The following is a 44,817-nucleotide window of genomic DNA, read 5'->3' as shown; positions in this document are numbered from 1 at the left end:
TCCCCGTCATGCACGGACCGCACACCGTTGGGCGAGGCCGCCATGTCCACGTTCAGGTTCGCCGCGGTCTGGCCGACCTCGGCCTGGCTGAGCTCGTCGACGTAGTGCTGGGACCCGTACAGCCCGTCCTCCTCCCCGCCCCAGAACGCGAACCGGACCCTGTTGGCCGGCTTGATCCCGGCCTCCTTCATCCACCGCGCGGTTTCCAGGACCGCCGCTACCCCGCTGGCGTTGTCGTTGATGCCCGGGCCCTGGCGCACGGAGTCCAGGTGCGCGCCCACCACCACGGTGTGTCCGGCATCGCCGCCGGTGTCGGCGAGGATATTGAAGGATTCCACCCGCGGCTTGCCCCGGCCATCGCCCCGAAAGGAGAAGGTCTGCCGCACCGGTTCATACCCGGCCGCGCGCAGCTGCTCCTCCACATAGCGGCCCGATTCCTCATATCCGGACGTGCCCGAAGCTCGGTTGCCGCCATTGGCATCGGCAATGCGCTGCAGCGCCTGCATGTGCCCCGCCATGTCCCGGGACTTGAAATCCTCCAGCACGGTGCGCGCGTCCACGGTGCTCACAGGATCCAACCGCGACGCAGTACATCCCGAAAGCAGGACACTGATCGCCACCACGACGGCCGCGGCCGCCGCTCTTCCCCGTCTGATCCCTCGTGTACCCGTCACGGTACGAACATACTTCGTCAGTAGTCGAGGAGGAAGGGTCCGGCTAGTGCGAGCCGGCCGGGAGGCGTGGGACGACGGCGGCGGGGTCGGAGAAGGCCAGGCGGGGTACCAGCACCAGGGCGGCGGCCGCGGCCAGCCCGGTAACCCCGCAAATGGTCCATACCGTGAGGTAGCCAGCGAGCGGCGCAGCGCTCTGCCCGGCGTCTCCCGCGCCGGCCCCGGCGTCGGCCAGGACGTGGCTCAGCAGGGCGATGCCGAACACGGCGGACGCGAAGGCCCCGCCGATGGTCTTGGTGGTGTTGGTCAAGCCCGTGGCCATCGCGGTGCGATTGAGGGGCGCCGCCGCAGCGGCCGCCGAGGGCAGCGCCGCGACGAGGGCCCCGGAGCCGACGCCGGCGATCGCCATGTTGGCCAGCGCCTCGGCGAGGCTGTCATGGAAGGGCAGGAACAGCAGGTAGCCCAGGCCCACGAGCGCGGCGGCGCCCACGAGCGTCCAGCGCGGGGTGAGGCGGCGGGTCACCACCGGGTACAGCAGGGCGCCGACGAGCAGCGCCAGCACGTAGACGCCGATGATGATGGATACCTGCCCGGCGCGCAGGCCCAGACCGTAGCCGTGCAGCGCAGGGTCCGTCCGGGCAAACGTGGACAGCGGAGCCTGGGCGCCCAGGACCGAGACGCCGAAGAGCCCGGCGGTCAGCTGGACCGGCCGCATGGATTTGCTGCGCAGCATCCTGATGTCCACGAGCGGATCTGCCTGGCGCAGCTCGAACCGCGCGAACGGGATGAACACCAGAATCCCGGCTCCCACCAGCGCCCACGGCCACCAGGCACCGGCTCCGTTGAGGCGCATGAAGGTCAGCCCCGAAATGATGAGCAGCAGTCCGACGGCCAGCAGCGTGAAGCCGCGGGTGTCCACGCGTCCGCCGCTGCGCTCAAGGGACTCCGGCACGCCGAACCGGATGGCGAACCAGCACGCGGACACGGCCACCGCCGGAACCAGGAGCACCAGCTGCAGCTGCCCGGCGAACACTTCCACGAGCGCGCCGGCCGCGAGCGCCCCGGCGATGACACCGGCCTCCAGCGCTCCGACCAGTACACCGGCCGCCCGCCGGGTGCGGGCGGCGCCGTCGGGCAACTGGTGGACGCGGCTGAAGATCAGCGCGATTTCCAGCGGCAGCCAGACCACGTAGAAGCCCTGGAACGACCACGCGGCCAAGAACGTCCAGAAGTCCGGGGCGAGCGCGACGCCCCAGGAGGCGGCGGCGGTGACCAGCGTGGAAGCCAGCAGGATTTTCCGGTGCCCGTACATGTCTCCGAGCTTGGCCAGCACCGGCACCGCGAGGGCACTGACCATGAGCTGCGCGGCCTCGAACCAGTTGACGTCGGCGTCGTGGATCCCCAGGTGCCGGGCGATATCGGTGAGGATGGGCGTGTAATAGCCCTGCAGGATTCCGCTGGTGAGCTCTACCAGACACAGAAAAGCTACGACACGTCGCAAGGGGGGCCTTCCGGGCGGGCAGGCACCTCATGGCCAGCCGATTGATTGCATCCTAGGCCCGCGCTCCCCCGCACGCGGGAAACCCGGCCGGAACGGTGCGGGAATATTCGTCCGCACCGGGCGTTATACCCGTCGATAGATGCAAATGCATGTAAATCAGTTATAGTAGAAGCAGCTCCCGGATCACCCCGGCCACGGAAAGGCACATCATGCAGATCGGCGTATTCAGCGTCAGCGACATCACCACCGACCCCACCACGGGCCGCACCCCGACGGAGCACGAGCGCATCAAGGCGTCCGTGGCGATCGCGAAGAAGGTCGAAGAGATCGGCATGGATGTCTACGCCTTGGGCGAGCACCATAACCGGCCGTTCTTCTCCTCCTCCCCCACCACCACGCTCGCCTACATCGCGGCCCAGACCGAGCGCATCATCCTTTCCACTGCCACCACGCTGATCACCACCAACGACCCGGTGAAGATCGCCGAGGACTTCGCGATGCTCCAGCACCTCGCAGACGGACGCGTGGACCTGGTCCTGGGCCGGGGCAACACTGCCCCCGTCTACCCCTGGTTCGGCAAGAACATCCAGGACGGGATCGAACTCGCGATTGAGAACTACTCCCTGCTGCGCCGCCTCTGGGACGAGGACACCGTCAACTGGTCCGGCAAGCACCGCACCCCGCTACAGAACTTCACCTCCACGCCCCGCCCGCTCGACGGCGTCGCCCCCTTCGTGTGGCACGGCTCGATCCGCACGCCGCAGATCGCCGAAGTGGCCGCATACTACGGTGACGGTTTCTTCGCCAACAACATCTTCTGGCCCAAGGAGCACTACCAGCAGCTGATCAGCCTCTACCGCGAACGCTACGAGCACTACGGCCACGGCAAGGCGGACCAGGCCATTGTGGGCCTCGGCGGCCAGTTCTTCATGCGGAAGAATTCCCAGGATGCCGTCAAGGAATTCCGCCCCTACTTCGACAACGCCCCGGTGTACGGCCACGGCCCCTCGCTGGAGGACTTCACCTCCCAGACCCCGCTGACGGTCGGGAGCCCGCAGGAAGTGATCGAAAAGACCCTGACGTTCCGGGAGTACTTCGGCGACTACCAGCGCCAGCTTTTCCTGATCGACCACGCCGGCCTGCCGCTGAAGACCGTCCTGGAACAGCTGGATCTCTTCGGCGAAGAGGTGCTGCCGGTGCTGCGCAAGGAATATGCCGCACTCAAGCCCGCACATGTCCCCGAACCGCCGACGCACGCCGGCCGGGTGGCTGCCGCACTGGCAGCGGACACCGTCGACGCCGCCGAGGCGGAGCCCACCACCAAGGGTTCATGATGCCGGCCAAGACCACAGAATCGCCGGTACGCCTGGCCGCGGAAACCTGGGAATCCCTGTTCCGGGCCCAGGTGGCGGTGATGCGCAAGCTGCAGGCGGCGCCGGCGTTCAAAGCCCTGGCGCTCAACGAGTACGACGTCCTGTTCACGCTCTCGCGCTGCCCCTCCGGGTGGCTGCGCCTGAACGAGCTCAACGACAACGTCCTGCTGAGCCAGTCCAGCCTCAGCCGGCTGGTGGAGCGGCTCGAGAAGCGCGGGCTCGTCGAACGGACGCCGGCCCCCGATGACGGCCGCGGGATCCTCATCCGGCTCACCGACGACGGAAGGGACCTGCAGAAGCAGATCGGCCGGGAACACGTGCGCGACATCGCCGCCCTCGTGGGCCCGGCCCTCTCCGCCGCCGAACAGCAGGAGCTGCTGCGGCTGACCGAGAAGCTCCGCGCCTCGGTTGCCGTGCGCTAGGCCTGTCTACTGGATGGCGACGAGCTTCGCCGGGTCTTCCAGCGGCAGCTCATCGACGACGGCGGTGACGCTGAGTTCCTTCAGGGACAGGCTGCCGCCCACGGTGGACAGGAAGGCGGTGTCCGAGGAATCCCGCCCGGCCGTGATCCGCAGCATGCTCTCCCGCGGTGCCAGCCCTGTCGGATCTATGACGTGCCAGGCACCGTTGATGTGCGCTTCGGCGACGGCGTGGAAGTCCATCGGGGTCAGGCCAGGGGCATAGACGGCGGCCAGCCGGGCCGGGACGTTCTTGGAACGCAGCAGGGCAATGGCGAGGTGGGCAAAGTCCCGGCAGACGCCGCGGCGGTGCAGCAGGGTTTCGACGGCGCCGTCGGTCCCCCGGGAGGATCCGCTGACGTAGCGCAGTTCGCTGAAGACCCAGTTGCGGATGGCGTGCAGCAGCTCTTCGCCCTGAAGCCCGCCGAATTCGGCATAGGCAGTCGGCAGCAGCCGGTCCGATTCCGCGTAGCGGCTGGGCCGGACATACCGGATCAGTTCCATCAGCCCGGGTTCCTCGGGACGGGCAAAGCCGGTGACGGTAGCCGAATACTCAACCAGCACGTCCGTGGGTTCGGCAAATTCCATGTAGTGGAAGCGCCCGCCGTGATGGTCCGAGAGTTCGGTCAGCGGCACGTCCTCGCCTCCAGCGGTCACCGTGAGCGATTCCTGGACCGAGCCGTACCCGGCGTTCCGGGCCACGGCCACGGCCAGAGCCACCTTGGTTTCGGCTGCGGTCTTGAAGGCCAGGCGGGCGGCTACAGCGCGTTCCATGAATCTCCATGTCTCCGGGATGTGGGATGTGAGGCGGGTGCGGGGAAGTCGCCGTCAACGGCCCGGGATGTGCGGGCGGGCGGGACTAGTTCTTGATCTTCAGAGACATTAGCATCCGCTGGACGTCGGCGAATTCGGACCCCTCGTTGACGTACTTGGCAGCCTGGTCGAGAGTGTCGAATGCCTTTGCGGGGGCGACCTTCCGGTCCGGCGCCAGCGTCTTCAGCACCGTCAGATCCCCAAACGAGTAATCCCCCTTGCCGGCCGGGCCACGGACCACATTCTGCAACGCGCAGCTCTTGCCGCCGGCGCCGCCCACCACGTTGGTGATGCCGTAGGAGCCGAAGTACTTGTAGCCCTGGATAACCCGGAACACCACGTGCGGGTCAAGGGTTCCCTCGCCGCCGGCGTGCGGCAGGTCAACAGGCACGCTGCTGACCACGACGTAGTCCCGTGCGGCGCCACCCGGGCAGGACGGCGGCGGCTGCGGAGGCAGGCCGGTCTGCAGGGTGGCCAGATAAGCGCCTTTGGCGTCTTTGACGATGATCTTCAGCGCCCCCGGCAACGTACCCGCGTCGGGAGCAACGGACTGGACTATCCAGTCCTGCGGCACTTCAAAGCTGACCGTCTTTGCCGGATCGGTAAAGACTTTCCAGGCCGCCGCACTCGAGCCCGGGGCGGCGGAAGCGCTGGCCGACGACGCCGCCGCGGGGCTGGCCGTCGACGTCGTACTCTCCGTCGCGCCGCTCCCTGCTGTCCACGCCGGACTCCCCTTGCCGTCGCTGCTGCAGCCCGTCAGGGCTGCCGCCGCGACCACGAACGCCGCGCCGGTGCGCAGCACAGCGCTCCGGATTCCGCCGGTGCCTGGTCCTCGGGGTGGCGCGGTCCCAGTCATGATGCCAGCGTAGCCGGGGCGCCGCATGGCTCAGAGTTTCCGCATCAGTGTTTCGTAGAAGCGGACCCCCTGGTCCAGCGTCTCGAGGGAAATTTTCTCGTCCACGGCGTGGATGGAGCCGCGGGCCCGGACGTCCATGAAGAACGGCGCGAACCGGTACACGGCACCGCAGATCCCGGTGAAGCGGCGGGAGTCCGTGCCGCCCATCATGATGTACGGCGTGATGATGGCTTGGGGGAAGACCTGCCCGATGCAATCCGCCAGCAGTTCCCACTGGGCCCCGGAGGACGGGGAGACCGGTGACGGGTCGTTGCCCTCCACGATGCGCAGTTCGACTTTCGGGTCACGGATGATTTTCCGCAGTCGTGCCACGGCGCCTTCGACGCTCTCCCCCACCGCCACCCTGATGTTGGCGTTCGCCTTGGCGGTGGCGGCAAGGACGTTCGCCCCGGAGCTGCCTTCGAGGGTGGTGATGGCCACGGTGGTTCGGGTCATCGCGTTGGTCTCGTTGCCGAGCCGGCCAAAGAGCCAGGTGATCGGTGCCCGGAGCAGTGCCACGTTGGCGAACACGGCCCGCAGCGGCGGGGGCGTATGCGGGCCGAAGCGGCGCAGCATCTCCGCGGTCACCTCCGGCAGCGACTGCGGGAACGGGCTGCGTTCGATCCGGGTGATGGCGCGGGCCAGCCGCGCCGTCGCCCCCATCCGCGGCGGCGTGGACGCGTGTCCCCCCGGGTCCCGGGTCAGCAGCTCCACGTCCAGGATTCCCTTTTCTGCCACGCCGACGACGGCGGCCGGGCGGCTCACGCCCGGAAAGGCACCGCCCGCCACGGCACCGCCCTCGTCCAGCACGAGCCAGGGCTTCACGCCGCGGCCGGCCAGCAGCTCCGCGGCAGCCGCCGCGCTGTTGCCGGCCGTCTCCTCATTGTTGCCGAACGAGAAGTACAGGTCATGCGCCGGCCTATACCCGGCCCGGAGCAGGCTCTCGGCGGCCTCCAGGATGGCCACGAGCTGGCCCTTGTCATCGAGGGTCCCGCGGCCCCACAGGAAGGTGCCGTCGTTGTGGCCGGCGAACGGCGGCCGCGTCCACTGCCCCGGGTCGGCCGCCGGGACGACGTCGTAGTGCGCCATCAGCACCGACGCGCGCTGCGCGGCCGCCGGGTCCTCCGCCAAGGCGCTGCCGGGCCAGCGGTACAGGAGGGCGTGGCCGTTGACGCGCTCCAGTTCCAGGGCGGCATGGACCGCCGGATACAGCCGGGGCAGGGCGGCGATGAAGGCCTCGAACTGGTCTGGCTCCACGCCGGCCTCCGCCGGGGAGGACCCCTTGGCCCGGATGGAACCCTCGGCTCGGACAGAGACAGTCCGGTACGTCACCAGCTCCGCCAGCGACGCCGCCGCGCGCCCGGCACTGCCCGGTGTGTCCCCGGAGCTGCCCGGTTCCTCCCCGGCGCTCCTGGGGGTAGTGCCGGCGGCCTCGTTCTGCAGGGGGTTGCGCATGGGCGAAAGTCTAAGGGTGGACGGCTCACCGAAACGTCCATTCCGCGCGCGGGTCCTGCCGGAACCTTGGGCACAAATTTCGGCGCACAAATTTCGGTCCCGGGAAAGCAGATACTGTGGGGGCATGGCCGAACATGACTTTGACGGAACGCACTTTGGGGACCAGGGCGACGTGGCAGGCATGTCGGCGCTCGATATCGCTGACTGGCGGCTGCGGACCTTTGCCCTTTATGCCACTACGCGGAAAATTGCCGCGGACAGCCCGGCAGAGGCACATTCCTACTGGCGCCAGGAGCGGGACCGCATGTTCGGCACGCACCCTGCCTCGGCGCTGACGGCGGAGGCAAAGGCCAGCTTCGGCGGCCTGAAGACGGCGGACTACGATCCGATCTACCGTTTCCACGTCCCCCTGACTCTCGAGGGCGCCGGCCGGGAGATGAATGTGGAGACCGGGACTGACGGACTGGTCCGGTTTGTGCGGCTGGGCACCTTCGACCTTCCCGAGATGGGGCAGCTCGCAGTCTGGAAACTCAGGGGCTACGGCGGCGGCATCTTTGTGCCGTTCCGCGACGCCACCGCCGGCCAGCCCGGCGGCAGCTACGGCGCCGGTCGCTACCTCCTGGACACCATCAAGGGGGCTTTCCACGGCGTACGGGGTTCCGGGCCCCAGGCCGAATTCATCCTGGACTTCAATTTCGCCTACAACCCCTCCTGCGCCTACAACGAAGCCTGGGCATGTCCGCTTGCCGGCCCGGCGAACCGGCTGGCTGTGGAAATTCCCGTGGGCGAGCTGTACTGAGCGGATGGCGTCCCAGCTCGAACAGCAGGCTCCTGCCGCCGCCGTCGTCCGCGGGCAGAGCTCCCGCCGCCACCGCGGAGTCCTCCGCTACCCCGTGGTCCGCCAGCTCATCCGGTTCACCGGCGTCGGGATTGTCTGCACCCTGACTTCCCTTGCCCTGTACGCCCTTTCCCGTCCTTGGCTCGGGGCCCAGCCGGCCAACGCCGCGGCCCTGATCCTGACATCGTTCATGAATACCGCTCTCAACCGGCGCCTGACGTTCAAGATCACCGAAACCCGCCGGATGAAGCGGGACCACCTCAACGGCCTGATCGTTATCCTCGTCGCGCTGCTGATCACCGGCGGCAGCCTGGCCGTATTGCACTGGGTCAACCCCGATGCCACCGTGGCCGAGGAGCTGTGGACCACCACCCTCTCCGGCTTCGCCGCCACTGCCGTGCGGTTCACCATGCTGCGGCACTGGATCTTCCGCCGCGCCCGCCACCGCTAGCTTCGCCTGCCCAGCTGGCCGCCCCGCCTTCCCGCCCCGCCTGCCCAACTGACTAGCAGCAGGGGCCGTTCTGGGCGCTCAGAACGGCCCCTGCTGCGAGCTGGTTGTGCCGAGGGAGCGGACGCTGCCGACGGCGGTGCGGACTGCGGCCGCCGCCTCCTGCAGCTGCGCTGCCGTGACGGTCGAGTCGAAGCTGAACCGCACCGCCGTCTGGGCGACCTCGGGCTCGATGCCCATGGCCAGCAGCACGGGCGAGGGTGCGTCCGAGCCCGCGGCACACGCGGAACCGCTGGAGCAGACGATGCCCTGGCGTTCGAGTTCCAGCAGCACGGACTCGCCGCTGGTGCCCGGGAAGCAGAAGGAGGCCACCGAGGGCAGCCGCTCGGTGGGATGGCCGGTGAGCAGCGCGCCGGGAACACCGGCCAGCACAACGTCAATGAACCCGTCGCGGAGGGCAGCGAGGCGCCCTGCCGGTTCCCGGGGCAGCGTCAGGGCCGTTGCCAGCGCCACGGCCCCGGCGACGTTTTCCGTTCCCGAGCGGCGGCCGCGCTCCTGCCCGCCGCCGTGAACCAGCGGTTCAACCCGGAGCCGTCCGCGCACAAACAGCGCGCCGCTGCCCTTGGGGGCGCCAAGTTTGTGGCCGGAAATGCTCAGCGCGTCCACGCCCAGTGCTCCGGTGTCCAGCGGCAGCCAGCCGGCGGCCTGGACGGCGTCGGTGTGGAACGGGACGGCGTGGGCGCGGGCCAGCGCCGCGAGCCGGGCGATGGGCTGGACCGTGCCGACCTCGTTATTGGCGTACATGATGCTGACCAGGGCCGTCCCAGGCTGCAGCACCGCCGCAAGTGCCCCTTCCGTCACTTGCCCGAAGCGGTCCACGGGAATCACGTCGACCACGAAGCCGTGCACCCGTTCGAGGTACCTGGCGGATTCTTCCACGGCGGGATGTTCGACGGCGCTGATCGCCACCCGGTTCAGGTTCGGGTCGGCGGCGCGCCGGGCCAGGGCGATGCCCTTGACGGCAAGGTTGTCCGCTTCCGTGCCGCCGGAGGTGAAGACGACTTCGCCGGGGCGGCACCCCAGGGCCTTGGCGGTGGCGACGCGGGCCCCGGCGAGCGCCGTGGCGGCCGCCTCCCCCAGGGAGTGATGGCTTGACGGGTTGCCGAACTCGCCCGTGAGGTAGGGCCACATGGCCTCCAGCACCTCGCGGCGGACCGGGGTGGTGGCCGCGGCGTCGAGGAAGATCACGGTGCGCCTCAGCCGGCCGTCTGTTCCGGGGCAGGAACGGGCCCGGCGCCGGGGTCGACATCAAGCTCAATGTCCAGGCCGAGGTCCAGGGCCGTGACGCTGTGCGTCAGGGCCCCGATCGAGATGACGTCCACCCCCGTGGCCGCAATGTCCGCCACGGTGGCGAGACTGACGTTCCCGCTGGCTTCGACCCGTGCACGGCCGCCCACCAGCTCGACGCCGGCCGCCAGCTGGGCCAACGAGAAGTTGTCCAGCATGATGGTGTCCACCCCGGCGGCAAGTACCGGCTCGATCTGCTCCATGGTGTCCACTTCCACCTCGAAGTGTGTTGTGTGGCCAAGCTGGGCCTTGGCGCCGCGCAGCACCTCGGTCAGCTTCGCCGGATCACCGCCGGTGAGGACGGCCAGGTGGTTGTCCTTCGCCAGGACGGCGTCGGACAGGCTGAAACGGTGGTTGGCGCCGCCGCCGCAGCGCACGGCATAGCGTTCCAGCACCCGCAGTCCCGGCGTCGTCTTCCGCGTATCGGTGATCCGCGCCCCGGTGCCGTCCACCAGCGCCACGAACTCGGCGGTCCTGGTAGCAATGGCGCTCATCCGCTGGACCAGGTTCAGCCCGACGCGTTCGGCCAGCAGCACGGCGCGGGCGTTACCGGTCACGCGGGCCAGGGCGGTTCCGGCAGCGAAGGCCTCGCCGTCGTTGACCAGCAGTTCGACGACGGCGCCGGGGTCGGTCAGCTTCATCGCCGCGGCGAAGACCTCCCCGCCGCTCAGCACGCCGGGAACGCGCGCATTGAGCACCGCCGTCGCCCGCGCCTGAGCTGGGATGAGCACCTGCGAGGTGATGTCCCCGTACGGGGCGTCCTCCTGCAGCGCCGTGCGGAGGACGGCCAGGACGGCGGCCTCGGGCAGGCTCCCGGCGAGCGCCGGCTGTGCGGTGGACCGGGTTTCCGGGACAACGGTTGCTGTCATGACGAGATCCTTTGCTTGTGTCGGGATGCGGAGGCATGCCGGGGGCCGGACTTACCGGCCGTCGAGGTGGAGCGAGCGGGGGCAACAAGGACCGCGGAGTGCGCGGCGCCGGCCGTGCTGTCTGCCCGATAGTGGGCGCCGACCGAGTGGGTGCGCTTCCTTGCCGCGGCCACGAGGAGTTCCGCAGCCAGCAGCAGGTTCCGGTCCTCGTGGGCACTCTGGCTGCGCCAGACACTGTGCCAGACACTGTGCCCGTCGCGGACCCCTGCTTCAAGAGGGCCCGCTTCAAAGTCAGCCGCTTTAAAATCCACGGCTTCAAGGTCCGCGGCCCACTGCGCGAGCTGGGCCGCGGCGGCGTCGAGGTCGGCGCCCGTGCGGGTGACTCCCGCAGCCGCCGTCATGAGCCTTCCCAGCGCCGCGCGGCTGAACGGAACCTCCGCGGCCCAGGGGGCGGCTGTCGTTGGGGAAACGGCTGCCGCGGGCGGGACGCGGCTGCCGGGATGGACGTCCTCGCGTGCCGGCGAGAGCCAGGCGGCGTCCGGCACAGGTGCGTCCAGGAAGTCCTCGACCGCACGGCGGCCGAACACGAGGCCCTCCAGCAGCGAGTTGCTCGCCAGCCGGTTTGCCCCCTGCGCCCCCGTGCGGGCGACCTCGCCGGCGGCGTACAGGCCGGGAACGGACGTGCGGCCCCGCAGGTCGGTGCACACGCCGCCCATCCAATAGTGCGCGGCCGGGGACACAGGTATCGTCTCGGCGGTCCAGTCGTAGCCGGCGGCGAGGGTGGCCGCCGTGATGGTCGGGAACCGCCGGGCCAGGAAGCCCGCGCCCCGGTCTGCCTCGATGCCACGGGCGTCCAGATAGACCGGGCTGCCCGGCGCGGCCCCCGTGGCGGCCAGGTGCAGGGCAATGCTGCGGGAGACGACGTCGCGGGGGGCCAGTTCGGCATCGCGGTGGTAGTCCGGCATGAAGCGGTACCCCGCGGAATCCAGCAGCACCGCACCCTCGCCGCGGACCGCTTCGGAGATGAGCAGGGCCGGCGGGCCGCCCGGGACCTCCTCGGTGGCGAGGGTGGTGGGGTGGAACTGGAAGAACTCAAGGTCCCGCACCGCGGATCCGGCACGCCAGGCCAGGGCCAGCCCGTCGGCCGTGGCGACGGAGGGATTGCTGGTGCGGGCAAACAGCCGGCCGGCACCCCCGGTGGCGAGCAGGACGGCGTCGGCCGCCAGCTGCTGGGGCCGGCCGCCGGCCAGGTAGGCCACGCCGGTGACACGGGCCGGCGTCGGCGGCGTGCTGCCTGACGAGGCGTCCCGGCGGGCGGCCGGTTCGGTCAGGAGGCCGGTGACGAAGGCGCTGGTCTCCACCCGGAGCTGGCCATGGCCAGCTCGATCCAGGACCGCGCGTTCCAGGACGGCGGCGACCAGCCCGCGGGCGATGCAGGCGCCCGTCGCGTCCCCGCCGGCGTGCAGGATGCGGGGCGCCGAATGCGCCGCTTCCAGGCCCAGGGCCGGTCCGCCGTCGGGACCGGCGTCGAAATGCACGCCGTAGCGGCCCAGGCCAGCGATGTCCCGGACGGCCTCGGTGCACAGGACGCGGACTGCCTCGGTGTCGTTCAGCCCGGCACCGGCGGCGAGCGTGTCCGCGATGTGCGCTGCCACGGAGTCCCCGGGGGCGGCATCCTCCGGTGCCAGCACGGCGGAGATGCCGCCCTGGGCGTAGAAGGTGTTGCTCTGCTCCAGCGTCCCCTTGCTCAGGAGGACCACCTCGATGTCACGGCCGCCGGCGGTGGCGGCGTCGGTGGCGAGCAGCGCGGCGTAGAGCCCCGCAACCCCGCTGCCGACAATCACGAGCCGCCTGGTCACGGCCGCGCCGCCAGCATGCGCTCCAGCGCCACCTTTGCCGGGGCGGCGACGTCCTCGTCCACGGTGATGCGGTTGAGCACCTCGCCGCGGACCAGTGCTTCCAGGACCCAGGCAAGGTAGCCGGGGTGGATGCGGTACATGGTGGAGCAGGGGCAGATCACCGGGTCCAGGCAGAAGATGGTGTGCTGCGGGTATTCTGCGGCGAGACGGTTCACCATGTTGATCTCGGTGCCGATCGCAAACGTGGTGGGTTCCGTGGCCGCGGCGATGGCCTTCTTGATGAAGTCGGTGGACCCGGCGGAATCGGCGGCGTCCACCACCTCCATGGGGCATTCGGGGTGCACGATCACCTGCACGCCGGGGAACTCGGCGCGGGCCTTCTCGATCTGGCCCACGTTGAAGCGCTTGTGGACCGAGCAGAAGCCGTGCCAGAGGATCACCCGGGAATCGAGCAGGGTCGCCTCGTCGTTGCCGCCGAGGTCTTTGCGCGGGTTCCACATCGGCATCTGCTCCAGCGGCACCCCCATCGCCTTGGCCGTGTTGCGGCCCAGGTGCTGGTCCGGGAAGAACAGCACCCGCTGGCCGCGCTCGAACGCCCACTCCAGCACCGTCGCGGCGTTCGAGGACGTGCAGACGATCCCGCCGCGCTCGCCGCAGAAGCCTTTCAGGGCTGCGGAGGAGTTCATGTAGGTGACCGGGATGACCGGGACCCGGCCGTCGGCGTCGGGCTCGGTGCCGAAGACTTCCTCAAGCTGTTCCCAGCACTCTGTGACCGAGTCGATGTCCGCCATGTCCGCCATGGAGCAGCCCGCGGCGAGGTTGGGCAGGATTACGGCCTGGTCCGGCCGGGAGAGGATGTCCGCGGTCTCGGCCATGAAGTGCACGCCGCAGAAGATGATCGCTTCCGCGTCCGGCCGGGTCAGGGCCGCATTGGCCAGCTGGAAGGAATCGCCCACGAAGTCGGCATATTCGATCACTTCGTCGCGCTGGTAGAAGTGCCCCAGCACGACGGCGCGGTCCCCCAGCGCCGCTTTGGCGGCGCGGATCCGGGCGTCGAGTTCGGCGTCGCTGGCGAGCTTGTACTCCTCCGGGAGCTGGCCCTGCCGGGGAGTCGAGACCGGTGCGACGTCGGCGGAGGAGGCGCCCGGTCCGTAGGCGGGCGCTCCGGCGAGGGCCTCGGCGAGGTCGTAGTCCCAGGGCCCGCGGGCCAGCGCAGGGCTGCAGGTGGAGGCGGCCGCGGCCCCCGTCATGGTGGCGGCCTGCTCGCGCGTGATCAGCTGGATTGCCGTGTTGACGCTGCTCATGGTGTGCTCCTGTTGTCTGGGTCAAGGCCTGGGCGGCCGGTAAAGCGGTAGAGGCGTGGCGGGCGGTGCTTGCCGCCCTGCAGGTACTGATCGGTTTCTTCGATTTCCGGCGTGGCCTTGACCTGCCGGCGGAAGTTGGCGGGATCGAGTTGGCGGTCCAGGACGGCCTCGTAGACTTCCCGGACCTGGGCGAGGGTGAAGTACTCGCCCAGCAGGTGGTAGGCGATGGATCCGTAGGCCATCTTGTTGCGCAGCCGCCACAGGGCGTAGTCGATGATCGCGTTGTGGTCGAAGGCCAACTCGCCGAGCCGGTCGGCGCGGAACCAGCGCACGTTTTCGGATTCGTCGGCGAGCGCGGCCTCCGTGGGCTGGACGAGCGCCCAGTACACAATCGAGACGACGCGCTGGGTGGGCGAGCGGTGCAGCCCGCCAAAGGCGTAGAGCTGTTCGAGGTAGTTGGGGGCCAGCCCCGTCGTCTCGCGAAGGTTCCGCGACGCGGCGTCCTGGAGGGATTCCGAGTGCGTGAGCGGGCCGCCGGGCAGGGCCCAGAGGCCCTTGAACGGCTCGCGGATCCGGCGCACCAGCGGGATCCACAGCGTGGGCCGGCCGGACTTCTCGCTGGGGCGCAGCGCAAAGATCACGGTGGAGATGGCCAGCGACGGCGGCGCGGTCTGGCGCTCCGAGACGTTGGCTGCTGTGGTGTAAACGGTGGTTCACCCGCCCTCTGCGGTCCCGGGCGGGTCCAGCGGTGGACTTCCCGGACGGATCCGGCCCGACCGCCGGATTAGTTATAGTCAAATTGACTAGAACTAATGATACGGCCGCGACGGCGGGACGCAAAATGTTTCAGGTCACACGGGCGGCCACATTTGCGGACACGGCCGCGGCCCTGAGCGTTGCCGGGGGTCGGTCCGGGCTTGTCCGCGGGAGCCGGCAACGGCAAGAATCAGGGCTATGGACGCAGAAGAGATGGACCCGGAGGGCAGGGGTTCAAAGGGCGGGGACGCAGCGGCAGTCAGAGCCCGTTACACGGGGGCGGCCCAGGCATTCCTGGAGCTCGCCGGACAGGTACCGGACCAGGCGTGGCCGCGGCCGGCTCTGGGTGAATGGGATGTCCGGGCACTGACCGGCCACACCAGCCGCGCCCTGACCACCGTAGAGACCTACCTCGCCACCCCGGCCGCCGGGGAGCGGGTGGCGGGTCCGGTGGACTACTTCCTGGCCGTCCGCGGCGCCACCTCGCCGGACGCCATCGCCCGGCGCGGCAGGGAAACCGGGGAGGCCCTGGGCGAGGACCCGGCCTCAGCGGTGCGGGAGCTGGTCCAGCGCGTCACGGACCTCGTCCGGAACACTCCGGACGGTGCCCTGGTGGCCACGCCCGCCGGGGCAATGACGCTCATCGACTACCTGCCGACCCGGACCTTCGAACTGGCCGTGCACACCCTGGACCTGGCGCGCGCCCTGGGCCTCCCGCCGCCCGCCTCCTTGGCCCCGGCGGTCGCGGCCTCCCTGGAGCTCGCCGGGGCCATCGGCTCCCGGCTGCCGGCCGCCGGTGACTTGCTGCTCTTGCTCACCGGCCGGACCGGCCTGCCCGAGGGCCTGAGCGTCCTCTAGCCCATTCGCCGGAGCATGTCTGCCCGGCGCACAGGCCTGGCCTGTCACTTGCTTAGCCTGTCACTTGCTTGCGGCCGCGGCTTCCAGCAGCGGCAGGGTGCGCCCCTGGAAGTGCGTATTGAGCACGATCACGGATGAGGACCGCAGGACAGTCCTGGTGGCGATCATGGCATCGAGGACGCGCTGGAGGTCCGAATTGGAGCGCGCGGCGATGCGTGCCATGAGGTCCGAGCTCCCGGAGACGGTGTGGATCTCGATCAGTTCGGGGATCCGCGCCAGGGCCTCCACGACGGCGTCGTGCCCGAGGTCCTGGTTGATCGTGAGGGAACAGAACGCCACCACCGGGAAACCAAAGTGGGCCGGATCCGGGTGCGGCACCCACGAGCCGATCACACCGGAATCCTGCATCCGGTCCAGCCGCGACTGCACCGTCGCGCGGGCTACTTTCAGCACCCGGGAGGCTTCCAGGACCGAGGCCCTGGGCGAATCCGTGAAAAATCGGACAATCTTTGCATCCAGCGGATCAACGTCCATGGATTTTTCCTTTCCAGGCGGCCCGGGTTGAACAAACCGCCGCCAACGCCCCAATTCAATGAGCAAACTGCCACCATGCTCTCACGGCGGGGGCGCCCCGGCGATCCGTGGCGCCGGCCCAAAGACGGTAAATTCAATAGGTCCCATAAGGACGCACAGATCCAAACCACACGAAGGTTCGCCATGACAACGAAGTCCACCGCGACGCTACCCACCGCGGTTCCCGCCCCGAGCCTGGGGCACAGCATGAAGCCACGCCAGCTGACCATGATGGGGCTGGGCAGTGCGATCGGCGCCGGCCTGTTCCTCGGCTCGGGGGCAGGAATCAAGGCGGCGGGACCGGCCGTGCTGATCTCCTACCTTGTTGCCGGAACCCTGATCATCCTGGTGATGTGGGCGCTCGGCGAGATGGCCGCAGCCAACCCCAACAGCGGCGCCTTCTCCGTCTACACGCAAAAAGCCATGGGCAAGACCGCAGGGGCGACCGTCGGCTGGCTCTGGTGGCTGCAGCTCGTGGTGGTCATCGCGGCCGAGGCCCTCGGTGCGGCCGGGCTCCTGTTCACGGTGTGGCCGGTGATCCCCGTCTGGGCACTGTCCCTGGTCTTCATGGCCCTGTTCACCGCCATCAACCTGGCGGGCGTGAAGAACTTCGGCGAGTTCGAATTCTGGTTCGCCATCCTCAAGGTGGCCGCGATCGTGATCTTCCTCGCCATCGGCGCGGCCCTGCTGCTGGGCTGGCTGCCGGACGTCCCCTCCCCCGGCCTTAGCAACTTCACTTCCGGCTTCGCCCCGGCAGGCCTCGGCGGCATCGCCACCGCGCTCTTCGTCGTCATCTTCGCCTTCGGCGGCACTGAGATTGTCAGCGTGGCCGCGGCCGAGACCGAGAACCCGGAACGCAGCGTCGCCCAGGCGATCCGCACCGTGGTCTGGCGGATCCTCGTGTTCTACATCGGCTCGGTTTTCGTCATCGCGGCCGTCCTTCCTTCAACCTCGGCGGCCCTGAAATCCCCCTTCGCCGGCGTCCTCGACGTCGCCCGGATCCCTGGTGCGGGCGCCGCGATCACCCTGGTGGCCGTCATCGCGCTGCTGTCCGCGCTGAACGCCAACCTCTACGGCGCGTCCCGCATGGTGTACTCGCTCTCGGAGCGCGGCGAAGCCCCGAAGTTCCTCTCGAGGCTCAACTCGGCCCGGGTACCGGTGGTGGCGGTGAGCGTCTCTGTGGCTTTCGGCTTCCTGGCCGCCGTCCTGGAACTGCTGTTCCCCGACCAGATTCTGCCGGCCCTGTTCCAGCTTGTCGGCTCCACGTGCCTCGTGGTGTGGGGCTCGGCCCTGGTCTCCCAGCTGATCCTGCGCCGCCGGGCGGACCGTGACGGCACGGCGCTGCCGCTGCGGATGAAGGGCTTCCCGGCCCTGACGATCTTCGGGCTGGTGCTCCTGGCCCTGATCTTCGCCGTCGGCTTCAGCAGCCCGGACAGCAGCAAGCAGCTGTTCAGCACCCTGGCACTGGTGGCCGGCATTGCCGCGGCGTGCTGGATCGCCGCCCGGATCACCGGCAACCGCCGCGCAGGCGTAGAAGTGGACCGGCGGGTTCGCTAGACAAATTGTCAAGCTCACCGGCGGCAGGGACGGCAAAGGTGCGCAGTCTGGGCACCCGAACCTAGGCTGATTGCCCACCCCGCCGCCGGTGACTAGGGTCACAAGCATGGACACACTTTCCCCCGTGGCTTCCGGCAGCGCTGCCGGGCCACTCACTGCCGACGAGCTCCGAGAGCTCTATTCGCTGATGGTGGCCGTCCGGCACCTCGACACCTCGGCCATCGCCTGGCAACGGCAGGGCATCATCCCCGGCTACGCCCCCGAGCTCGGCCAGGAAGCAGCCCAGGTGGGCAGCGGCTACGCCGTGGACACCGCCCGGGACTTCGTCTTTCCCACCTACCGCGAAATGGGCGTCGCCCGGACCATGGGCGTGGACATGGTGGCCTACATGTCCACCCACAAGGCCACGTGGCACGGCGGCCTCTACAACCCGATGGAATCCCGGCTCGCCCCGATCCAAGCGGTCGTCGCCGGGTCCGTCCTGCACGCCGTCGGCTGGGCCCACGGCCAGACGCTCGACGGGAAAGACGGCGTCGCCCTGACCTACTTCGGCGACGGCGCCTCCTCGCAAGGCGACGTGCACGAGGCGATGAACTTCGCCGCCGTGATGAAGGCGCCGGTGGTGTTCTTCGTCCAGAACAACGGCTGGGCCATCTCGGTCCCCACCGAACGGCAGGTGGCCGGCGGCTCCGTCGCCGCCCGCGCCGCGGGCTATGGAATCCCGGGGCTGAAGATCGACGGCGACGACGTCGTCGCGGTCCTCGAGGCGACCCGCCGCGCCTTCGCGCATGCCCGCTCCGGCAACGGCCCGGTGCTCATCGAGGCCATGACCTACCGCCGCGGCCCGCACTCCACCGCCGATGATCCGGGCCGCTACCGCTCCCTGGACGAGGAACGCGACGGCTCCGGCACCGACCCGCTCGAGCGGCTCCGGCAGAAGCTGCTGGCCGACGGAATCGCGGACGAGGCGTTCTTCGCCGAGGCGATGGCCGCGGCCAAAGCGGAAGAGGAGCAGATCCGCACGGGCATCCAGGCGCTCGGTTCCCGGCCCGGCACTGAAATGTTTGACCTGGTCTTCCAGGAAACCACCCCGGGCCTGCAGGCCCAGTCCGCCAACTGGCGCGAGGAGTCCGAACATGTCTAACTCGATTCTCGAAAGCGCAAGCGCCAGCGCCAGCGGCGAGAGCACTGCCGACGACACTGCCGAGAACACCGCCAGCCCCGCATCAACCACCGTAATGTCGATGCAGCAGGCGCTGAACCGCGCCCTGGACGAGGTCCTTGCAGACAACCCCAAGGCCGTCATCTTCGGCGAGGACTGCGGCCGGCTCGGCGGCGTCTTCCGCATCACCGACGGGCTGCAGGCCAAGCACGGCGCGCAGCGCGTCTTTGACACCCCGCTGGCGGAATCCGGCATCCTCGGCATGTCCGTGGGCCTGGCGATGGCCGGGTTCCACCCCATTCCCGAGGTCCAGTTCGACGGTTTCGCCTACCCGGCGATCAACCAGATCGTCTGCCAGATCGCCCGGATGAACTACCGCAGCCGGGGCACAATGCCGATGCCCATCACCCTGCGCGTGCCCAGCTTCGGCGGCATCCGGGCCCCCGAACACCACGGCGAAAGCCTGGAAGCACTCTTCGCCCACGTTCCCGGGCTCAAAGTGGTCTCGCCGTCGAACCCGCATGAGGCCTACCACTTGCTCAAGTACGCCGCCACGCGGCCGGACCCGGTGATCTTCATGGAGCCGAAGTCGCGGTACTGGCAAAAGGGCGAGGTAGCTATGCACGACGGCGGCTCCCCCACCGGCGCCAAGGTGATGCGCGAAGGCCGCCACCTCACGCTCGTCGCGTGGGGCGCCATGGTCTCCCGCTGCCTGCAGGTGGCCGAGCTCGCCGCCGAAGACGGGATCGACGTCGAGGTCCTGGACCTGCGCTGGCTCAAGCCGATCGACGCCGAGGCGCTGGCCGCCTCCGTGCTCAAGACGCGCCGCGCCGTCGTCGTCCACGAAGCGCCGCTGACCTCCGGCCTCGGCGCCGAGGTGGCGCAGCTGATCACCCAGAGCTGCTTCGATACCCTCAAGGCCCCGGTGGAGCGCGTCACCGGCTTCGATGTCCCGTACCCCTCCGGCGACCTCGAAGATGAATACATCCCGAACATTGACCGGATCCTCTTCGGCATCCAGCGAGTATTGGAGTACAAACGTGGCTGAAATTTCCTTCCCGCTCCCCGATCTCGGCGAGGGCCTGATCGAGGCAACCGTGCTGGAATGGCTGGTTTCAACGGGCGAGCAGGTGGAGCGCAACCAGCCGCTGGTGGAGGTCGAAACCACCAAGTCGGCCGTTGAATTGCCCAGCCCGCAGGCAGGTAAGGTAGTGCGTATCTACGGCGGGCCCGGCGACAAGATCAATGTCGGCGAGCCCCTGATTGTGTTTGAGGTGCCGGACAACACCGCCGGCATCGTGGGCACGGTCCCGAAGGAAGAGGCACCAAAGCGCCGGGTCCGCCTGAGCGCCGTACTTGATGAGGACTGAGAGCATGAGCGGCAGACACACCGGCGAACTGCATTCGCACACCGTGGAGGGCACCGACCCCCAGCTGTACATGCAGGTGCATGAGCCCCAGAACGACGCCGGGCTCCGTCCGGTCCTGCTGCTGCACGGCTTCTCCTCCTCCTCCAAGCTCAACTGGGAGGACAGCGGCTGGCTTGCCGCGCTCCTGGAGGCCGGCCGGCGCGTCATCACCGTGGACCTGCCCGGCCACGGCCGCAGCGGGGCGCCGGAAGACATGGACTCCTACTCCCCCAGCCGGATCCGTGCGGACCTCCTGCAGATAGTGTTCGACGCCGGCGCGCGTCCCCTGCGCGACGGCGACCCTGCCAGCGGGCTGGACGTGATCGGCTATTCGCTGGGATCCCGGCTGGCCTGGGAGTTCGGCGCCACCCAGCACGAGCTGGTGCACCGGCTGGTCCTGGGCGGCCCCAACGTCGCCGACCCGCTGGCGGACTTCGACCTGATCGCCGCGCAGCGGTACCTGGCCGACGGCACCCCCATCGCGGACGAATCCACCGCCGGGCTGCTGAAGATGGCCATGCTGCTGCCCAGCAACAACATCTTCGCGCTGCTGTCCCTGGTCGAGGCGATCAAGACCGAGCCGTACGACCCCGCCGAAGCCGTGCCGCGCATGCCGATGCTCCTCGTGGCGGGGGAAAAGGACGACCGCGCCGCCACCATGCCGGAGCTCGCCGCCCTCGGCGCCAAGGCCGGCGGCATGGTCGAACAGCTGGTGCTGCCGGGCCGCAACCACACCAACGCCATCACCAGCCGCGCCTTCAAGCAGGGCGCCATCAGCTTCCTGGGCGTCTAAGCCCGCCATAAAAAAGCAACGCGGGGTCACTTGCGGCCCCTCCGAATGATCTGGATGGGCGCGAAGTGACCCCGCGTTGTTTGTGGTGGCCCCTAGTGGTGGCTGCTGACGCCGAGCGGGCGGCCCTTCGTCTCCCCGGCCAGGAGGACGCCGATGGCGGAGATGACGCAGAGGACCATGATGTAGATGCCGATCGACCCGGTCCAGTGGGTACCCTGCAGCAGGGTTTCCGCGATCGTGGCTGCAAACGCGCCGCCGAGGATGGCACCGAAGGCGTAGCCGATCGAGATGCCCGAGTAGCGCACGTTCGCCGGGAACATCTCGGCGTACATGGCGGACATCGGACCGTAGGACAGGCCCAGCCCGATGGTCAGGACGAACAGCGCGACGCCGTAGAGCACGATGTCCTTGGTGTCGATGAGGGCGAACATCGGGATCATCCAGGCGAAGACAATGCCGTAGCCGATCAGGAAGGTCTTGACGCGGCCGATCTTGTCCGAGAGCCAGCCGCCGACCAGCGTGAACATGAGCCAGCCGAAGGAAGCCAGCGTGGTGGCCAGCAGGATCTGCGGGGTGGGCATCTTGAGGGACTTGGTGGCGTAGGAGATGAAGAACGCGATCAACAGGTAGCCGGCAGCGTTGTTGCCGATGAAGATCATGGTGGAGTAGAGGACGGCCTTCTTGTGCTTGCGGATGAGCTCGCCCAGCGGCGCCTTGCTCTCTTCCTTGCGGGCAGCCATCTCCTTGAAGACCGGGCTCTCGGACACGGCGCGGCGGATCAGGTAGCCGACGACGATCAGCACGATCGAGAGCAGGAACGGCACACGCCAGCCCCAGGACGCAAAGTCCTCCTTGGACATGGACGTGTTCAGGAAGTACAGCAGGCCCGTGGCGAGGATCATGCCGACCGGAACGCCGATCTGCGGGTAGGCACCGAACAGGCCGCGCTTGCTCTTGGGTGCGTGCTCGACGGCCATTAGGGCAGCGCCGCCCCATTCACCGCCGGCGGAGAAGCCCTGGATGACGCGGAGGGTGATGAGCAGGATCGGGGCCCAGACACCGATCTGCGCGTAAGTGGGCAGCACGCCGATCAGCGCGGTGGCGGCACCCATCATGACCAGCGTGAAGACCAGCATGGCCTTGCGGCCGAGGCGGTCGCCCAGGTGGCCGGCGATGATCGCGCCGAGCGGGCGGAACAGGAAGCTGATGCCGATGAGGGCGAAGGACAGGATCTGCGCCAGGCCCGGGTTGGATGCGTTAAGCGGGGCGAGGAACAGCGGCGACAGCAGCGTGGCTGTCAGCTGGGCAAAAATGAAGAAGTCGTACCACTCGATGGTGGTGCCGACCAGGGTCCCGGCGAGGACCTTTCGTTCCTCATGTTTGCTGCTGGGACCCGCCTCGGAATCTACGGATGAAGTTACGGTCATTGGAACTCCGTTGCTGGGGGCAGAGGTACTGCCCAAAGTGGGTGCGAAGTGACTAGCTGGTGCCTCTTGAGTGCTGGCCGCGGAAATTGCCAGCCCTCGAATTACTGATCGAACGGTCAGTTAGTATCCCCAAATAATACTATGAGATGTGTGATAGGGCACACATAGTCGCGGGGAGTGTCTTGCGCGGGTCAGTCCTTGCGGTTGAGCAGTTCACGGACCCTGGCCCGGACCGGTTCGCGGTCGTAGGTGTTGACCAGGGCGCCGGCCATGCGGACCGGGTCCCCGAAGAAGAAGTACTCGTAGAGCGACTGGCGCCCGGCGAACCCGGAAATCGAGGCGTCAAAGGCCAGCTTGAACAGCCGGACGCGCTCGGGGCCGGTGAGGGTCTTGCCCTGCAGGTACAGTTCGATGTCCGCCCGGGCCTCGCTGTTGAGGTCCGCCTCGCCCGGCAGTGCCATGAGGCCCGACGCCGAGAACTTCCGGATGATCTGCGGGAAGCGCTGGGCGATCTTCGGGTACCAGTTGCGGGCCGCGTTCAGCGTGGACCACTTCGGCAGCATGACCCCGGCATCGTTGAGTCCGGCGTCGGCCTCGGAGGCGCGGACCAGCGCCTTGCCGATTTCGACGTCGATGATCAGCTCGGCGATGTCCTCCTGGATGTGCTGGAACCCGTCGATGCCGATCGCCTCGGCCAGTTCCGACGCCAGGCCCAGGAAGAACTCGCTCTTGGCGATGGTGCGGGTGACCACCTGGTGGGTCATGAGCGCCCCGGCGCCGGTTTCGGTGTAGAAGCTGTTGCACAGTTGCGGGTTGCCGAGCATGAAGATGCGCTCGCTGGGCACGAAGACGTGGTCAAAGACGGCGACGGCATCCATTTCCTCATAGCGGGAGGCCAGCGGCTCATCGTGGGTGCTGCCGCCGTTGTACAGCGAGGTACGGCAGAGGTAGCGCAGGCCCGGGGCATCGTTGGGAATGGCGAACGCGTAGGAGTACGGCGCGTCTTCCGGGGTGCCCCGCAGGACCGTGGACGGGAACACGAGCAGTTCGTCGGCAATCGGGGCGATGGTGGCGAGCATCCGGGCGCCCTGGATAACAATCCCGTCCGCGCGCTCCTCCACGATCCGGGCCGAGAGCTGGCCGCCGAGCTGCTCCGAGCCCGAAACCGAGCGGTTGACCTGCGGCGGGATGAGGGTGTGCGTGGCGAGGACGTCGTTTTCCCGGGCCCACTCGTAGTAGTTGCGGATGTTCTCGCCGAACTTGGGGTCCGCCTGCGTGAACCACTTCCCGGCCGTGCCCAGCGCGGTGAGCGCGGAGTTCATGTAGTCCCCGGAGCGGCCCAGGAAGCCGTTGGAGGACTCGGCCCACGTGGAGATGGCGCGGCGGCGGCGCTGGAGGTCCTCGATGGTCTTGGGCACCAGGAAGGAGGCGTTGACCAGGTCCCCGGTGCTGGGCGAGGAGTAGGTGAGCGCCTCTTGGTACGTCGGGTCGTGCTGCATGTCGAAGAGTTTGGCGTAGGAGCGGGCCACGTTGCGGAAAGCCGGATGCTCGGCGATCTTCTCGCTGACCACCTCGCCGTCGATCACCACATGCGGGGTCATGGCGTTGAGCTTGTCCAGGTACTGCCGTCCGGTGCGGATACCCATTGGTCTTCCTCCAGTCGTCGTTGAACTGAGCTGAGCTGTGTTGATTGGATGCTGTGTTAAATGGATGTCGTGCGGCGCTAGAGCAGGTCCTCCATGCCCAGCTGGCTTTCCGGGATGGTGGTGAATGTGCCGTTGGCGAACGCCAGGGCATCGCCGTTGCGGTAGTTGAAGTCCACCACCTCGCCCACGTAGAGGGTGTGGTCGCCGCCGTCGTACGCCGCCCACGGCTTGCATTCGAAATAGGCGAGGACATTGGACAGCCGCGGCGCGGTGTCCCCCTCCACCCACAGCGGCTCGGGGCCGGGACGGCCGGCGAAATGCATGGCCAGGTGCCGCTGCTCGGCGCCGAGGATATTCACCGTGAAGGGCCGATCGGCGAGTTCATCGTGGGCCCTGGCAGCACGGGCGATGCTGACCAGCACCAGCGGAGGCTCCATGGACACTGAGGTGAAGGAGTTTACGGTGATGCCGTGGCGCTTGGTGACCCCGTCGAAAGTCACGATCGCGACGCCGGTGGCAAACCTGCCAAGACTCCCCCGGAAGTGGTTGGCTCGCGGGGCAGACAGCGCGCCCTGGCCCCGGACACCGCCGGCGTGGTCGCGTGGCTTGGCAATCATCACTGATCCCTCGCGTTCGGTGCGGTCTTGTTCGGTCGTGGTGTGGTTGACCTGTGCTTTGGGTACGGTGTTGTTCTATAATCGAACAAGTAGTTCCCATATAGAACGCTAGCGGACCGTGAGCCGGAACACAAGGGTTGCCCGGCACGCCGGCATCCCCACCCCTAGGATGTACCCCATGACCCCGAACGACGGCACTGCCCAGGCTTCCCCGTCCCAGACGCTGTCCCGCGGCATCAGGGCGTTGGAGATCCTGGCCGAGGCGCAGCAGCCGCTCACGATTGCCGAACTCGCCGATGCTATGGGCGTCCACCGCTCCGTGGCCTACCGGATCCTGCGCACCCTGGAGGACCACTCGCTGCTGGTGCGGGACGACGGCGGCCGCGTCCAGCCCGGCCCGGGCCTGGCGGTCCTGGCGCGCGGGGTCTCCCGCAACCTGCAGTCGGCGGCCTTGCCGGAGCTGACCGTGCTGGCCAACACCCTGACCATGAGCGCCTTTGTGGCGGTCTGGGACCGGGAGGAGTGTGTGACGCTGGTGACGGTGGACCCGCGGCACAGCGGCGCCGCGGTGGTGCAGCACCCTGGGTCGCGGCATCCCATCAGCGCCGGGGCGCCGGGCATCGCCATCCAGTCCGCCTTCCCGGAACAGGAGTGGCGGGCGCTGGTCCCGGGCATCCCTTACCGGGCCGAAGCGGCCGAGGCCCGGCGCCGCGGCTTTGCCGCCAGCCATGACGAGGTGATTCCGGGGGTGTCCTCCATCGCGGTGCCGCTGCGCGTGCCGGGCGGCCGGCCGGCCGCCCTCGCCGTCGTGTATATCCGCGCCGCACAGGATCCGGACGAGGTCGCCGGGGCGCTCACGGAGGCCGCGCGGCGGATCGAGGCGCAACTGGGCTAGAACCTGCCGGCCCACCTGACTGGCAGCAGGGGCCGTTTTCAGCCCTCAAAACGGCCCCTGCTGCGAGCTAGTTGGGGGCTTAGGCGGCCGGCGTCGTCTTCCGTCCGCGTTGCCGGAGTACGACGGCGGCTGCGGTTCCCAGCAGGAACAGCGCCGTGGCGGCGCACACGGGAACCAGGAACGCCGTCGAATAGCCGAAGTTCTGGGCCAGCTGCCCGGCGATGGAGGATCCGAGCGCGGTGCCGGCGACAATGCCGCTGGCCAGGGCCGTCATGACCGTGCCAAGCTTTCCGGCCGGAGCTACGAGGCCGCCGATGGCGAAAACTGTGACCATGAGCGGGCCCACCGGCAGGCCCAGGACCAGCAGCACGAGAACCATGGGCAGCGCCGTCGTGGGCAGCAACAGCAGTGCTGCGAGCCCTGCCATGAGCCCCGCGCACGCAATCCAGCGGATGTTCACCGTGAGGCGGCGGGGCCAGTACGCGACCGAGAGGGCGGCCGCCGCAGAGCTCAGTCCCATCGCGGCGTAGAGCAGGCCCGCGAGCTCGGACGTGGCGAAGCTGGCGGAGAAGGAACTCAGGGAGGCCTGCGTGGAGCCGAAGAACGTGCCCATGCACACCATCGCCAGTACGGGCAGGGCGACGGCGGCGAAGGTCCTGGCGCGCTGGGCCGCCGTGCGGGCGTCCGCGTTCCTGTCCCCTGCCGCTGCGGGAACCACACCGGAGGCCGATGCGGCCGCCGGTTCAGCTGCCTGGCCTGAGGACGGGCGCCGTGCTGTGCGGACCACCGCGTGGTGCGTGGGGTGGACGGCGAAGGCGGGTACGAGGACAACAGTCAATGCCGCGGCCAGGGCCAGCGGCAGCCACGGCGCGAGCAGGCTGGCCAGGATGCCGACCAGGGCCGGGCCGAGCACGAAGGTGAGCTCGTCGGCGGTGCTCTCATAGGACAGGGCCGTGTCCAGGTCAGCGGCGTTCGCGGCCGCCCCGCGCCCGGAGGTCCGGGAGGTCAGGGCCATCCAGCGGACCCGGGCCAGCGGACCGACCTGCGGGCAGCTGGCCCCGGCTACGAAGGCCGCGGCCAGCACGGGGACGGCGGCGGCAAGGTCCTGCGCCCCGGCAATGAGGTACGCCGCGAGGATCAGGGCTACGACGGCCACGGTGTTGGCAATGGCGGATACGAGCAGCACGCGGCGCTGGCCGAGCCGGTCGGCGAGGACGCCCAGGACGGGAGCACCCAGTGCGGAACCGATGCCGACGGCACCGGCCGCGGCGCCGCCAACGGCGTAGGAGCCCGTGACGGAAGTGACGAGCGTCAGGGCACCGACAGTGAGCATGGCCAGCGGCAGGCGGGCGAAGAGACCCAGCGGGATGAAGCTGCGGCCGGCGAGCAGCGGCAGCCGCGCGAAGCGGCCGCCCTTGGCCGACTCGGGGGCCGGCAGCGCAGTCGCAGTGGGGGCGTCGGTCGAAATGGGGGCGTCAAGAGTAGACGCCAAAGAAGACGGTGAAGGGTTCATGGTTTCCGGGTTCGCTCAATAATGCGCATCGTCCCTCCTCCCGATGCGCGCGACCCGGTAACAGATCAATGATAGCTGATGCCCGGACGGCCAGTCCGGGCTGGCCGGCTGCGGCCGGGGCTCAGGACAAGGGGGGTCAGGACAGGGATTCAGGCCCGGGTGTCGTCGCTGATGTGCAGGGTGGAGCCGCTGCGGCCCTTGACCACCTGGAGCTGGGTGCCGATGCGCTGCTTCATTTCCGCCACATGGCTCACGAGCCCCACTACCCTGCCGCCGTCGCGGAGGCCTTCGAGGGCGTCCATGACCTGTTCCAGCGCCTGCTCATCGAGGCTGCCGAAGCCCTCGTCCACGAAGAGGGTCTCGATGTCGACGCCGCCGGACTCGTGCTGCACCACATCTGCCAGCCCGAGGGCCAGCGCCAGTGAGGCCATGAAGGACTCGCCGCCGGAGAGGGTGGCGGTGTCCCGGCGCTGGCCGGTCCACTCATCCACGACTTCCAGGCCGAGGCCGGACTTCGCGCCGCGCGCGGCCTTAGCGTCGGTGTGCCGCAGCGTGTAGCGGCCGTCGCTCATGCCAATCAGGCGTTCCGAGGCGGCGACGGCCACCTGCTCAAGCCGGGCGGCAAGGACGTAGCTGTTCAGGCTCATGCGGTAGGTGTTGTCGCCTCCGCCCTTGGCGGCGTCGGCCACGGCGGCGAGCAGCGCGGCCCGGTCCCGCGGCTCCCTGCCGGCGGCGGCCAGTTCCGCGTAATCAACGGCGATGCGTCCGAGGGTCCGGAGCGAGTTTTCCGCCAGCCCGGCCGCCAGCACGGCTTCCCTTGCTTTCCGGTCGGCCGCCGCCGCTTCCGTCCTGAGCTCTTCGAGGGCGGCATCGCTGACGAGCTCCCCGGCGCCCCGCTCGGCCGCCGCCAGGGCGAGGTCCTCGCCGGCAAACAGTTCCTGGATCCTGGCGGCTTCGTCGTGTCCGGCCCGGATGGCCGTTTCGAGGCTTGCTGCTGCCGGCGCCGGCAGCAGAGCGTCCCGCGCCGCCGCTGCGGTGCTGAAACCGGCTGCGGGCAGGGCCTGCTCAAGTTGTCGGCGTGCCTCCGCGGTGCGGGCGGCGGCCAGTTCGAGGGCCGACTGCGCGGCGTCCGCGTGTTCAAGGACTGAGGCGGTTGATGCCAGGGCGGCGATCCGCTGTTCGAGCGTCGCGTGGCTGGCGCGCAGCTTGTCCAGGGAGTGTTCCAGCGCCTCTGCCTGTTCGTCGATCTCGGCGATCGTGGATTGCGTTTGGGCGATGCCGGAGGCGGCGTCGGCCTGTGCCCGGTCCGCGGCGGCGATGGCCGCCTCGAGTTCTGACAGCCGGGCCCGGCTGGCGGCAAGGTCCGTGGCGGCGCGGGCGGCGTCCTCGGCCCGTTCCCGGGCCAGGGCCGCCTCCAAGCGGGCTTCCTCGGGAGGTGTGCTGCCGCCCTGGGCTGCCAGGACGGCGACGTTTTGGTGGGCGTCGGCGAGCTCGCGTCCGAGGGCAGCGAAGGTCTCTTCCGCCGTGTCGCTGGCTAGTTGCGCTGCCTTTTCAGCCTCGGCGACGGCCAGGGCAGAGGCTGCGGCCGGGGCGGGTGCCGGGTGCTCCGGGCTGCCGCAGACGGGGCATGGGACTCCGGCGAGAAGTTGGGTGGCGAGCTCGGCCGCGGCGTTCGTGAGCCGTTGCTCCCGGAGGTCCAGCCAGTGCTGCCTCCGGTCCTGGTGTACGTTCCGGGCTGCGGCGTGCTGTTCAGCGATTGCCGAGCACTCGGCCTCGGCGGCGAGGAAGCGGCCAACGATGGTCACGAGTTCGTCAGCTGCCGTGGCCTCCTTGGTGCGCAGCTGGACTTCCGCGGCAAGTTCCTCGAGGGGACGGATTCCGGTGGACAGGGCCACCGACTCGGAACGCAGGGCGGCCAGGGCAGTGGCGCCGGTCCGCTGACCGGATTCCAGCTCCTGCAACTGTTGGCGCAGCCGGCCGCGGCGTTCAGTAAGTCCGACGAGCCGGGATTCGTCGGGCAGGCGTTCGGTGAGCACGGCCTGCAGGGACCGCAGCCGTGTGAGGGTGCTCCGGACGGTTGCGCTGTCCAGCGCGGCGTGCGGGCCGGCGGCGTCGTCGTCGGCCTTCCCCCTCCCTGCGTCGATGAGAAGGTCCTGCCCCGCGAGCTCCGTGTCCGTCAGTGCCGCGGACCGAAGCGTGCGCGCGGCCTCCAGCAGGGCTGTTCCTGCCCGTTCCTCCGCTGCCGCGGCGCTGTCCACGGCCTGCAGTTGGCCGCCAAGCACTTCGGCTTGGCGGTGCAGTCCGAGGGCGGCGGCTTTCTCCGCCAGCAGAGGGGCGGCGGCGTCGGCGTCAAGCCGCCGCAGTTCCGCGGCGGCAAGTTTGGCGTGGCGGTTTGCCCGCGCGTTGGCGGCCTCCAACGCGGAGGCATGTTCAGCGGCGTGGTTCTCGGCTGCCGCGGCGGCGGCCCGCCGGCCCTCCGCGGCTGTTGCCGCGGCGTCGTCAAGCCAGGCCAGCAGGGCATCGGGCTGGTCCCTGCCGGGGGCATCTGCGGGGTCGAGCTCAAGTACCGCGGTTTCAGCCTCGGCCTGCGCCAGGAGCAGGTCAAGCTTTGTGGTGAGGCTTGCGACCTCCGCTTTGGCGGTCAGCGCCTGCCGGGATAGTTCCTGCTCCACGGCCTCAAAGCGCTGGGTGCCGAAAAGGCTCTGCAGCAGCTCCAGGCGGTCAGATGCCTTGGAGCGCAGGAACGCCGCGAAGTCGCCCTGCGGCAGCATGACCACGCGCGTGAACTGGTCCCGGTTCATGCCCAGGACATCGGTGATCTCGGCCCCGGCCTCATCGTTCCGGCCGGACTTCTCCACCCACGCGCCGTCGATGCGTTCGCGGAGCAGTGTATTGGCCTGCTGGACCGTGAAGCCGTTCTTGCCCCGGGCGCTCGGTTTGTCCCAGGCGGGCGACCGGGAGACTTCGAAATGCCGGCCCTTGGCCGAGAACTCGCAGGTGACGCGGGGCTCGGTGGCGGCCTCTGCGTGGTCGCTGCGCAGCCGCTTCCCGTCCTGCCGGGCCCCGGGAACCGATCCGTAGAGGGCGAAGCAGATGGCGTCCAGGACGCTCGTCTTGCCCGCGCCGGTGGCGCCATTGAGCAGGAACAGTCCGTGTGCGCTGAGCCGGTCGAAGTCGATCCGCTCCGTGCCCGCAAACGGGCCGAAGGCGGCAATCTCCAGGCGGTGGATCCTCACAGGGAGACCCCTTCCAGGCGCACGGCTTCGAGCGCCTCGGTGAGAACGGCGGCTTCGGCGTCGGAAGCTGGCCGGCCGCGGACGTGATCGAGGAAACCGCAGCAGACGGAGAGGTCATCCTTGGCTTCGGCCAGCCGGCTGCTGTAGCTGGCCTTCGGCGCCGCGCCGGAGCCATCGGGATCAAAGCCAAGCACCAGGGTGTCGGGGAACCGTGCCCGCAGGCGGTCCATCGCCTGGGCGGGGCGGGCGGCGTCCGTCAGCGTGATCTGGCAGTAGGCGGCCTCCGCCCAGGCGAAGTCCTCCGATGCGAGGAGGTCATCCAGCTTTCCGCGGAGCACGGCGAGGGCCCGGGGCGCTTCCCACTGCACTTCGCGCACCCCGCCGATTCCGTCGGCGTCGATCTCCACGAGCCAGCTGCCCTTCTTGTGCTTCGCCTCCGAGAAGGAGTATGCCAGCGGCGAGCCGGAATAGCGCACCGCCGGGGAGAGCTCCTGCCGGCCATGCAGGTGGCCCAGCGCCGTGTAGCCAAAGCCGTCGAAGAGATCCAACGGAACGGCGCCGACGCCCCCGATGCTCAGATCCCGTTCGCTGTCAGAACTGATGCCTCCGCTGGCGAAAGTGTGCGCCAGGACCACCGAATGGACGGTCCGGGTCTGGCTCCGGTGCCGCACGTCTGCACGGATCCGTTCGGTGGCGGCGCGTGTGACCTCGAAGTGGCTCGCGGTCTCGACGCCCAGCTGCTCGGCGACCAGCCGGGGCTCCAGCCAGGGGATCCCGTAGATGGCCAGCACCGGCGCTGCGTCGTCCCCGAGTGGAAAGAGCACGGGCTGGTCCAGTTCGTTCAGCCGGGTGCGCAGATGCACTCCCCCGCGCTCGAGCAGCCGCGACGCGAACCCCAGCCTGATGGCGGAGTCGTGGTTGCCGCTGGTAAGGACAACCTGGGCGCCCGCACCCGTGAGGCGCACCAGGGCGTCATCCAGCAGTCCGACGACGTCGACTCCCGGCAGTGCGCGGTCATAGACGTCCCCGGCGATGAGGACGACGTCCACGCTCTCTTCCCGGACAAAGGTCACGAGCTGGTCGACGAAGGCTCGCTGGGCATCGAGCATGCCGATGCCGTGGAAGGACCGGCCCAAGTGCCAGTCGGAGGTGTGCAATAACCGCATATTCCTACGGTATCGGCTGGCACCGACACTCTTGCGCCACCACCCCGGAAGGGTGACCGAAGTCAAAGGAGGTCCGGAGGTGTTGCTACTTTCCACCCTTGCGGTCGAAGAAGCTGCGGGCCTCGTCGTCCTGGGCTACGGTGCGGTCGGGCGCCGAAGCGGCGGCGACCCTCCCGTTGCCCCTGTGGCCGGCGCCGACCTTCTGGCCGTCGTCCAGGCCGTCGGTCAGCTCCGCGTCATTGAAGTCCGCATCGTCGAAGTCGGAGTTCACATCGGCGTCGTCCAAGTCGGCGTCGGTGAGCGTTGCGCCGGCCGGGTCAGTGGTCCGCCCTGTCTGAACAGTGCTCTGGGCGAAGCCGCGGAAAACCAGCCCGGCGACGGCCGCGCCGACCACCGGCGCCACCCAGAACAGCCACAGCTGCCCGAGCGCGTCCGGGCCGCTGAAGATGGCCGAGGCCGTGGCCCGGGCCGGGTTGAAGGGAACATTGCCAAGCGCCTGGCCCAACTGCAGGAGCATCGCCGTCGTCAGGCCCACCGCGAAGGGGGCAGCCGCCCTGGCAGGATTCCGGCTGGCCGTCGTTGCCAGAAACACGGCCACGAGCAGGGCGGTACCGAGGACCTCCACGAGCAGAACGCCTGCCATGGGCACCTGGATGATCGAGTGCTCGCCGAATCCGGCCGCCACGGTGGCGAATGCGCCCTGGCTGTCGTTGATCGTCGGAATCGTGCGCAGGACGCCGAACAGGGCAACGGCCCCGAGCGCGGCGCCCACGAGCTGCGCGCCGATGTACGCGGCGGCGTCGGCCAGCCGGATCCGGCCGGCGATGGCGTTGCCCACGGTGATGGCGGGGTTAAAGTGGCCGCCGGAGACGTAGCCGACGGCCAGCATCGCGGCCGTCAGCGCCAGGCCGGCGGCCAGTGCGGCAGGCAGCGGGTTGGACTGCGGAATGGTGAAGAGCGGCACGCCCAGGCCTGCGACCACCACGATCAGAGTCCCCAGCGCCTCAGCGGAGAGCCGGGCCACGAGTCGGGGCCGGGGCGAAACGTCGCTGGCGGCCGGTGACTGGACGCCAACGGATTCGCGGGCTGGCACAAGCAGGGTCATAGTGAGGATTCCTTTGCTGGTGGCGGCGCGGCCGGGGGCTGCAGTTGCGGCGTCGCTGGCCCGCCGCCGGGCGGTGGTCCGGGTGCGGCCTCGGCCGCCCGGGAGAATGGGTCCGCGAGCAGTCTGCCAGCGGAATCTGGATGTTCGCTGGATTCTGGCCTAGTGCCCCAGTTCAGTGCCCCAGGGCCACCGCTGCCACGGCGCTGGCGGCAAGGGCGACGACGGCGGCGGCGGCCCAGCGCAGCAGCGCAGCCGGCGGCGCGGCGTTGGAGCGCCGGAGCTCCCGCCCGCGGACCAGCACGCATACAGCCACCACCAACGTCGCGGCCATGGCGGCCAGCGCGCAGACACCAAGGAAATCAACGGGACCCGGAACGCCTCCGCGGGACCCCGCGAGCGCCCAGCTGCGCCAGATCAGCAGGTCCGCCACGATCAGGGTCAGCAGCGTCCGGCGCCAAGACAGGGATGTCCGCTCGGGCTGCAGTCCGGGATCCCGGACCTCCTCAGGCCTCACCGCGCCACCAGGATCAGGGCGGCGAACACCAGCGCCGCGGCCGCGACGCCGATGGTCATCACCAGCATCACGCCGGAGAACGGCAGCTCCTGGTTGTTACGCATGGCAGCCTCCATGAGTCCCCACCGGCGGTAGGACAAGGCGGCCAGGCCTGCGCCGAGGAACGCGAGGACGACGCACAACGCGATCCGCACGGGTCCGGGCGCGATCTCGGGAGCCAGCTGGTCAATCGCCAGGGCTCCGGCAATCAGGGCCAGGGATGTCCGGATCCAGGCCAGGAACGTCCGCTCGTTGGCCAGGGAGAATCTGTAATCGGGGGTGGTCCCGGTCTTCCGCCACACTGGTTCGCGCATTCGTTTCCTCCCGCTGCCGGACGGATACGCCGCCGGCGGTTGCTTCGCCTGACCGCTGGACGGGTCCTAACAGCACCCTACCGGCGTTCCGCATCCGCCGCCCGCGGGATTGGGGACAGCTGCATCGGGTACGGCGGCATTGGGTCCGCGGCACTGGGTCGGCGGCATTAGCCGGCATTGCAGGGTGCGGGCAGGGTCCGCGGGGCTGGGACGACGGAATTGCAGAGTCCGGGGGCAGCGACGGCGGCATTGCAGAGTGCGGGGCAGCGCCGGGTAAATTTGAGGGCATGAGCACCGAGCCCGGGACCAGCCCCGCACCCGCCCCATCACCCGGCCAGCCACACTCCCCCGCACCGGCCCACGGCTCATGCATCCACGGCTGCCTGCTTGGCGGTGCGCTCGGTGATTCGCTGGGTTACGCCGTCGAGTTCGACGACATCTCCGCGATCCGGGCCCGGTTTGGCCCCGCGGGCCTGCAGGACTTTTCTGCGCTCGACGCCGGCAGCCCGTTCTCGGACGACACGCAAATGACGCTGTACACCGCGGACGGCCTCCTGGAAGCGCTGGAATGGGCGAACGACGGCGTGGCATCGGACATCAACGCGTGCCTGTGGCTCGCATACCTGCGCTGGCTCGCCACCCAGGGCGTCGCAGTGCCGTCGTCGGCCCCGTTCCAGCCGCCGCGCTGGATCGATGCCCAGGCCGTCCTGAAGAACCGGCGTTCGCCCGGCAAGGCGTGCCTGAGCGGACTCGCCACGGGCGAGATGGGCACCGTGAAGCGGCCGGTCAATCCAGATTCGAAAGGCTGCGGCACCGTGATGCGTTCGGCCCCGTTCGGCCTGATCCCCCATCTCGAACCCGAAACGGTCTACAAGCTCAGTGCCGATGCCGCGTCCCTGACGCACGGGCACCCCGCGGCACGGCAGAGCGCAGGCATGTTCAGCCTGGTCATCCACGCCCTGTCCTCCGGCCACGGTTTGCGCCAAGCGGCGGAATCGGCCCTCAGGCACCTGCGCGGCGGCATCCTGCGCAAGGGCGAGGATCCGGATCCGGATGTTGTGGCACGGCTGGAGGCGGCCTTGCGGCTGGCCGGTGACCTGCTTGGCGGCGGAGGCGTGCTCAGCCCCGAGGACCTGGTCAGCGAACTCGGCGAGGGGTGGGTGGCCGAGGAAGCCCTGGCCGTGGCGCTGTACGCCGTGCTGGCCACTGTTCCGGTGCCGGAGGCGGGGTCAGATGGCGAGCCGGCAATGGCGGACGCCGGCCCTGCCGACGCCGACGCCCAGTCGCATTTCCGGGCGGCAATTGCGGTGGCGGTGAACCACAGCGGGGACAGCGACTCGACGGCGTCGATCGCCGGAAACATCCTGGGGGCTTACTACGGCGAGCGGTGCCTGCCGGCCGACTGGCTGGCGGCACTCGAGGCGCCGGAGGTCATCCGGGGCATGGCGTCGAGGTTGGCGGCCGTCACCGGCGCGTAGCGTCACCGGGCAACTGTCCCCGGGGCATGCCCCGTGGCGCCCCGGTGCAAAGAACATGTCCATCCGCCAATGCCGCGCAACGAGGACATGCCCATCCCCGGCGGCGGGGACTGGACATATTGCCATCATGTCCGGTCGCCAGGGCCTCCGGAGGACATGTCCGGGCCTCCATCAGCGCACCGAAGGACATGTCCGGGCCTCCATCAGCGCACCGAAGGACATGTCCGGGCCTCCATCAGCGCACCGAAGGACATGTCCGGGCCTCCATCTGCTCACCGAAGGACATGCGCATCTCCGGCGGCGGGGACTGGACATATTGCCATCATGTCTGGTCGCCAGAGCCTCCGCGGGACATGTCCGGGCCTCCATCAGCGCACCGAAGGACATGTCCGGCGCTCCATCAGCGCACCGAAGGACATGCGCATCTTCGGCGGCGGGGACTGGACATATTGCCATCATGTCCGGTCGTCAGAGCCTCCGCGGGACATGTCCGGCGCTCCATCAGCGAACCGAAGGACATGTTCCATCGCTGCTGGCCGCATCGCCGGGACATGTCCGGGCCTGGTTGCGGATCCTAGGCGCCCCGGAGCGAGATGTTGTTGCAGGCTTCGCAGACGTCCGCGGGGATGAGTCCGCGGCGCTGCAGGAAACCGAAAATCGTGCAGCCAAGGCAGAACCCGGCGAACGCCTCAAGGGACGCGGCGGCTATCAGCACCGCGAGCAGGACCCACGCCGCAGGCGCAAGGCCGGCAGCCAGCAGCAACGCGGCCGCCGTCGACACGGCTGCGCCGATGCCCTGGGCGAAGCGCTTTGGCGGGCCGGGAACGAGGCGGGTCCGGCCGAGCCAGGGCATCAGGACCTTGACCGAGAGCAGGGCCAGGGGCGAGATCCGGGGGCCGAAGAGCACGCGCAGCCAGAACCCGGTCGCGATGATGGCGAGCCCCCAGCCGAAACCGGTCAGCAGGGTCACCGCGGACAGCGCCACCACCAGGGCAGCGGTGATCCGGGCGGCGTATTCGTTCACCGGGTTGGGGAACGCGAACACCCACCGCCAGTCAACGCCGCGCGGCTGAACGGACTTCGAGGGCACTGACTTCGAGGGCACGGACTTCGAGGGCACTGCGGGAGTCTGTGCATCCGTGGGTTTGCTCATCGCCCAAGGCTACGAGCGGGCGCGCCGGGGCGGGAATGATTGTTGCGCCATGTGACCGCGGATTCAGGCAAGGCTGGTTCAGCCGGGCCCGGCTCCGGCAGGCCCGGCTCAGGCGGGAAAAGTTCAGAAGGGTGCTGCGGCCAGGTGTCCGCCGACCATCTGGAGGAATTCACCCTCGGACAAGACCTCGATCCGCTGCCCGCGGTCGTGCAGTTCCAGGACGCGGCGCGCCTTGCCCGTGAGCCGGCCGGATCGCAGGTCCGCGGCCACAAACCCGTCGCCCACCACCAGGACGGTGGTGCGGGCCGTGACCCGGCTTTCAGGCCGGGCGCCCAGCTCGGCGGAGCGGACCTTGGCTTCGGGCCGGGGAATCGCCAGCTCGCCGGTGAACACGACGGTCTGGCCGAACAGCGGATGGTCCGGGCTGGCGGCGGCATTGGGCACCGGGTTGGGGCCCTCCTCTGGCCATCCGGCCACGAACCGCCGGCCAACAGGTGCGCCGGCAGTTCCCCCGGCGAGCGCGTCCAGCGCCGCGAGGGTGGCCTTGGACAGCGGGTCGCGCCGGGGGTCGAAGGCCGGCTGGTGCGAGACCGTGAGGCCCAGGGACAGATAGAGTTCGGCGATGCTCGCCGCCCTGTTGCGGGCGGCGATGTCGATCAGGATGCCGGCACAGGCCCGGGCGTCCTCGGCGGCATCGTGGTGATTGACCAGCGGGACGCCTGCCTCCTCGGCGGCATAGGGCAGCGAATTGGACACCAAGGAGTAACAGCGCCGGGACAAGATCACCGTGCAGACGTAGTCGTAGGCTGGCCCGGCCAGCCCGGACACCTCCAGCCCAGAGCGGATCACACCGAGATCGAATCCCGCATTGTGGGCCGCCAGCACGTCGCCGCCGATGAACGCGCCGATCTCCGGGAACAGCTCACCGAACCGCGGCAGTCCCGCCACCTGGTCCGGCCGGATGCCGTGGATCCGGACGTTGTGGTGATCGAAGGTGTCATGGTTTTCCGGCGGCCGCATGAGCCAGGAGGCTTCCTCGACGACGACGCCGCCGCGCACCTTGCTCAGGCCAACAGCGCACGGTGAACCGCGGAAGCCGTTCGCGGTCTCAAAGTCGATCGCCGTAAAGTCCAAAGTCACGGCCCAACTTTACCGCCCGCGGGCGGCGCCTCCCGCACCGGGAAGGGCACCCGGGGGCCGGCCGGCGGCCGTCAAGTACCCTTAACGGGTGAACGTACTAGCAATGAGCGACCTCGCCGTGTCCGCCCTCGGCGGCGCCGGCCCCGTCCAGCCGCAGCTGGCCTCCTTCCTGCCAGACTGGCTCAACCCGCAGGTTTTCCTGGCGAATCCGGCCTTCGCGCCGTGGGTGGTCCTCCTTGTCTGCGGCATCATCTTTGCCGAAACGGGGCTGTTGATCGGTTTTTTCCTGCCCGGGGACTCCATGTTGTTCACGGCCGGGTTGCTCGTGGCCACCGGCACCATCCAGGTCAACATCTGGGTCCTGACCGCGCTCATCATCGTCGCCGCGATCGTCGGCAACCAGGTGGGCTACCTGATTGGATCCAAGGCGGGACCAGCCCTGTTCAACAGGCCCAATTCCAAGCTGTTCAAGCGTGAAAACGTGGACAGCGCACACGCATTCTTCGAAAAGCACGGCGGCAAGGCCCTGATCCTGGCCCGGTTCGTCCCGATCATCCGCACCTTCGTCCCGGTGATCGTGGGCGTCGCGCAGATGAGCAAACGCAAATTCTTCACCTACAACGTGATCGGCGCAGTCCTCTGGGGCGGCGGCGTCACGCTTCTGGGCTACCTGCTCGGGGACAAGGTGCCGTGGGTCAAGGACAACCTGGACATCATCTTCATCGCCATCGTGCTGGTCTCCGTGATACCGATCGCCATTGAGGTCATCCGGGGTGTCATCGCCAAGCGACAGTCCGAGGAGTACGGCACGGGCGTGGTGGATGAGTTCATCGAGGAGCATGAGCCGGAAGAAGAGCGCCGGACCCCGTAGTCCAAGACGCCGTATCCCAGCACAGCAGTGCGCACCAGTTAACAAGGAAGGCGCCCCACCGTGTGGGGCGCCTTCCTTCGTCTTCCGCCTCGCCGGTGCGTGGCTCGGCTACTTACCGGCGAGAGCCTCGACGATGGCCGGCAGGAGCGCCCGGAACGCGTGGCCCCGGTGGCTGATGGCGTTCTTCTCCTCGGAACTGAGCTCGGCGCAGCTGCGGTCCAGCCCGCTCGGCTGCAGGACCGGGTCATAGCCGAAACCGCCCTCCCCGCGCGGCTCCCGCAGGAGTGTCCCTTCCAGCTGCCCGTACTCCACAACTTCCCGGCCGCCGTCGGGCGAGGACCCGGGCACGGCCAGCGCCGCGGCGCAGACAAACGCGGCCCCGCGGTACTCATCCGGCACGTCGGCCAGCTGGGCGAGCAGCAGCTGCAGGTTCGCGGCGTCGTCGCCGTGCCGGCCGGACCAGCGGGCGGAGAAAATCCCGGGTGCGCCGCCAAGGACGTCCACGGCAAGTCCGGAGTCGTCGGCGATCGCGACGAGCCCCGTGGCCTCGGCCACGGCCCGCGCCTTCAGCAGCGAGTTCTCCGCGAAGGTCACGCCGGTCTCGGCGACGTCGGGGGCACCGACGGCACCGGCGTCCACCACCTGCGTGTCGACGTCGAGGCCGGGCACCTGGCCACGCAGCAGCTCGCGGAGTTCCCGGAGCTTGCCTTTGTTGTGGGTGGCCAGGACCAGCCGCGGGGCCGGGCCGTCAGCGGCCGGCCGGTCCGCGAACGGCGCCTGCGTCACGGGGCCTCCGCCAGGGTGTCGCGCTGGATGGCGGCGAGCTGCTCGGTGCCCAGCAGCGCCAGGTCCAGCAGCTTGTTCAGCTCGTCGCGGTCGAAGGGTGCGCCCTCGGCGGTGCCCTGGACCTCCACGAACTTTCCGGAGCCGGTCACCACGACGTTCATGTCGGTCTCGGCGCGCACGTCTTCGACGTAGGGCAGGTCGAGCATCGGCACGCCGTCGATGATGCCGACGGACACGGCGGCGATCGTGTCAATCAGGGGCTCGGCGTTGCGGCCGATCATCTTCCTCTCGCGGGCGAAACGGATGGCGTCCGCGAGTGCCACATAGGCACCGGTGATGGCCGCGGTGCGGGTGCCGCCGTCGGCCTGCAGGACATCGCAGTCCAGCACGATCGTGATCTCGCCGAGAGCCTTGGTGTCGATGATGGAGCGCAGCGAGCGGCCGATCAGCCGGGAGATCTCGTGGGTGCGGCCGCCGATCTTGCCCTTGACGGACTCGCGGTCAGAGCGGGTGTTCGTGGCCCGGGGCAGCATGGCGTATTCGGCGGTGACCCAGCCGCGGCCCTCGCCCTTGAGCCAGCGCGGCACGCCTTCGGTCAGGGAGGCCGTGCACAGGACCCGGGTGTTGCCGAACTCGATCAGGGCCGAACCCTCGGCCTGCTTGGACCAGCCGCGCGTGATGCTGATCGGGCGCAGCTGGTCGGGCGTACGGCCGTCGGCGCGGATGACGGGGACACTGGGAGCTTGGGAAGTCATGCCTTTAGCTTATCGACTCACCCGCCCCCGCCGGCGCCGCCGGCCAGCTGTACGGCGCCGGCCAGCTGTACGGTGGCGGTCAGCTAGACGGTGTAGTGCACACCGGCGACGGCGACGGCCACGTCCTTGCCGAAGACGTCCTTGGCCTCGGCCATGACGGTGGTGGGGGACGTCCAGACGGGAATGTGCGTCAGCAGCAGTCGCCGCGCTCCGGCGGCCACGGCGGCCTCCCCGGCCCGCTTGCCGGTCAGGTGCACGTCCTTGATGTCGTCGTCGCGGCCTTCCTCGAACGCCGCTTCGCACAGGAAGAGGTCGGCGTCGCGGGCTGCGTCCTCAAGGCCCGCACAGGAGTCCGTGTCCCCGGAGTAGCTCAGGACGCGGGTCACGGGCGTGCCGTCCTTGGCAGGCTCGGTGACCTCCACACGGAGGGCGTAGGCCTCCTCGACGGGATGGTTCACCGCGTAGGGCGTCACCGTGAACGGGCCGACGCTCACCGGCTTGCGCTCGGACCAGTTGCTGAAGTCGAATTCCTCGTGCATGCCCGGATCCAGGTCCAGGCCGTAGGCTGTGGCCATCCGGTCAGCGGTGGCGGCGGGCCCCCACACCGGAATCCTGCCCCGCCCCCAGCCGCCCGGCTTCCAGCGCACGGCAACGTGGAGCCCGCACAGGTCCATGCAGTGGTCCGGGTGCAGGTGCGTGAGGAAGATCGCGTCAATGTCCTCCAGGTCCGTGTAGCGCTGGATGGCGCCGAGCGCCCCGCTGCCGAGGTCCAGGACGATCTTCCAGTTCCGCTCGCCGTCGTTGGCGGTCAGCAGATAGCACGACGCCGGCGAGCCCGGCCCCGGGAAGGACCCGGTACAGCCCACAATGGTCAGCTTCACAGCAGCTTTCCCCCGCCTGCGGATCCGCCCACGAAGTTGGATATCCGCGGCCGGCCGGCACCGGCCTGCGAGGTGGCGGCCTGGGCGGCGGCGATCATCTCCGGGGTGATCCGGGCGAGGCTGCCCGTGGGGTACTGCGCCGCGACGTGGTCGACGTGCCGGACGCTGAGGACCTCGGGGCCGAGGAAGCGCCGCGCGAGGTGCTCGAACTGGGCGGCGTCGCCCGTGGCGATGAAATTGTGCTCGGGGGCCGCGGCGTCGGTGCGCTCCAGGCCCCGGGAGGCCAGCGCCCGGTAGACGTCCTTGGCCGTTTCCTCGGCGCTGGAGACCAGCGTGACGTCCTCGCCCAGGACGAACGAGATCACGCCGGTGAGCAGCGGGTAGTGGGTGCAGCCGAGCACCACGGTGTCCACCCCGGCCGCAATGAGCGGCGCCAGGTACTCGCGGGCGACGGCAAGCAGTTCCGGTCCCGTGGTGATCCCTGCTTCCACGTAGGGCACGAACGCCGGGCAGGCCACGGACGTGATCGACAAATCCGGGGCAGCGGCGAAGGTGTCCTCGTAGGCGCGCGAGCCCACCGTGGCCGAGGTCCCGATCACGCCCACCCGGCCCGTGCGGGTTGCCGCGACGGCACGCCGGACGGCCGGCTGGATCACCTCGACCACCGGAATCCCGTACCGGGCCGTGTACCGTTCGCGGGCGTCGCGCAGCACGGCGGCGGACGCGGAGTTGCAGGCGATGGTCAGCAGCTTTACGCCGGAATCCACGAGCTCGTCCATGACGCCGAGGGCGTTGGCCCGGACTTCGGCGATGGGAAGGGGGCCGTAGGGCCCGTGCGCGGTGTCGCCGACGTACAGGATGGATTCGTTGGGCAGCTGGTCGATGATCGACCGGGCCACCGTGAGGCCGCCGACGCCGGAGTCGAAGACGCCGATGGGGCGTGACCCCAGCGCGGATGCCGGTTCGGGCCCCGTGGGGCCGGTTGCGGTGCTGCTCGCTGGGGAGTCCGCAGCAGCCACTGCCGGATCCATACTCGATGCTGAAGTCATGATTATTCGAGGATAGGACAACGCCTGCTGGGCAGCCATCACATTGTGGCGTGCAACTCGTGTCTCATGGGTCACACGCTCGGGCTCAGCGCCGGGCATCGAGCGAGTGCACCATCGCCTGGACCAGCGACTCCTGCAGCCAGGTGGTGAAGTTGTACACGAGGGCCAGGTAGCTTTCCACGTCCTCGGCCTGGGCCCAGTCCTGCATGAGGTGGACGTTGTCGGCGTCGGCGTCATCACGGATGTCGAGGCGTTCGGCCAGCACCAGCCGGACATCGTTGAGCGCGGTGGCCCAGTGCCGGGCGTCGTCGGGTGTCAGGACGAGGTGTTCCCGGTCCAGGCTCAGGGCGGCCGCCTTGAGCGCGCCGATCTTGTTTTCGCGCAGCGACCGTTCGGTGTACCGGCGGAACTCAAGGGAGGCGGCGTCGTCGTTCTTCATGACGTTCGGCAGCAGCCGGCGCAGGGCGCGGTCCGAGGGTTCGCGGGCTTCGGTGTCCAGCCCCACCAGGGCCGCCAGCGGGTCCTCGTTGGCGCGCTCCTCCGGCTCCAGCATGGAGATCACATCGTCAAAAAGGCTGCGCAGCAGTTCCCGTTCCGCCGGCTCAAGATGGCCCCTGATGCCCTTGAGCCCGTATTTGAATGCCTTAGCCACGTTTTCCCTTGCCTTTGCCGGAGCCGCCTGCGTTGCCGCCCGTGGCTTTTTCCACCGTCGCCCAGAGGCCGTAGCCGTGCATGGCGACGGCGTGCTGCTCCACCTGCTCCTTGCTGCCGTGCGCCACGATCGAGCGGCCCTTCTTATGGACCTCCATCATGAGCTTGTTGGCCTTGGCCTCCGAGTAACCGAAGTAGCTGCGGAACACGAAGCTCACGTAGCTCATCAGGTTCACGGGATCGTTCCAGATCACGAGGTTCCAGGGGATGTCCGGGGCGGTCAGCACGTCGCCGGACGTCACTGTTCCGGTCTGGGTGCTCTCCCGGGTGTCGGGGCCGAGCGCAACGCTGAGGGTCATCTGTCCATTCTATGGGGATGCACACTAGAGTGAATTTGTGAGTACCTCTGCTGGCTGGGACCGTCCCCGCACGTCCCTGTACACCGACCATTACGAGCTGACCATGTTGCAGGGGGCTCTGCAGTCGGGCGCGGCCCACCGGAAATCGGTCTTCGAGGCCTTTGCCCGGAGGCTCCCGGACGGGCGCCGCTACGGGATCGTGGCCGGCACCGGCCGGCTGCTGGAGGGGATCGCGAACTTCCGCTTCGGCGAGCCGGAACTGGACTACTTGCGCCGCACCAAGGTGGTCAACGACCAGACCCTGGAGTACCTGGCCGATTACAGCTTTTCCGGCGACATCTGGGGCTATCCGGAGGGCGAGGCCTACTTCCCGAACTCCCCCGTGCTGATCGTGGAGTCCACGTTCGCCGAGGCCTGCATCCTTGAGACGTACCTGCTCTCCGTGCTCAATCACGACTGCGCGATCGCCTCGGCCGCCTCCAGGATGATCTCCGCGGCCGGAACCCGCCCGTGCATCGAGATGGGGTCGCGCCGGACGCACGAGGAATCGGCGGCCGCCGCTGCCCGGGCCGCGGTCATCGCCGGGTTCGACAGCACCTCCAATCTGGAGGCCGGATTGCGCTACGGGCTGAAGACGGTGGGCACGGCCGCCCATTCCTTCACCCTCCTCCATGACAGTGAGCGTGAGGCCTTCGAGGCCCAGATTGCCGCCTTCGGACCGGACACCTCGCTCCTGGTGGATACGTACGACGTCGAAACGGCCGTCCGCACCGCCGTCGACCTCGCCGGCGACAAGCTGGGCGCTGTCCGGCTGGACTCCGGTGACCTCGTGGCCCAGGCCCAGTGGGTGCGGCAACTGCTCGACGAACTCGGGAATGACCGCACCAAGATCGTGGTGACCTCTGACCTCGACGAATTCGCCATCGCGGCGCTGGCGTCCGCCCCGGTGGACTCCTACGGCGTGGGCACCTCGCTCGTGACCGGTTCGGGGGCACCGACGGCGAGCATGGTCTACAAGCTCGTCAGCCGCACCGACGACACCGGAGACTTCATCTCGGTCGCCAAGGCCGCCAAGAACAAAGCCAGCAAGGGCGGCCGGAAGTATGCCCTGCGCAAGCTCAACGAGCGCGGAACCGCCACAGCGGAAATCGTCGGCGTCGGCCACCACCCGGAGGATGACGGCAATGACCGGCCGCTGCTGAAGCAGTTCGTCAAGAACGGCGAGCTCCTGCCCGGGTGGACCGGCCCCGAGGGGGTCCAGCGCGCAAGCCGGCGCCACGCGGAGACCATGCGGGAGCTTCCCGCGGTGGTCAACCGGCTGCAGCGCGGCGAGGCGGCCATCCCCACCATCTACGAGGAGGACTAAATGTCCCGCGCCCTGATCATCGTTGACGTCCAAAACGATTTCTGTGAGGGAGGTGCCCTGCCGGTCGACGGCGGGGCGAACCTCGCCGGGGAAATCAGCGAATATGTTGACGCACACCACGGCCAGTTTGACCACGTCCTGGCCACGCAGGACTGGCACATCGATCCCGGTGCGCATTTCTCGGAGGAACCCGATTTCGTGGACAGCTGGCCGCCGCATTGCGTGGCGGGCACCCGCGGGGCCGAACTGCATCCCGACCTTGACCCCGAACACATCCAGGCGTACTTCCGCAAAGGCCAGTTTGCCGCGGCGTACTCCGGCTTCGAAGGCCTCCTGGCCCCGGAGGACGACGTCCCCACCGGGGACCGCAAACCGGGCGCCATGCCCGTTCCCGGCACCGACACCGATTCCGGCACCGATTCCGACGAAGCCGGGAGTCTTTTCGCTGCCAGTGATTCCGCCGCTGGCGAGGACGCGATCGGACTGGATGACTGGCTGCAGAGCCACGACGTGGAGGACATCGTCGTCGTCGGGATCGCCACGGACTACTGCGTCAAGGCGACCGCCCTGGATGCCGTCCAGGCCGGCTACTCCGTCACAGTGCTGCGCGGTTTGACGGTCGGAATCGCCGACGACCTGGACGACGCCGTGGCCGAAATGGAGCTCGGCGGCGTCGATGTCCTCTGAGCGCCAACACCCCTGCCCGGGGAGCCGGGCGGGCTTAACGGCTGGCGGGAAAAGGCCGCCGCCGCAGTAGACTCGAAATCCTTGCCCTATCGCCAGTCTTGCCATATCGACAGACCCGTAGAACCCCGGAGTACACCATGAAGAAGACCCTGACCGTTCTGATTGCCGCCGGAGCGCTGCTCGGCGCGGCCGGCTGCTCGGCCTCGCCGCAGCTGACCAACGAAGAAACC

General features: G+C 69.1%; 44 protein-coding genes (1 of these 44 only partly in view). 16 read left to right on the top strand and 28 right to left on the bottom strand.

Annotated elements, in window-relative coordinates:
* Together AC1DEM_RS18035 and AC1DEM_RS18030 are read right to left on the bottom strand one after the other, a co-directional pair.
* Positions 1–569, bottom strand: a 569-nt coding sequence (locus AC1DEM_RS18035) for a M20/M25/M40 family metallo-hydrolase (RefSeq protein WP_476885665.1), incomplete at its 3' end; no start/stop codon positions are given.
* Between the two features lie 148 nt (positions 570–717).
* Positions 718–2,172, bottom strand: coding sequence for an MFS transporter (locus tag AC1DEM_RS18030; RefSeq protein WP_476885664.1), 1,455 nt, complete (start codon positions 2,170–2,172; stop codon positions 718–720).
* Between the two features lie 209 nt (positions 2,173–2,381).
* On the opposite strand from AC1DEM_RS18030, the gene AC1DEM_RS18025 reads away from it, so the two are divergent.
* Together AC1DEM_RS18025 and AC1DEM_RS18020 are read left to right on the top strand one after the other, a co-directional pair.
* The gene (locus AC1DEM_RS18025; RefSeq protein WP_476885663.1) at positions 2,382–3,506 is read left to right on the top strand and encodes an LLM class flavin-dependent oxidoreductase; all 1,125 of its coding nucleotides are present in this window, start codon (positions 2,382–2,384) and stop codon (positions 3,504–3,506) included.
* Positions 3,506–3,967, top strand: coding sequence for a MarR family winged helix-turn-helix transcriptional regulator (locus tag AC1DEM_RS18020; RefSeq protein ID WP_476885671.1), 462 nt, complete (start codon positions 3,506–3,508; stop codon positions 3,965–3,967). Before AC1DEM_RS18025 ends, AC1DEM_RS18020 begins: the two co-directional genes overlap by 1 nt.
* Before the next feature lie 6 nt (positions 3,968–3,973).
* Here the strand turns inward: AC1DEM_RS18020 and AC1DEM_RS18015 are convergent, their stop codons facing one another.
* From AC1DEM_RS18015 to AC1DEM_RS18005, 3 genes are all read right to left on the bottom strand, one after another.
* Positions 3,974–4,777: a transglutaminase-like domain-containing protein gene (locus AC1DEM_RS18015; protein ID WP_476885662.1), complete on the bottom strand. Its 804-nt coding sequence runs from the start codon at positions 4,775–4,777 to the stop codon at positions 3,974–3,976.
* A gap of 85 nt (positions 4,778–4,862) precedes the next feature.
* On the bottom strand, positions 4,863–5,672 hold the full coding sequence (locus tag AC1DEM_RS18010; RefSeq protein ID WP_476885661.1) for a hypothetical protein: 810 nt from the start codon (positions 5,670–5,672) through the stop codon (positions 4,863–4,865).
* A 30-nt stretch (positions 5,673–5,702) separates the two neighbouring features.
* Positions 5,703–7,166 (bottom strand): M20/M25/M40 family metallo-hydrolase, encoded by a 1,464-nt coding sequence (locus tag AC1DEM_RS18005; RefSeq protein ID WP_476885660.1) that lies wholly within the window; start codon positions 7,164–7,166, stop codon positions 5,703–5,705.
* 124 nt (positions 7,167–7,290) lie between these two features.
* Between AC1DEM_RS18005 and AC1DEM_RS18000 the strand changes: the two genes are divergently transcribed.
* Together AC1DEM_RS18000 and AC1DEM_RS17995 are read left to right on the top strand one after the other, a co-directional pair.
* Positions 7,291–7,965 carry a DUF1684 domain-containing protein gene (locus tag AC1DEM_RS18000; RefSeq protein ID WP_476885659.1) on the top strand — a complete coding sequence of 225 codons (675 nt, stop codon included), beginning with the start codon at positions 7,291–7,293 and terminating at the stop codon, positions 7,963–7,965.
* A gap of 4 nt (positions 7,966–7,969) precedes the next feature.
* Positions 7,970–8,455, top strand: coding sequence for a GtrA family protein (locus AC1DEM_RS17995; RefSeq protein ID WP_476885658.1), 486 nt, complete (start codon positions 7,970–7,972; stop codon positions 8,453–8,455).
* 78 nt (positions 8,456–8,533) lie between these two features.
* Here the strand turns inward: AC1DEM_RS17995 and AC1DEM_RS17990 are convergent, their stop codons facing one another.
* Genes AC1DEM_RS17990 through AC1DEM_RS17970 form a run of 5 tightly spaced genes read right to left on the bottom strand, consistent with a single transcriptional unit; the run spans position 8,534 to position 14,481 of the window.
* Positions 8,534–9,700: a cysteine desulfurase family protein gene (locus AC1DEM_RS17990; protein ID WP_476885657.1), complete on the bottom strand. Its 1,167-nt coding sequence runs from the start codon at positions 9,698–9,700 to the stop codon at positions 8,534–8,536.
* A gap of 8 nt (positions 9,701–9,708) precedes the next feature.
* Complete coding sequence (nadC, locus tag AC1DEM_RS17985; RefSeq protein WP_476885656.1) at positions 9,709–10,668, bottom strand: carboxylating nicotinate-nucleotide diphosphorylase; 960 nt, start codon at positions 10,666–10,668, stop codon at positions 9,709–9,711.
* Complete coding sequence (gene nadB, locus AC1DEM_RS17980) at positions 10,665–12,527, bottom strand: L-aspartate oxidase (RefSeq protein WP_476885655.1); 1,863 nt, start codon at positions 12,525–12,527, stop codon at positions 10,665–10,667. The genes nadC and nadB overlap by 4 nt, the downstream gene beginning before the upstream one ends.
* Complete coding sequence (gene nadA / locus AC1DEM_RS17975; protein WP_476885654.1) at positions 12,524–13,831, bottom strand: quinolinate synthase NadA; 1,308 nt, start codon at positions 13,829–13,831, stop codon at positions 12,524–12,526. Before nadA ends, nadB begins: the two co-directional genes overlap by 4 nt.
* A complete protein-coding gene (locus tag AC1DEM_RS17970; protein ID WP_476885670.1) occupies positions 13,828–14,481 on the bottom strand; it encodes an NUDIX hydrolase in 654 nt (217 codons plus the stop codon). The genes nadA and AC1DEM_RS17970 overlap by 4 nt, the downstream gene beginning before the upstream one ends.
* A gap of 304 nt (positions 14,482–14,785) precedes the next feature.
* On the opposite strand from AC1DEM_RS17970, the gene AC1DEM_RS17965 reads away from it, so the two are divergent.
* Positions 14,786–15,445, top strand: a complete 660-nt coding sequence (locus AC1DEM_RS17965; protein ID WP_476885653.1) for a maleylpyruvate isomerase N-terminal domain-containing protein — start codon at positions 14,786–14,788, stop codon at positions 15,443–15,445.
* A 60-nt stretch (positions 15,446–15,505) separates the two neighbouring features.
* On the opposite strand, the gene AC1DEM_RS17960 is transcribed toward AC1DEM_RS17965, so the two are convergent.
* Positions 15,506–15,979, bottom strand: coding sequence for an Lrp/AsnC family transcriptional regulator (locus AC1DEM_RS17960; RefSeq protein ID WP_476885652.1), 474 nt, complete (start codon positions 15,977–15,979; stop codon positions 15,506–15,508).
* A gap of 183 nt (positions 15,980–16,162) precedes the next feature.
* Here AC1DEM_RS17960 and AC1DEM_RS17955 point away from each other — a divergent pair, with 183 nt between their 5' ends.
* The 5 genes from AC1DEM_RS17955 to AC1DEM_RS17935 all read left to right on the top strand — a co-directional run bounded on the left by AC1DEM_RS17955 (position 16,163) and on the right by AC1DEM_RS17935 (position 20,939).
* Entirely contained in the window at positions 16,163–17,575 is a 1,413-nt protein-coding gene (locus AC1DEM_RS17955) for an amino acid permease (protein ID WP_476885651.1), read from the top strand.
* A gap of 106 nt (positions 17,576–17,681) precedes the next feature.
* The gene (locus tag AC1DEM_RS17950) at positions 17,682–18,719 is read left to right on the top strand and encodes a thiamine pyrophosphate-dependent enzyme (protein ID WP_476885650.1); all 1,038 of its coding nucleotides are present in this window, start codon (positions 17,682–17,684) and stop codon (positions 18,717–18,719) included.
* The gene (locus tag AC1DEM_RS17945) at positions 18,712–19,785 is read left to right on the top strand and encodes an alpha-ketoacid dehydrogenase subunit beta (RefSeq protein ID WP_476885649.1); all 1,074 of its coding nucleotides are present in this window, start codon (positions 18,712–18,714) and stop codon (positions 19,783–19,785) included. Before AC1DEM_RS17950 ends, AC1DEM_RS17945 begins: the two co-directional genes overlap by 8 nt.
* Positions 19,778–20,107 (top strand): biotin/lipoyl-containing protein, encoded by a 330-nt coding sequence (locus tag AC1DEM_RS17940; protein ID WP_476885648.1) that lies wholly within the window; start codon positions 19,778–19,780, stop codon positions 20,105–20,107. The genes AC1DEM_RS17945 and AC1DEM_RS17940 overlap by 8 nt, the downstream gene beginning before the upstream one ends.
* Positions 20,108–20,111: 4 nt before the next feature.
* Positions 20,112–20,939, top strand: coding sequence for an alpha/beta fold hydrolase (locus AC1DEM_RS17935; RefSeq protein ID WP_476885647.1), 828 nt, complete (start codon positions 20,112–20,114; stop codon positions 20,937–20,939).
* Positions 20,940–21,031: 92 nt separating this feature from the next.
* Here the strand turns inward: AC1DEM_RS17935 and AC1DEM_RS17930 are convergent, their stop codons facing one another.
* The 3 genes from AC1DEM_RS17930 to AC1DEM_RS17920 form a co-directional block, all read right to left on the bottom strand.
* A complete protein-coding gene (locus tag AC1DEM_RS17930) occupies positions 21,032–22,366 on the bottom strand; it encodes an MFS transporter (RefSeq protein WP_476885646.1) in 1,335 nt (444 codons plus the stop codon).
* A 191-nt stretch (positions 22,367–22,557) separates the two neighbouring features.
* Entirely contained in the window at positions 22,558–24,012 is a 1,455-nt protein-coding gene (gene hpaB, locus AC1DEM_RS17925) for a 4-hydroxyphenylacetate 3-monooxygenase, oxygenase component (protein WP_476885645.1), read from the bottom strand.
* Between the two features lie 77 nt (positions 24,013–24,089).
* Positions 24,090–24,629 (bottom strand): flavin reductase family protein, encoded by a 540-nt coding sequence (locus tag AC1DEM_RS17920; RefSeq protein ID WP_476885644.1) that lies wholly within the window; start codon positions 24,627–24,629, stop codon positions 24,090–24,092.
* Between the two features lie 178 nt (positions 24,630–24,807).
* On the opposite strand from AC1DEM_RS17920, the gene AC1DEM_RS17915 reads away from it, so the two are divergent.
* Positions 24,808–25,524, top strand: coding sequence for an IclR family transcriptional regulator (locus tag AC1DEM_RS17915; protein WP_476885643.1), 717 nt, complete (start codon positions 24,808–24,810; stop codon positions 25,522–25,524).
* A gap of 79 nt (positions 25,525–25,603) precedes the next feature.
* On the opposite strand, the gene AC1DEM_RS17910 is transcribed toward AC1DEM_RS17915, so the two are convergent.
* The 6 genes from AC1DEM_RS17910 to AC1DEM_RS17885 all read right to left on the bottom strand — a co-directional run bounded on the left by AC1DEM_RS17910 (position 25,604) and on the right by AC1DEM_RS17885 (position 33,411).
* Positions 25,604–27,037 carry an MFS transporter gene (locus AC1DEM_RS17910; RefSeq protein ID WP_476885642.1) on the bottom strand — a complete coding sequence of 478 codons (1,434 nt, stop codon included), beginning with the start codon at positions 27,035–27,037 and terminating at the stop codon, positions 25,604–25,606.
* A 149-nt stretch (positions 27,038–27,186) separates the two neighbouring features.
* On the bottom strand, positions 27,187–30,273 hold the full coding sequence (locus tag AC1DEM_RS17905) for an AAA family ATPase (RefSeq protein ID WP_476885641.1): 3,087 nt from the start codon (positions 30,271–30,273) through the stop codon (positions 27,187–27,189).
* Complete coding sequence (locus AC1DEM_RS17900; protein ID WP_476885640.1) at positions 30,270–31,439, bottom strand: exonuclease SbcCD subunit D; 1,170 nt, start codon at positions 31,437–31,439, stop codon at positions 30,270–30,272. The genes AC1DEM_RS17905 and AC1DEM_RS17900 overlap by 4 nt, the downstream gene beginning before the upstream one ends.
* 85 nt (positions 31,440–31,524) lie before the next feature.
* Entirely contained in the window at positions 31,525–32,544 is a 1,020-nt protein-coding gene (locus AC1DEM_RS17895) for an MIP/aquaporin family protein (RefSeq protein WP_476885639.1), read from the bottom strand.
* Between the two features lie 172 nt (positions 32,545–32,716).
* Complete coding sequence (locus AC1DEM_RS17890; RefSeq protein ID WP_476885638.1) at positions 32,717–33,058, bottom strand: DUF202 domain-containing protein; 342 nt, start codon at positions 33,056–33,058, stop codon at positions 32,717–32,719.
* Positions 33,055–33,411 (bottom strand): YidH family protein, encoded by a 357-nt coding sequence (locus tag AC1DEM_RS17885; RefSeq protein WP_476885637.1) that lies wholly within the window; start codon positions 33,409–33,411, stop codon positions 33,055–33,057. Before AC1DEM_RS17885 ends, AC1DEM_RS17890 begins: the two co-directional genes overlap by 4 nt.
* 287 nt (positions 33,412–33,698) lie before the next feature.
* Here AC1DEM_RS17885 and AC1DEM_RS17880 point away from each other — a divergent pair, with 287 nt between their 5' ends.
* On the top strand, positions 33,699–34,889 hold the full coding sequence (locus tag AC1DEM_RS17880) for an ADP-ribosylglycohydrolase family protein (RefSeq protein WP_476885636.1): 1,191 nt from the start codon (positions 33,699–33,701) through the stop codon (positions 34,887–34,889).
* 574 nt (positions 34,890–35,463) lie between these two features.
* On the opposite strand, the gene AC1DEM_RS17875 is transcribed toward AC1DEM_RS17880, so the two are convergent.
* Together AC1DEM_RS17875 and AC1DEM_RS17870 are read right to left on the bottom strand one after the other, a co-directional pair.
* A complete protein-coding gene (locus AC1DEM_RS17875; protein WP_476885635.1) occupies positions 35,464–36,042 on the bottom strand; it encodes a DUF4395 domain-containing protein in 579 nt (192 codons plus the stop codon).
* 123 nt (positions 36,043–36,165) lie between these two features.
* Positions 36,166–37,182, bottom strand: coding sequence for a 3'-5' exonuclease (locus tag AC1DEM_RS17870; RefSeq protein WP_476885634.1), 1,017 nt, complete (start codon positions 37,180–37,182; stop codon positions 36,166–36,168).
* 103 nt (positions 37,183–37,285) lie between these two features.
* Here AC1DEM_RS17870 and AC1DEM_RS17865 point away from each other — a divergent pair, with 103 nt between their 5' ends.
* Complete coding sequence (locus AC1DEM_RS17865) at positions 37,286–38,053, top strand: VTT domain-containing protein (protein WP_476885669.1); 768 nt, start codon at positions 37,286–37,288, stop codon at positions 38,051–38,053.
* Between the two features lie 108 nt (positions 38,054–38,161).
* On the opposite strand, the gene rdgB is transcribed toward AC1DEM_RS17865, so the two are convergent.
* The 6 genes from rdgB to clpS form a co-directional block, all read right to left on the bottom strand.
* The gene (rdgB, locus tag AC1DEM_RS17860; protein ID WP_476885633.1) at positions 38,162–38,839 is read right to left on the bottom strand and encodes an RdgB/HAM1 family non-canonical purine NTP pyrophosphatase; all 678 of its coding nucleotides are present in this window, start codon (positions 38,837–38,839) and stop codon (positions 38,162–38,164) included.
* Positions 38,836–39,594, bottom strand: coding sequence for a ribonuclease PH (gene rph / locus AC1DEM_RS17855; RefSeq protein ID WP_476885632.1), 759 nt, complete (start codon positions 39,592–39,594; stop codon positions 38,836–38,838). The genes rdgB and rph overlap by 4 nt, the downstream gene beginning before the upstream one ends.
* 83 nt (positions 39,595–39,677) lie before the next feature.
* Positions 39,678–40,475: an MBL fold metallo-hydrolase gene (locus AC1DEM_RS17850; RefSeq protein ID WP_377985166.1), complete on the bottom strand. Its 798-nt coding sequence runs from the start codon at positions 40,473–40,475 to the stop codon at positions 39,678–39,680.
* Positions 40,472–41,506 carry a glutamate racemase gene (gene murI, locus AC1DEM_RS17845; RefSeq protein ID WP_476885668.1) on the bottom strand — a complete coding sequence of 345 codons (1,035 nt, stop codon included), beginning with the start codon at positions 41,504–41,506 and terminating at the stop codon, positions 40,472–40,474. Before murI ends, AC1DEM_RS17850 begins: the two co-directional genes overlap by 4 nt.
* Positions 41,507–41,609: 103 nt before the next feature.
* Complete coding sequence (locus tag AC1DEM_RS17840) at positions 41,610–42,176, bottom strand: DUF2017 domain-containing protein (RefSeq protein WP_476885631.1); 567 nt, start codon at positions 42,174–42,176, stop codon at positions 41,610–41,612.
* Entirely contained in the window at positions 42,169–42,534 is a 366-nt protein-coding gene (clpS, locus tag AC1DEM_RS17835; protein ID WP_377985169.1) for an ATP-dependent Clp protease adapter ClpS, read from the bottom strand. The genes AC1DEM_RS17840 and clpS overlap by 8 nt, the downstream gene beginning before the upstream one ends.
* Before the next feature lie 37 nt (positions 42,535–42,571).
* Between clpS and AC1DEM_RS17830 the strand changes: the two genes are divergently transcribed.
* The 3 genes from AC1DEM_RS17830 to AC1DEM_RS17820 all read left to right on the top strand — a co-directional run.
* Entirely contained in the window at positions 42,572–43,900 is a 1,329-nt protein-coding gene (locus tag AC1DEM_RS17830; protein ID WP_476885630.1) for a nicotinate phosphoribosyltransferase, read from the top strand.
* Positions 43,901–44,587 carry an isochorismatase family protein gene (locus tag AC1DEM_RS17825; protein ID WP_476885629.1) on the top strand — a complete coding sequence of 229 codons (687 nt, stop codon included), beginning with the start codon at positions 43,901–43,903 and terminating at the stop codon, positions 44,585–44,587.
* Between the two features lie 137 nt (positions 44,588–44,724).
* Positions 44,725–44,817, top strand: partial view of a hypothetical protein gene (locus tag AC1DEM_RS17820; RefSeq protein ID WP_476885628.1) — the start only. 255 nt of this gene lie beyond the right edge of the window; the window shows 93 of its 348 coding nt (coding positions 1–93); its start codon is at positions 44,725–44,727; its stop codon lies off the right edge, out of view.

The sequence above is a fragment of the Arthrobacter sp. 05T420 genome, from assembly GCF_056396305.1.
This window is presented reverse-complemented; position numbering and strand designations above follow the sequence as displayed.

What these genes read in the sequence shown, in the direction of transcription:
- AC1DEM_RS18015 (WP_476885662.1), bottom strand. Translation starts at nt 4,777, where the DNA reads ATGGAACGCGCTGTAGCCGCCCGCCTGGCCTTCAAGACCGCAGCCGAA.
- AC1DEM_RS17935 (WP_476885647.1), top strand. Translation starts at nt 20,112, where the DNA reads ATGAGCGGCAGACACACCGGCGAACTGCATTCGCACACCGTGGAGGGC.
- AC1DEM_RS17995 (WP_476885658.1), top strand. Translation starts at nt 7,970, where the DNA reads ATGGCGTCCCAGCTCGAACAGCAGGCTCCTGCCGCCGCCGTCGTCCGC.
- AC1DEM_RS17955 (WP_476885651.1), top strand. Translation starts at nt 16,163, where the DNA reads ATGACAACGAAGTCCACCGCGACGCTACCCACCGCGGTTCCCGCCCCG.
- AC1DEM_RS17965 (WP_476885653.1), top strand. Translation starts at nt 14,786, where the DNA reads ATGGACGCAGAAGAGATGGACCCGGAGGGCAGGGGTTCAAAGGGCGGG.
- hpaB (WP_476885645.1), bottom strand. Translation starts at nt 24,012, where the DNA reads ATGGGTATCCGCACCGGACGGCAGTACCTGGACAAGCTCAACGCCATG.
- AC1DEM_RS17900 (WP_476885640.1), bottom strand. Translation starts at nt 31,439, where the DNA reads ATGCGGTTATTGCACACCTCCGACTGGCACTTGGGCCGGTCCTTCCAC.
- nadC (WP_476885656.1), bottom strand. Translation starts at nt 10,668, where the DNA reads ATGACAGCAACCGTTGTCCCGGAAACCCGGTCCACCGCACAGCCGGCG.
- AC1DEM_RS17945 (WP_476885649.1), top strand. Translation starts at nt 18,712, where the DNA reads ATGTCTAACTCGATTCTCGAAAGCGCAAGCGCCAGCGCCAGCGGCGAG.
- AC1DEM_RS18000 (WP_476885659.1), top strand. Translation starts at nt 7,291, where the DNA reads ATGGCCGAACATGACTTTGACGGAACGCACTTTGGGGACCAGGGCGAC.
- AC1DEM_RS17950 (WP_476885650.1), top strand. Translation starts at nt 17,682, where the DNA reads ATGGACACACTTTCCCCCGTGGCTTCCGGCAGCGCTGCCGGGCCACTC.
- AC1DEM_RS17895 (WP_476885639.1), bottom strand. Translation starts at nt 32,544, where the DNA reads ATGACCCTGCTTGTGCCAGCCCGCGAATCCGTTGGCGTCCAGTCACCG.
- AC1DEM_RS18005 (WP_476885660.1), bottom strand. Translation starts at nt 7,166, where the DNA reads ATGCGCAACCCCCTGCAGAACGAGGCCGCCGGCACTACCCCCAGGAGC.
- AC1DEM_RS17915 (WP_476885643.1), top strand. Translation starts at nt 24,808, where the DNA reads ATGACCCCGAACGACGGCACTGCCCAGGCTTCCCCGTCCCAGACGCTG.
- AC1DEM_RS18010 (WP_476885661.1), bottom strand. Translation starts at nt 5,672, where the DNA reads ATGACTGGGACCGCGCCACCCCGAGGACCAGGCACCGGCGGAATCCGG.
- AC1DEM_RS17930 (WP_476885646.1), bottom strand. Translation starts at nt 22,366, where the DNA reads ATGACCGTAACTTCATCCGTAGATTCCGAGGCGGGTCCCAGCAGCAAA.
- AC1DEM_RS17825 (WP_476885629.1), top strand. Translation starts at nt 43,901, where the DNA reads ATGTCCCGCGCCCTGATCATCGTTGACGTCCAAAACGATTTCTGTGAG.
- AC1DEM_RS18025 (WP_476885663.1), top strand. Translation starts at nt 2,382, where the DNA reads ATGCAGATCGGCGTATTCAGCGTCAGCGACATCACCACCGACCCCACC.
- clpS (WP_377985169.1), bottom strand. Translation starts at nt 42,534, where the DNA reads ATGACCCTCAGCGTTGCGCTCGGCCCCGACACCCGGGAGAGCACCCAG.
- AC1DEM_RS17910 (WP_476885642.1), bottom strand. Translation starts at nt 27,037, where the DNA reads ATGAACCCTTCACCGTCTTCTTTGGCGTCTACTCTTGACGCCCCCATT.
- murI (WP_476885668.1), bottom strand. Translation starts at nt 41,506, where the DNA reads ATGGATCCGGCAGTGGCTGCTGCGGACTCCCCAGCGAGCAGCACCGCA.
- AC1DEM_RS17885 (WP_476885637.1), bottom strand. Translation starts at nt 33,411, where the DNA reads ATGCGCGAACCAGTGTGGCGGAAGACCGGGACCACCCCCGATTACAGA.
- AC1DEM_RS17920 (WP_476885644.1), bottom strand. Translation starts at nt 24,629, where the DNA reads ATGATTGCCAAGCCACGCGACCACGCCGGCGGTGTCCGGGGCCAGGGC.
- AC1DEM_RS18020 (WP_476885671.1), top strand. Translation starts at nt 3,506, where the DNA reads ATGCCGGCCAAGACCACAGAATCGCCGGTACGCCTGGCCGCGGAAACC.
- AC1DEM_RS17865 (WP_476885669.1), top strand. Translation starts at nt 37,286, where the DNA reads ATGAGCGACCTCGCCGTGTCCGCCCTCGGCGGCGCCGGCCCCGTCCAG.
- AC1DEM_RS17875 (WP_476885635.1), bottom strand. Translation starts at nt 36,042, where the DNA reads ATGAGCAAACCCACGGATGCACAGACTCCCGCAGTGCCCTCGAAGTCC.
- rph (WP_476885632.1), bottom strand. Translation starts at nt 39,594, where the DNA reads ATGACTTCCCAAGCTCCCAGTGTCCCCGTCATCCGCGCCGACGGCCGT.
- AC1DEM_RS17960 (WP_476885652.1), bottom strand. Translation starts at nt 15,979, where the DNA reads ATGGACGTTGATCCGCTGGATGCAAAGATTGTCCGATTTTTCACGGAT.
- AC1DEM_RS17880 (WP_476885636.1), top strand. Translation starts at nt 33,699, where the DNA reads ATGAGCACCGAGCCCGGGACCAGCCCCGCACCCGCCCCATCACCCGGC.
- nadA (WP_476885654.1), bottom strand. Translation starts at nt 13,831, where the DNA reads ATGAGCAGCGTCAACACGGCAATCCAGCTGATCACGCGCGAGCAGGCC.